The sequence below is a fragment of the Streptomyces griseobrunneus genome (assembly GCF_046713465.1).
GTDB lineage: Bacteria > Actinomycetota > Actinomycetes > Streptomycetales > Streptomycetaceae > Streptomyces > Streptomyces microflavus.
On the sequence record NZ_CP177080.1, the window covers coordinates 4,830,063 to 4,887,270 of the forward strand.

Here is a 57,208-nt window from a genome sequence, read left to right on the forward strand (position 1 = left end):
GCCCCGAAGCCCGCCGACCTCAACGCCGCACGCAAGAACGGCGAGAGCAGGGTCCTCTGGGTCCAGGAGAACACCGTGGACCTGCCCGGCCGAGGGGGCTCGCAGTTCGGGCCCTGGTTCGCCGGGGACATCGTGGCCAAGGCCCTGCACCGCACGGTTTCGGGCTACTCGGCCGCCGACGGGACGCAGAAGTGGAGCGTCGACCTCCGGGCGCGGGTCTGCGCGGCGCCCACCCTGCCCAGCACGGACGGGAAGATCGTCGTCGCGCTGGAGAGCGGCTCGCCGGACTCGGCGCAGTGCGACCGGCTCCTGATGATCGACCTGCGGACCGGCACGGAGGGATGGAACGCCACGTTCAAGCGGGTGGGCGTCTGGGACGGGCTCTCCGACATCACCATGGCCATCAACGGTGACGTGGTGACCGTCGGCCGGACCAGCCGCGCCGACGCCTACCGGATCAGCGACGGCAAGCACCTGTGGGACAAACTGCCCGGCAACTGCCAGCCGTACGGCTTCGCCGGCGGCGCCGTACCCCTCGCCGCCACCAGCTGCCGGACCGCGGCCGACGACCACGCGATCCAGCACGTACGGCGCATCGACCCGGCCACCGGCAAGGAGGTGTGGTCCTACCCGGTCAAGAAGGGCTTCAAGGTCGACCAGTTCTACTCGACCGACCCCCCGGTCATCTCGCTGCGCCAGGGCCAGGAGAAGTGGGCGATCGTGATCCTCAACGCCGACGGCACCTACCGCTCCCAGCTGGTCGCCGACGACGGTGAGAACTACGCACCCCGCTGCGGCAAGGATCTGCGCGCCCAGAACCCGAACCTCGACAACTGCCTGGGCGTCGCGGCCGACACGAGCACGGTCTACCTGGCGACCCAGCCCGTCAGCGCGGGCAAGACCCTGCCCACCAACGCCGTCGTCGCCTTCGACCTCGCCACCGGCAGGTCCCGGTGGCGGACCGACGCCCCCGCCGAGCAGAACCTGATGCCGCTGCGGGTCGAGGGCGGCAGGGTGCTGATGTACCTGGACGCGATGCGGGGTCACGGCCGGAGCAGGGGCGGCGGCATCTACGCCCTCCCGCCCACCGGTGGCGCCCTGCAACCCGTCCTGCGCCACCCGGAATCGGCGACCGGCGTGGAGACCTACTTCTCCACCGCCCACATCGCCTACTCCGGCGGACGCGCGGTGCTCACGCAGCCGTACATCAGCGGGGGCGACGACAAGCAGGAGAAGGCCATCGTGCCGATGCTCGCCTTCGGTGACTGACCATCACCTTCCGGCGGTCGTAACGAGGGCATCACAACGCGGTTCTCCCTTGGGAACAGGGGGTGGACCGAGCAGGGGTGAGGTGGTGGGCGGGTGGTACAAAGAAGCCCCGCCCGACTGTCGTAACACCGCGGAAGCCATGCCCGATTCGCTCCTTTCCGAGGGGAATTGAACCCTCCCGGAATCGCGGGGGAGACCGGATCGGGCACCGGACCGCACGAAGGGGGACGTGCTGATGAGCCAGCCGCCCAGCCAGCAACCGCCGCAGGGGGGCTTCGGGGCTCCGCAGGAGCCGCCGCCGGGAACTCCTCAGCCGCCCCAGGACCAGCCGCCGCCCCAGGACCAGCCGCCGCAGGCGCCGGCCGGTCAGCCCGCGCAGCCGCCGCAGCCGCCCGCCGGTGCGCCGCAGACGCCGCCCCCGGGCGGCCCGGCGTACGGCTACCCGCAGACGCCCCCGGCCCAGCCCGGCTACGGCTACCCCCAGGCGCCGGGACAGGCCCCGGGCCAGGCCCCCGACCCGTACGGCCAGGCCCCCGGCCCCTACGGCCAGCAGCCCTCCGGCCCCTACGGCCAGCAGCCCTCCGGCCCGTACGGACAGCAGCCCGGCCCCTACGGTCAGCAGGCCCCCGGCGGCTACGGCCAGCCGGCTCCCGGCCCCTACGGCCAGCCCACGCAGCCCGGTTACGGCTATCCGCAGCAGCAGTACCCCGGCGCCCCCGCCCCGGGCGGAACCGGCGGACCCTTCAAGGGGAAGACCGGCATCCTCGCCGCGGCGGCCGTCGCCGTCGTCCTGCTCGTCGGCGCGGGCGCCTGGTACGTGGTGAGCGACAGCGGCGACGACCCGAAGAAGCCGGTGGCCAACACCAGCAACGACCCCAAGGCGCCCGAGAAGCCCAGCGAGTCCCCGTCCGTCGACGAGGGCGACGGCACCGGCGGCGGCCGCGAGGGGAACGACGACCTCAACGCCGGACGCAAGGCGGGCGAGGCCAAGGTCGCCTGGCTCCAGAAGAACGACGTCGACCTGCCGCGCAACGGCGCCGAGATCTACGGCCCCTGGTTCGTCGGCGACACGGTCGTCCGGGCCATGTACCGCGGGATCTCCGGCTACTCGACCGCCGACGGCAAGAAGAAGTGGACCGTCGCGCTCCCCGCCGACATCTGCGCCACGCCCAACACGGTGACCCCCGACGGCAAGATCGTCATCGGCATCGAGAACGGCACCACGGACCGGTCCACCTGCTCCGTGATGCAGATGATCGACCTCAACACCGGCAAGGCCGGCTGGAAGTCGGAGGTCAAGAAGAACGGCACCTGGGACCTGATGTCCGACATCGGCCTCGCGATCAGCGGGGACACGGTCACCGCCGGGCGGACCAGCTACTCCAGCGCGTACCGCGTCAGCGACGGCAAGGAGCTGTTCGGCACCCCCACGGGCAACTGCAAGACCTTCGCCTTCGCCGGCGGCCCGAAGCTGATCGCCGCCGCCAACTGCCGCAACGGCGAAGCCGACAACCCGCAGCACCAGCTGCAGGAGCTGGACCCGGTCACCGGCAAGGCCAAGTGGACCTACCAGCCGCCGCGCGGCTGGGAGATCAAGAAGACCTACTCGGTGAGCCCGCTCGTGGTCTCGCTGGAGAACAAGAAGAAGAAGCAGTGGTCGGTCGCCGCGTTCACCGACAACGGCAAGCTCCGTTCCCAGCTGAGCCCCGCCAAGGGTGACCTGGTCGTCGCCGACTGCGGCGGCACGTTCGCCATCTTCGGCCAGAAGCTCGAAGGCTGCACCGGTGTCGCCGCCGACGCCAACACCTTCTACATGGCCACCAAGCCCGACACCACCGGCTCCACCGGGACCAACAAGGTCGTCGCCTTCGACCTGAACACCGGCAAGCCCAAGTGGACGGCGCCCGCCCCGGCCGAGCGCACCGTGCGCCCGATCGGGATGGACGCCGGCAAGGTGGTGCTCTACCTGGAGCCGCGGTACGACAAGGCCGGCGCCATCCTCACGCTCCCGCCGACCGGCGGCGCCACCAGCGTCCTGCTCCAGCACCCGGAGGGGACCAACCGGATCGAGAACGGCTTCTTCGGGGACCTGACCCTGTACCAGGGCGGCCGCTCCTACGTCCTCACCACGCGCGTCAGCGGCCGCGACGAGGGTGAGATGGAGCAGGCGACGGCGCTGGTGTTCAGCAAGTGACCGCCCACGACGGCATCCGACGCCGGCCGGCCCCTCCTGGCCGGACGCGACTCCACCCCCACACGTCTCCCGAGGTACGTACGCGATGACCCAGCCGCCGCAGCAGCCCCCCAACGAGCCGCCGAACCAGCCGCCGAACCAGCCCCCGGCCGGTCCGCCCGCCGGTGGATTCGGTGCCCCGCAGGACCCGCCGCCCGGTGGGTTCGGTGAGCCGACCCCGCCGCCCGCGGACCCCTTCGCCAAGCAGCCCCCGCCCGCCGGTCCGGCCACGGGCGGTTACGGCTCCCCGCCGCCCCCGCCGCCGGGCAGCTACCCGACCCCGCCGGCCCCGCAGCCCAACGGGTACGGCTACCCGCAGGCCCCCCAGCCCGGCTACGGCTACCCGCAGGGAGCCCCCGGCCAGCCGGGCCAGCCCGGTCAGCCCGGCTACCCGGGCCAGCCCGGTATGCCGCAGCAGGGCTACGGCTACCCCACCCAGCCGATGTACGGCGCTCCGCAGCCCGGCCCGGCCGGCAGCGGCGGCGGCGGCAAGAAGTTCAGCACCCAGATGCAGATCATCGTCGCCGCGGCCGTCGCCGTGGTGCTGATCATCGGCGCGGCCGTCGTCTACACCTCCACCCAGGGCGACGACGACAAGGGCAACCAGGCGTCCACCTCCGGCTCCACCGGTGCCGGCGAGGGCAAGGGCAGCGAGGGCGACGGCCTGGCCGGCGGCAGCGAGAAGGCGCCCGGCAGCACCCGGTCCAAGGTCGCCTTCCAGCTCCCGCAGCCGGAGGTCGCCGAGGTCACCTCGGTCAAGGGCTCCTGGCTCACCGACAAGGCGTACGTGAAGTCCGGCGTCAACGAGGTCGTCGCCCACGACCGGGACAAGGGCACCAAGCTCTGGTCCGTGCCGGTCCCCGGCGAGGTCTGCGGCGCCTCCCGCCACATGACCAAGGACTACAAGTCGGCGATCCTCTTCAAGGAGGGCAAGCCGACCAAGGAGAAGAAGTACCCCGCGTGCAACCAGGTCGGCGTCGTCGACCTGGCCGCCGGGAAGCTGCTCTGGAGCAAGTCCGTCACCGCCGCCACCGGCGGCGACCGGCCGGTCCAGTTCAACGAGGTCACGCTCAGCGGGACCACCGTCGCCGCGGGCGGCACCTCGGGCGGCGCGGCCTTCAAGCTGGAGAACGGCGCCGAGCTCTGGAAGCCGAAGGTCGGCGCCGACCGCTGCTACGACATGGGGTACGGCGGTGGCGAGGCCCTCGCCGTGGTGCGCAAGTGCGGTTCGTACGACAGCCCGCAGCTCACCATCCAGGCGCTGAACCCGGCGACCGGCGCACCGCTCTCCTCGTACCAGATGCCCGCGGGTGTCGAGTACGCGTCCATCGTCTCCACCAAGCCGCTGGTGGTCGCGGCCAACGTCGGCGACACCGCCGGTGACGGCAGCGCCATCTCCGACTTCTTCTCGATCGACGCGGCGACCGGCAAGCTGATCGTGCGGATCTCCGCCGACGCGGAGAAGTACGCGGCGCGCTGCGGCTCCACCGACGTCGAGAACTGCCGGGCGGCGGTCGTCGGCAACAACCGGCTCTACCTGCCGACCGAGGACCACGACGGTACGAGCGAGTACGGCGACACCAACGAGGTCGTCGCCTTCGACCTCACCACCGGCAAGCTGCTGGGCGGCCGGGCGGATGCGGGCGACCGCTACAGTCTGGTCCCGCTCCGGATGGACGGCACCAACGTCATCGCGTACAAGCAGCCCCCGTACGACAAGGGCGGCCAGATCGTCTCCATCGACGGCGAGACCTTCAAGCAGACGCTGCTGATGGAGAACCCGGGCGACGAGGCGGTACGGGACGCGGAGACCCTGTTCTCCATCGACCACTCCGAACTCCTCTACGGCGAGGGCCGCTTCTACCTCTCGAAGCAGCTGATCAGTGAGCGCCGCGACAGCCAGGCGGACGAGAAGCTCTACCTCGTGGTGGGCTTCCGCACCGACTGATCACCCCGCACCACCCAGCATCACCCCGCGTCACTCCGCTGTCCCGACCAGCCCTGCCCGTCGATCACCGACCGGCAGGGCTGATCGTTTTCTGCCGCTCAAGTAGCCCTGAATGACGCAGAATTCGGCACTCAGGGGGGCTTCCCCCCGGTAAGCGGCACACGGCGTCGAACAAGCGTGTACCTTGCCGGGGCAGGAGTCCGGGGGGCCAGGCGCCGGGCCGTACAGGGGCACTGGGGGCTTGATCGATGAGCGTGCGGCTCATGGTGGTCGATGACCACCGCCTGCTCGCCGAGGCACTCGCCTCGGCGCTGAAACTGCGCGGGCACCGGGTGCTCGCCGCGGCCGCCCCGACGTCCGGGTCGGCGGAGCTGGTGGTCAGCAGGGCCCCGGAGGTCTGCCTCTTCGGTACGGCGTCGCCCGCCGCGCCGGGGGTCTTCGACCCGATCGTGCGCATCGTCCAGGAGCGCCCGCAGGTGGCGGTGGTGGTCCTGGGCCCGGTGCCGAGCCCGCGCGGGATCGCCGCGGCCTTCGCGGCCGGGGCGGCGGGGTACGTCCGGCACGACGAGCGCATCGAGGGCGTGGAGCGGGCGATGCTGAAGGCGCGGGCGGGGGAGAGCGCCGTCGCCCCGCAGCTCCTGCGCGGCGCCTTCGCGGAGCTGCTCAACCCGGCGGCCCAGCCCGACGACGAGGGCCGCCGCCTGCTCCGGATGCTGACCCCGCGCGAGGCCGAGGTCCTGGTCCGGGTCGCCGAGGGCGAGGACACCCGGCTGATCGCGGCGGGCATGCGGATCGCGCCGAGCACCGCCCGTACGCACGTCCAGCGGGTCCTGATGAAGCTGGGCGTCGGCTCCCGGCTGGAGGCGGCCGCCCTCGCGGCCCGTACGGGGCTGCTGGACCGGGCGGCGGCGAACGGCGGGACGCGACAGGGGCCGTACGTTCCCGGACAGCGCGGGTGACGTACGGCCCCCGAGGGCGTCAGGGCAGGCGCCGGGTCAGCCCGCGTCGGATCCCGGCTCCCGCTCCGCTTCCGGTGCTGCCGGGGCCTCGGCCGGGCGCAGCTTCATCCAGACCAGGAAGAACAGGCCGAGTGCCAGCATCGCGAGGCCCGTCCACAGATTGATGTGGACGCCCTCGGCCTTCTTCAGGTCGGCGTCGGACGGGCTGATCCCGGCGATGGTGACGATCACCCCGTAGACCACGAACAGGCCGCCGATGATCCGCCGGATGTCGAAGAGACGGGCCGCGGTCGCGGACTTGCGCTCCAGTTCGGAGACTTCCTTGTGCAGGTCGGACATGGTGGGTTCCTCCGATCGGAAGTATCAGAACGAGTACGGGATGTAGCACGCGGCGGCGAGCACGATCGCGCCCCAGCCGAGCAGCGCGGGCCTGCGGTACCAGGCGCCGTCCGCCTCGTCCGGTGCCTCGTCGGGGTCCGGGGACTCGGTCCCGTACACCAGACCGGCCAGCTCCGCCTCGGGCTTCGGTGAGGTGAAGAGCGTGACGACGACCATGACGACGGCACCGGCGACGAAGCCGACGATCGCGGAGACGAAGTTGGCGCCCTGGTCGGACGGGATGTCGATGACCCCGCCCTTGTAGATCCAGAAGTAGTTGACCATCGCGGCACCGGTGCCCGCGATCAGCCCCCAGACACCGGACTTCATGGAAGCCCGCTTCCAGAACATTCCGATAATAAATACGACAAACATGGGCACATTGAAGAACGAGAACAGCGTCTGCAAGTAGCTCATGATGTTCGAGAAGCTCGCGGCGATGAACGCGGTGCCGATCGAGGCCAGCACACCGACCGCCGTGATCAGCCGGCCGAACTTCAGGTAGTACGTGTCCGGCTTGCCCTTCACCACGTACCGCTGCCAGATGTCCGTCGTGAACACCGTGTTGAACGACGACACGTTGGCCGCCATGCCCGCCATGAACGCGGCGAGCAGACCGGTCACCGCGATGCCGAGCACCCCGTTGGGCAGCAGCTCCTGCATCAGCAGCGGGATCGCGTCGTTGTACGTGAGGTCCGAGTCCGGGGTGCCGATCTGCGGCACGATCACGGCCGCGACCAGGCCCGGGATCATCACCGCGAAGACGATGAAGATCTTCGGGAAGGCGGCGATCAGCGGGGTGCGCTTGGCGGCGGAGAGGTTCTTCGCGGAGAGCGCGCGCTGCACCTCGGCGAAGTTCGTCGTCCAGTAGCCGAAGGAGAGCACGAAGCCGAGGCCGAGGATGATCGTCAGCCAGTTGGCGCCCAGCGGGTTGGCGTCACCGATGCCGGTGCCGCCCCACGCGGTCATGAAGTCGCCGCCGTGCTGCTTGGTCAGCGAGTCGCTCATGGCGTCCCAGCCACCGACCCGCTTGAGGCCCAGCACGGTGATCGGGATCAGCGCGGCGAGGATGACGAAGAACTGGAGCACCTCGTTGTAGATCGCCGAGGAGAGCCCGCCGATGGTGATGTAGACCAGCACGAACAGGCCTGCGACGACGATCGCGACCCACTGCGGCCAGCCGAGGAGCGCCTCCACGACGATCGACAGGGCGTAGAGGTTGACGCCCGCGATCAGGATCGCCGCGAAGGCGAAGAGTATGGAGCTCAGCAGGTGGGCGGACTTGTCGAACCGCTGGAGCAGGAACTCCGGTACGGAGCGCACCTTGGAGCGGTAGTAGAACGGCATCATCACCAGGCCGAGGAAGACCATGGCGGGGATGGCGCCGATCCAGTACCAGTGGACGACCGCCACGCCGTACTGCGCGCCGGTCGCCGCCATGCCGAGGATCTCGGTGGCACCGAGATTCGCCGCGACGAAGGCGAGGCCGGTCACCCAGGCGGGCAGTGACCGTCCGGAGAGGAAGAAGTCGAGGCTCGTCTTCACACTGGCACGGGCCGCGAAGCCGATGCCGAGGACGACGACGAAGTAGATCGCCAGGATGGCGTAGTCGAGCCCGTTCGTGGGGAGACGGAGCCCTTCGGCCAGTGTCTGCATGGGGGGTACCCGCTTCGTTGCGCGAACTGAACCCGACGGAACTTACGCCTCTGTGTTCGTTAAATGAACAGTTTTATTGGGGTTCTTTGTTCGATCGTGATCGGGTGTGGGTGAATGTCCGGGTATGCGGCCTCTAGGCCGCGCTGCGGCCGGGTCATTGACGGGGGTGTTCGCTTGTGATTTGTTATGTGCGATTATGTTGGGAGGATCTGGTGGAGGACCCTGGTGAAGAAAACGGTTACGACCCTCGCCGACGGCCGTGAGCTGATCTATTACGACTCCGCGGACGACACCGTCCGCGACGCCGTCGACCGCCGGCCCCTGGATCCCGTCTCGACCTCGTCCGAGATCCGCCGTGATCCGCTGCTCGGCGACTCCGTCGCCATCGCCTCGCACCGCCAGGCCCGCACCTACCACCCGCCGGCCGACGCCTGCCCGCTCTGCCCCACCCGGGACGGGCGCCTCAGCGAGATCCCCGACGACCACTACGACGTCGCCGTCTTCGAGAACCGCTTCCCCTCCCTCGCCGGGGACTCCGGCCGCTGCGAGGTGGTCTGCTTCACCTCCGACCACGACGCGTCCTTCGCCGACCTCACCGAGGAACAGGCCGCGCTCGTCCTCGCCGCCTGGACCGACCGCACCGCCGCACTCTCCGCACTCGACCAGGTCACCCAGGTCTTCTGCTTCGAGAACCGGGGCGCCGAGATCGGCGTCACCCTCGGCCATCCGCACGGCCAGATCTACGGCTACCCCTTCGTCACCCCGCGCACCGAGCTGATGCTCCGCTCGGCCGCCCGCCACCGCGAGGAGACCGGGGGCAACCTCTTCGACGACGTGATCGCCCGCGAGGAGAAGGACGGCACCCGGACCGTCCTCACCACCGACCACTGGATCGCCCACGTCCCGTACGCGGCGCACTGGCCCTACGAGGTCCACCTGCACCCCCGCCGCCGCGTCCCCGACCTGCCCGCACTCGACGAGGCGGCACGTACAGAGTTCCCACAGGTCTATCTGGAACTCTTGAGGCGCTTCGACCGGATCTTCGGCCCCGGCGAGCCGCCGACCCCGTACATCTCCGCCTGGCACCAGGCACCGTTCGGGGTTCCCGGACGGGAGGACTTCGCCCTGCATCTGGAGCTTTTCACCATTCGCCGTACCTCCGGCAAGCTGAAGTTCCTCGCGGGTTCCGAATCCGGCATGAGTGTGTTCATCAACGACGTGCCGCCGGAAGCCGCGGCCCAGCGACTGCGAGAGGTAGCGAGCCAGTGAGCAACCCCCGGAACGTGAGCGGTACCCGGAACGCGGACAGCCCGAAGAAGTACCTGGTCACCGGTGGTGCCGGATACGTGGGCAGTGTCGTCGCCCAGCACCTGCTGGAGGCCGGGCACACGGTGACCGTCCTGGACGACCTCTCCACCGGCTTCCGTGCGGGCGTCCCCGCGGGCGCCACGTTCGTCGAGGGCCGCATCCAGGACGCCGCCCGCCACCTCGACCCCTCCTACGACGGCGTCCTCCACTTCGCCGCGTTCTCCCAGGTCGGCGAGTCCGTCGTGGACCCGGAGAAGTACTGGGTCAACAACGTCGGCGGCACCACCGCCCTCCTCGCCGCGATGCGCGAGCACGGCGTGCGCACCCTCGTCTTCTCCTCCACCGCCGCCACCTACGGCGAACCGGTCTCCAGCCCCATCACCGAGACCGACCCCACCGCCCCCACCAGCCCCTACGGCGCCTCCAAGCTCGCCGTCGACCACATGATCAGCGGCGAGGCCACCGCCCACGGCCTGGCCGCCGTCTCGCTGCGCTACTTCAACGTGGCCGGGGCCTACGGCAGTTGCGGCGAACGCCACACCCCCGAGTCCCACCTCATCCCGCTCGTCCTCCAAGTGGCCCTGGGCAAGCGGGAGTCGATCTCCGTCTACGGCGACGACTACCCCACCCCCGACGGCACCTGCGTCCGCGACTACATCCACGTCGCCGACCTCGCCGAGGCCCACCTCCTCGCCCTGGAGGCCGCCGCCCCCGGCGAGCACCTCATCTGCAACCTCGGCAACGGCAACGGCTTCTCGGTCCGCGAGGTCATCGAGACCGTCCGCAAGGTCACCGGCCACCCGGTCCCCGAGACCCCCGCCCCGCGCCGCGGCGGCGACCCGGCCGTCCTCGTCGCCTCCGCCGCCACAGCCGTCGAACGGCTCGGCTGGCAGCCCTCCCGCGCCGACCTGGCCGGAATCGTCGCCGACGCCTGGGAGTTCGCCCGCCGAGAGGAGTCCACCACCCCATGACCGAGACCACCGAGCAGACCGGCCCCGACCCCGCCGTCACCTTCACCGAGCTGTACGGGGGTGAACCCCACGGCGTATGGGCGGCACCCGGACGAGTGAACCTCATCGGCGAGTACACCGACTTCAACGACGGCTTCGTCATGCCGCTCGCCCTCCCGCACACCGCCCGCGCCGCCGTCTCCCCCCGCATCGACGGCGTCCTGCGCCTGCACTCCTCCGACGTGCCCGGCGGCGTCGTCTCCCTGCGCGTCGACGAGCTCGCCCCGCACTCCGGCCACGGCTGGGCCGCCTACCCGGCCGGAGTCGTCTGGGCGCTGCGCGAGGCCGGCCACCCGGTCACCGGCGCGGACATCGCCCTGACCTCCACCGTCCCCACCGGCGCCGGGCTCTCCTCCTCCGCCGCCCTGGAGATCGTCACCGCGCTCGCCCTCAACGACCTGTTCCAACTCGGCCTGGAAGCCGCCGAACTGGCCGTCATCGGCCGCCGCGCCGAGAACGACTTCGTCGGCGTGCCCTGCGGGATCATGGACCAGATGGCCTCGGCCTGCTGCACCGAGGGCCACGCCCTGCACCTGGACACCCGCGACCTCACCCTGCGCCAGGTCCCCTTCGACCTGGCGGCCCAGGGCCTCACGCTCCTGGTCGTCGACACCCGGGTCAAGCACGCGCTCGGCGACGGGGCGTACGCGGAGCGGCGGGCCGGCTGCGAGGAGGGTGCCCGGCTCCTCGGCATACCCACCCTGCGCGACCTCCCGTACGACGGTCTCGACACGGCCCTCACCACCCTCGCGGACGCCGGGGCGGACGAGTCCGTCATCCGCTATGTACGCCATGTCGTCGGCGACAACCGCCGGGTGGAGCAGGTCATCGCCTTGCTCGACGCGGGCGAGGTACGGGCGGCGGGCCCGGTCCTGAACGAGGGCCACCGCTCGCTCCGCGACGATCTGCGGGTCTCCTGCGCAGAGTTGGACCTGGCGGTCTCGGCGGCCCAGGAGGCCGGGGCGCTCGGGGCGCGGATGACCGGCGGCGGCTTCGGCGGCTCGGCGATCGTCCTGGCGGAGGCGGCGGAGGCCGACGCGGTGGCCGGGGCCGTCACGAAGGCGTTCGCCGGGGCGGGGCACGCGGCGCCGGGGATCTTCGCCGCGGTTCCGTCGGCGGGAGCACGCCGACTGAGCTGAACCGGGCTTACGGGCAAGGGCTGTTCAGAGCCGCTTGGTGAGGATGAACTCGGTCACGCCGGGCGGGTAGTCCTCGACCCGGCCGATCTCCTCGTACCCCTGCTTCCGGTAGAAGTCCGGGGCCTGGAAGTCCCAGGTCTCCAGCCGGGAGCGGGTACAGGCCCGCTCCGTGCGGGCCACCCGCTCGGCCTCGGCGAGCAGTCGGGAGCCGAGGCCGGCGGAGCGGTGGCGGGCGTCGACCCAGAGCAGGTCGACATGGAGCCAGTACGCCCAGGTCCGCCCCGTCAGCCCGCCGGCGACCGCGCCCTGGCCGTCCAACGCCCACACCTCCAGCGGGACTTCGTGCTCGGCGGAGGTGGAGAGCAGGGCGCGCAGACCGGCCGAGGCCGCGACGTTGTCCTCCTGCAGACGCTTGCTCAGCAGGCGGTGCCGTTCTTTGTCCACTTCTGTCTCAAGACGGAACATGAACCACACCCTAAACACCCCGGGATCCACCCCGGGACATCAGTTCCGCGAATCGCCTTCCCCCTCCGGCCCCCGCCCGTACGCTGATCCCAGCACCGGTGGGGGCCGGTGCCGAATCAGGGGGCGAGAGAGTCGGGTACGGCGCCCGGAGCGGGGTGGCAGGCGGTGCATACGACGGCGGTCGGTCCACCACGGTCCACCCGGAAGGCAGGCCACGGGCCCGCTGGAAGTTCCGGACGCCGTACCCGCAGCTGTCCGCCCCCGCTGATGGGGGTCTCTCTGTGGCTCGAATCCGGGTTCTGGTGGTCGACGACCACCGCATTTTCGCCGAATCGCTCGCGGCGGCCCTCGCGGCCGAACCGGACGTGGACGTGGCGGCGGCGGGCAGCGGCCCGGCCGCGCTGCGCGCACTGGAGCGCGGTGCCGCCGAGGCACGCCCGTACGACGTGATCCTGGTCGACGCCGAGCTCGGCGCCCTGGCCACCGGCGGCGCCCCGGCGCTCCCCGCGCCCCGGCAGGAGGATCCGGCCCTCGTCGACGGGATCTCGCTGGTCGCCGGGGTCCGCGCGACCCGCCCGGCCGTCCGCTCGGTGGTCCTGGCTGAGAAGGACGACCCTCGGTGCGCCGCCCGGGCGCTCCAGGCGGGGGCCTCGGGCTGGGTGGCGAAGGACTGCTCGCTGCAGCGGCTGCTCACCGTGATCCGGGGGGTGCTGCGCGACGAGACGCATCTGCCGCCCGCCCTGCTGACCGGGGTCCTGCGGGAGCTGACGGCGACCCGCAAGCACCGCACCGAGAGCGAGCAGCTGGTGGAGTCCCTCACGCCCCGCGAGCGCGAGGTGCTGCGCTGCATGGTGGCGGGGCTGGGGAGGAAGGCGGTCGCGGAGCGGCTCTTCCTCTCCCCGCACACGGTCCGCACGCACATGCAGAACGTGCTGGGCAAGCTAGGGGTGCACTCCACGCTCGCGGCGGTGGCGCTCGCCCGGCGTGCGGGGGTCGGCCCGGCGGAGCCCGTAACGGTCCGGCTAGCCGGGGACGTTGTCGAACGGGGCAGTCAACTGGCGTAGCAGCCCGGCCAGTTCACCGCGCTGGCTACGGGAGAGCTCGCCGAGGATGGCCCGCTCCTGGTCGAGCAGCCCGGCCAGTGACTGATCGGCCTTGTCGCGGCCCTCGGCGGTCAGCCGGACGAGGACACCGCGCCGGTCGCTGGGGTCGGGGAGCCGCTCGACGAGGTTCTTCTTGGTGAGCCGGTCGATACGGTTGGTCATCGTGCCCGAGGTGACCAGCGTCTGGGTCAGCAGCTGCCCGGGGGAGAGCTGGTACGGGGGACCGGCCCGGCGCAGCGAGGTGAGCACGTCGAACTCCCACGGCTCCAGGTGGTGCTCGGCGAACGCTATGCGGCGGGCCCGGTCGAGGTGGCGTGCCAGGCGGGAGACGCGACTGAGCACCTCGAGTGGTTCCACGTCGAGGTCGGGGCGCTCTCGGCGCCATGCAGCGACCAGTCGGTCGACCTCGTCCTCCATGTGGATCAGTGTAGAGGGTCTGTCGACATGAAGTCTCTTGAATTCAAGTGTCTTGACATCAAGATATTCTGCGCGTGATCCTGTTTCCCATGACACCCACGAACGACCCCACCTGGGATCCGCAGCAGTACCTGCGCCACGCGGACCACCGCACCCGCCCCTTCCAGGACCTCCTGGCCCGGATCGGCGACCTCCCCGGCCACCCCGCGCCCCGCATCGCCGACCTCGGCTGCGGCGCGGGAAACGTCACCGCGCTTCTCGCCGACCGCTGGCCCACCGCCCGCATCACCGGCTACGACACCTCCCCCCAGATGCTCGCCGAGGCCGCCGCCCACGCCCGCCCGCCCCTGCTCGACTTCGCGGAGGCCGACGCCGCCACCTGGACGCCCACCGAGACGTACGGCCTGATCGTCTCCACCTCCGCGCTCCAGTGGATCCCCGGCCACACCGCGTACTTCCCCCGCTGGCTCGACGCCCTCGCCCCCGGCGGCACCCTCGCCTTCCAGGTCCCCGGCAACTTCACCGCCCCCAGCCACACCCTCCTGGCCCGGCTCCGCGAGTCCGACCGCTGGCGCCCCCGGCTCCACGGCACCGGCGACCGCACCGCCGCCGTCCTGGACCCCACCGACTACCTCACCCTCCTGCGGGACCTGGGCTGCACCGCGGACGTCTGGGAGACCACCTACCTCCAGACCCTCCAGGGCGAGGACGCCGTCCTCGACTGGGTCAAGGGCACCGCCCTGCGCCCCGTCCTCACCGCCCTGGCCGACGACCCCGGGGCCCGTGACGCCTTCCTCGCCGAATACCGCGACCTGCTCCGCGAGGCGTACCCGCCCGGCCCGTACGGCACGGTCTTCCCGTTCCGCCGCATCTTCGCCGTCGCCCGCAAGGAGGAGCAGTGACCACTTCCATGGGCCTCGCCGCTGTCGACCACGTACAGCTCGCCGCCCCACCCGGCTCCGAGGACGCCCTGCGCGCCTTCTACACCGGCGCCCTGGGCATGACGGAGATCCCGAAGCCCCCCGCGCTCGCCGCCCGCGGCGGCTGCTGGTTCCGGTCCGGCCCCGTCCAGCTGCACCTGGGCATAGAGCAGGACTTCCGCCCCGCGAAGAAGGCCCACCCGGGCCTGCGCGTGACGGGCATCGTGGAGTACGCGGCCCGCCTGGAGGCCCACGGCATCCCCACGGAATGGGACGACGCCCTCCCCGGCCACCGCCGCTTCCACGCCCACGACCCGGCGGGCAACCGACTGGAGTTCCTGGAGCCGGACGCCGACGCCGGGTGAGCCCTACAGCTCCTTGAGCGCGTCCGCCGGGACGATCAGCTCTTCCGGTGCCCTATCAGCCGCGGCTTCGACTCCAGGTTCTCCAGCCCGTGCCAGCACAGATTCACCAGGTGGGCCGCGACCTCCGCCTTCTTCGGCTTGCGGACGTCCAGCCACCACTGGCCGGTCAGCGCCACCATCCCCACCAGCGCCTGCGCGTAGAGCGGGGCGAGCTTCGGGTCGAAGCCGCGGGCCTTGAACTCCAGGCCCAGGATGTCCTCCACCTGCGTGGCGATATCGCTGATCAGCGACGCGAACGTGCCCGTCGACTGCGCCACCGGGGAGTCCCGCACCAGGATCCGGAAACCGTCCGTGTACGACTCGATGTAGTCCAGCAGCGCGAACGCCGCCTGCTCCAGCAGCTCCCGCGGATGACCCGCCGTGAGCGCCCCCGTCACCATGTCCAGCAGCCGGCGCATCTCGCGGTCGACGACCACCGCGTACAGGCCCTCCTTGCCGCCGAAGTGCTCGTACACCACCGGCTTCGAGACCCCGGCGCGGGCCGCGATCTCCTCCACCGACGTGCCCTCGAACCCCTTGTCGGCGAAGAGGGCCCGGCCGATGTCCAGCAGCTGCTCGCGGCGCTCCTTGCCGGTCATCCGGACCCGCCGGGAGGAGGTCGGTCTGCTCTTCTCGCTGCTGCCGTCGGTCGCCACGTCGTCAATCATGCCGGGTCGGCCGGTACGGACATGCGCCGGGAGTCGATACGTGCGGCATCCGGCCACCGCACGTCCGTGGCCCAGCCCAGCTTCTCGAACCACCGGATCAGCCGGGCACTGGAGTCGATCTGCCCCCGCATCACCCCGTGCCGCGCACTCGTCGGATCCGCGTGGTGCAGGTTGTGCCACGACTCGCCGCACGACAGCACCGCCAGCCACCACACGTTCCCCGAACGGTCACGGGACTTGAAGGGACGCTTGCCGACCGCGTGGCAGATCGAGTTGATCGACCACGTCACGTGGTGCAGCAGCGCGACCCGTACCAGCGAACCCCAGAAGAAGGCCGTCGCCGCACCCCACCACGACATCGTCACCAGACCGCCCACCAGCGGCGGAATCGCCAGCGAGACGATCGTGAAGGAGAGGAAGTGGCGCGAGATACCCCGGATCGCCGGGTCCCTGATCAGATCGGGGGCGTACTTCTGCTGCGGAGTCTGCTCCTCGTCGAACATCCACGCGATGTGCGCCCACCACAGGCCCTTCATCAGAGCCGGCAGGGTCTCCCCGAACCGCCACGGCGAATGCGGGTCACCCTCCGCGTCCGAGAACTTGTGGTGCTTGCGGTGATCGGCCACCCACCGCACCAGGGGCCCCTCCACCGCCAGCGAACCCATCACGGCCAGCGCGATCCGCAGCGGACGCTTCGCCTTGAACGAACCGTGCGTGAAATACCGGTGGAAGCCGATCGTGATGCCGTGGCAGCCGATGAAGTACATCGCCACCATCAGCCCCACGTCGAGCCAGCTCACCCCCCACCCCCACACCAGCGGAACGGCCGCCAGCAGGGCCACGAACGGCACCACGATGAACGCCAGCAGCGCGAACTGCTCGATCGACCTCTTCTTGTCCCCGCCCAGCGTCGCGGGCGGAAGAGTGGCGGTGGCGCCGGTGGCGGATGGGCCGGTCTCGTCGATCACGTCGGGCGTGTACGGCATTGGGGAGTCCCCCGGAGGGTGAGGAAGCGGTACGCGGACGGCCGTGGCTACGGTTCCGTAACCTACGGCTTGGTAAGTATGGCAGTGACGGGCCCCACAACACGAGAACCCGGTCCAGCCCGTCACCCGCGGTACCCCACACCCTCCGCGGGGTAGGGCACCAGTGCCGACAGCATCCGTCCGTCCCCCCGCCAGGGCTGCGGACACGCCGAAGGCGACGACACCTATCCTGGAAGGGTCGGACAGCGCGGTCCGCACCCGCTCGTCGGGGCGTGGCAACAGCACCGCTGCATGCCGCAGGGCCCCGTACCCCGCCCACGCGCCTCCCACCACCGTCACCGGGAGACGCCGAAGCGACGCACCTCCTCATTCACTGCAAGGAGCCGCACACTGTGAGCAGTGCCGACCAGACCCCCGCCGCCAGCCCCGAGCTGCGCGCCGACATCCGCCGCCTCGGCGACCTCCTCGGCGAGACCCTCGTACGCCAGGAAGGCCAGGAACTCCTCGACCTCGTCGAGCGGGTACGCGCCCTGACCCGCACCGACGGCGAAGCGGCGGCCGCGCTCCTCGGCGACACGGACCTGGAGACCGCCGCACAGCTCGTGCGCGCCTTCTCCACCTACTTCCACCTCGCCAACGTCACCGAGCAGGTCCACCGCGCCCACGAGATGCGCGACCGCCGCGCCGCCGAGGGCGGACTCCTGGCCCGCACCGCCGACCGGCTCAAGGACGCCGACCCCGAGCACCTGCGCGCCACCGTCAAGAACCTGAACGTCCGGCCCGTCTTCACCGCACACCCCACCGAAGCCGCCCGCCGCTCCGTCCTCAACAAGCTCCGCCGCATCGCCGAGCTCCTGGAGACCCCGGTCATCGAGGCCGACCGCCGCCGCCACGACCTCCGGCTCGCCGAGAACATCGACCTCATCTGGCAGACCGACGAACTCCGCGTCGTCCGCCCGGAGCCCGCCGACGAGGCCCGCAACGCCATCTACTACCTGGACGAACTCCACGCCAACGCCGTCGGCGACGTCCTCGAAGACCTCGCCGCCGAGCTGGAGCGCGTCGGCGTCGAACTCCCCGCCGGCACCCGTCCCCTCACCTTCGGCACATGGATCGGCGGCGACCGCGACGGCAACCCCAACGTGACCCCCGCCGTCACCTGGGACGTCCTGATCCTCCAGCACGAGCACGGCATCACCGACGCACTCGAACTCATCGACTACCTGCGCGGCCTGCTCTCCAACTCCATCCGCTACACCGGAGCCACCGACGAGCTCCTCACCTCCCTCCAGGCCGACCTGGAACGCCTCCCCGAGATCAGCCCCCGCTACAAGCGGCTGAACGCCGAGGAGCCCTACCGCCTCAAGGCCACCTGCATCCGGCAGAAGCTCGTCAACACCCGCGAGCGCCTCGCCAAGGGCACCCCCCACCGCCCCGGCTGCGACTACCTCGGCACCTCCCAGCTCATCGCCGACCTGGAGCTCATCCAGACCTCCCTGCGCGAGCACAAGGGCGGCCTCTTCGCCGACGGCCGCATGGACCGCACCATCCGCACGCTCGCCGCGTTCGGCCTCCAGCTCGCCACCATGGACGTACGCGAACACGCCGACGCCCACCACCACGCACTCGGCCAGCTCTTCGACCGCCTCGGCGAGGAGTCCTGGCGCTACGCCGACATGCCCCGCGACTACCGGCAGAAGCTCCTCGCCAAGGAGCTCCGCTCCCGCCGGCCGCTCGCCCCCACCCCCGCCCCGCTCGACGCGGACGGCGAGAAGACCCTCGGCGTCTTCCACACCATCAAGGAAGCCTTCGAGCGCTTCGGCCCCGAAGTCATCGAGTCCTACATCATCTCGATGTGCCAGGGCGCCGACGACGTCTTCGCCGCCGCCGTCCTCGCCCGCGAGGCCGGACTCGTCGACCTCCACGCCGGCTGGGCCAAGATCGGCATCGTCCCGCTCCTGGAGACCACCGACGAGCTCAAGGCCGCCGACGTCATCCTCGACGAGATGCTCGCCGACCCCTCCTACCGACGCCTCGTCTCCCTGCGCGGCGACGTCCAGGAGGTCATGCTCGGCTACAGCGACTCCTCCAAGTTCGGCGGCATCACCACCTCCCAGTGGGAGATCCACCGCGCCCAGCGACGCCTCCGCGACGTCGCCCACCGCTACGGCGTACGCCTGCGCCTCTTCCACGGCCGCGGCGGCACCGTCGGCCGCGGCGGCGGCCCCTCCCACGACGCGATCCTCGCCCAGCCCTGGGGCACGCTGGAGGGCGAGATCAAGGTCACCGAGCAGGGCGAGGTCATCTCCGACAAGTACCTCATCCCCGCGCTCGCCCGCGAGAACCTGGAACTGACCGTCGCGGCCACCCTCCAGGCCTCCGCCCTGCACACCGCACCCCGCCAGTCCGACGAGGCCCTCGCCCGCTGGGACGCGGCCATGGACACCGTCTCCGACGCGGCCCACGGCGCCTACCGCAAGCTCGTCGAGGACCCCGACCTGCCCGCCTACTTCCTCGCCTCCACCCCGGTGGACCAGCTCGCCGACCTGCACCTGGGCTCACGGCCCTCCCGCCGCCCCGGCTCCGGCGTCTCGCTCGACGGCCTGCGGGCCATCCCGTGGGTCTTCGGCTGGACCCAGTCCCGCCAGATCGTCCCCGGCTGGTACGGAGTCGGCTCCGGCCTCAAGGCCCTGCGCGAAGCCGGACTCGACACCGTCCTCGACGAGATGCACGAGCACTGGCACTTCTTCCGGAACTTCCTCTCCAACGTGGAGATGACGCTCGCCAAGACCGACCTGCGCATCGCCCGGCACTACGTCGACACGCTCGTCCCCGACGAGCTGAAGCACGTCTTCGACGCCATCGAGACCGAGCACGCGCTCACCGTCCAGGAAGTCCTCAAGGTCACCGGCTCCACCCAACTGCTCGGCACCAGCCCGGTGCTCCAGCAGACCTTCGCCATCCGTGACGCCTACCTGGACCCGATCTCCTACCTCCAGGTCTCACTGCTCGCCCGCCAGCGCCAGGCCGTCGAGCGCGGCGAGGAAGCCGACCCGCTGCTCGCCCGCGCCCTGCTGCTCACCGTCAACGGTGTCGCGGCGGGCCTGCGCAACACCGGCTGACGCCCGTAGCTGCACCGCACGGAAAGGGGCGGTCCTGCTACAGCGCGACGAACGTCGCCACCAGCAGGACCGCCCCCGCCGTTCCCACGCCCCACGCCGTACGCGTCATCCGCAACCCGCCGCCGATCACGAACCCGGCCAGCACCATCGCCCCGCCCAACGGCGTCCAGGCATGCAGGAAGCCCGGCATCCCCGTGCGGACCACCACATCGGAACCGGGCTTCACGACCACCGGGAAACGGTCCCCCTTCTCCGCGGCGACCGACCTCTCCACCACCACCCGCGCCCGCGCCGACGACGTCGCGTCCGGCTCGTACCGGCCGGTGCAGGTCTCCTCACCGCACTCCGTCACCGTCAGCGTGCCGTGCTCACGCCCCTGGGCCAGGACCACATGGTGCGCGGCATCCCACGACGACCACACCCCCGCGACCAGCAGCACCAGGGCGACCAGCCCCATGGCGGTCCGACGGCCCACGAGCACCGCACGCTGGGAAGAGCTCCGCTTCATGGGGGCAGATCCTTGGCCAGAGCACAGCCCCCGGTCAACCTACGGCCGGAAAACGCCCCAGCAGCGGCAGGAATGTCAGGAGTTGTACGCGGCGGAGGAGAACAGGCCGCCGCTCAGGAGTTGTACGCGCTCTGCGCCCGCTCCAGCCCCTCCGCCAGCAGACACTCCACCGCATCCGCCGCCCGGTCCACCAGGAACGCCAGCTCCTTGCGCTCCACCGACCCGAAATCCTTGAGTACGAAGTCCGCGACCTGCATCCGCCCCGGCGGCCGCCCGATCCCGAACCGCACCCGGTGATAGTCCGGACCCATCGACTTCGTCATCGACTTCAGCCCGTTGTGCCCGTTGTCCCCGCCGCCCAGCTTCAGCCGCAGCATCCCGTAATCGATGTCCAGCTCGTCATGGACCGCCACGACATGGTCCAGCGGCACCTTGTAGAAGTCCCGCAGCGCCGTCACCGGACCGCCCGACAGATTCATGTACGACATCGGCTTCGCCAGCACCACCCGCCGGCTCCCCGGACCCGGCGGACCGATCCGCCCCTCCACCACCTGCGCCTGCGCCTTCTGCGCCCGCTTGAACTTCCCGCCGATCCGCTCGGCCAGCAGGTCGGCCACCATGAACCCGACGTTGTGCCGGTTCGCCGCGTACTCGGGGCCGGGGTTGCCGAGGCCCACGATGAGCCAGGGGTCGGTGGCGTCGGACATCAGCGCTCGGTCTCCTCGAATGCGGGGTCACGGGTCGTACGCGTCACGGGTCGTACGCGGGGGCGGGGTCACAGCGAAACGGGGCGGCGGCTCCCCCGGAAGGGAACCACCACCCCGTCAGTCAAGCAGGTGGAACGGGAGCGGCGAGGATCAGGCCTCGACGGTCTCGGTCTCGGCGTCCGCGGACGGCTCCTCGGCCTGCGCGGCGACGACCTGGATCACGATGGCGTCCTCGTCACCGGCGAGCACGGAGCCCTTCGGCAGCGGGATGTCCTTCGCGACGATCGAGTCACCGGCGTCCAGACCCGCGACGGAGACCGTCACGGACTCGGGGATGTGGGTGGCCTCGGCCTCGACGAGCAGCGTGTTCAGCACGAACTCCAGCAGGTTGGCGCCCGGCGCCAGGTCGCCCTCGGCGTGCACCGCGATCTCGACGTTGACCTTCTCGCCGCGCTTCACGGTCAGCAGGTCCACGTGCTCGATGGTGCCCTTGAGGGGGTGACGCTGCACGGCCTTCGGGATGACCAGCGCGTCCTTGCCGTCGATCTCCAGACCGATCAGCACGTTGGCCGTACGCAGAGCCAGCTGCAGCTCGTGACCCGGCAGCGTGATGTGGACCGACTCGGCACCGTGGCCGTAGATGACCGCGGGGACCTGGTTGGCACGACGGGTACGGCGGGCAGCGCCCTTGCCGAACTCGGTACGGACCTCAGCGGCGAGCTTGATCTCAGCCATGGTTGCACTCCTCGTCAGGTGACGGAACCGTCGAAATACGGAACACGAACGGTCACCCGGCCCACGACAGGCCTGCTACGAAGAGCGCGTCGATAACGGACCGCCGTACACACAGGTACGGCCTCCCTCGCCGAGCAACTCGCTGAGTCTACCCGGCGGGGAGGCCGCACCCCAAAGTGGATCACCAGCAGGCCATGGGCCCCGCTGTCAGCCCTGCTCCTCGAAGAGGCTCGTCACCGAACCGTCCTCGAACACCTCACGCACCGCACGCGCGATCGTCGGCGCGATGGACAGCACCGTGATCTTGTCCAGCTCCAGCTCACCCGGGGTCGGCAGCGTGTCCGTGAACACGAACTCGCTCACCTTCGAGTTCTTCAGCCGGTCCGCCGCCGGACCCGACAGCACACCGTGCGTCGCCGTCACGATGACGTCCTCCGCACCGTGCGCGAACAGCGCGTCCGCGGCCGCACAGATCGTCCCGCCCGTGTCGATCATGTCGTCGACCAGCACACAGACCCGGCCCTCGACGTTACCCACGACCTCGTGGACCGAGACCTGGTTCGGCACGTCCTTGTCACGGCGCTTGTGCACGATCGCCAGCGGCGCGTCCAGCCGGTCGCACCAGCGGTCGGCGACCCGCACACGGCCCGCGTCCGGCGACACGATCGTCAGCTTGGAACGGTCGACCTTCGCGCCCACGTAGTCCGCCAGGATCGGCAGCGCGAACAGGTGGTCCACCGGACCGTCGAAGAAGCCCTGGATCTGGTCCGTGTGCAGATCGACCGTGAGGATCCGGTCCGCACCCGCCGTCGCCATCAGGTCCGCCACCATGCGCGCCGAGATCGGCTCACGGCCACGGTGCTTCTTGTCCTGACGGGCATACCCGTAGAACGGCACGATCACCGTGATCGAACGGGCCGACGCGCGCTTCAGCGCGTCCAGCATGATCAGCTGCTCCATGATCCACTTGTTGATCGGAGCCGTGTGGCTCTGGATCAGGAAGCAGTCCGCGCCACGTGCCGACTCCTGGAACCGCACGTAGATCTCACCGTTGGCGAAATCGAAGGCCTTCGTCGGCACGAGACCGACACCCAGTTGATGTGCGACCTCCTCGGCCAGCTCGGGGTGGGCGCGGCCGGAGAAGAGCATCAGTTTCTTCTCGCCGGTCGTCTTGATCCCGGTCACAGCACAGTCTCCTCAGACGTGTATCTGGCGCTGCACGCATAGGTCCCGATGTGCAACGAGCCAGCCGAAATGGGTGAGCATCTATCACGGTACGCCGTCACCGGCGCACCCGTTTCCGGTCAGCTTTGCCCGTCGTGCTCCTGCGACGACGCCTGAGCGGCCTGAGCGGCTGCGCTGCCCGGACGCTTCCGGGCCACCCAACCCTCGATATTCCGCTGCTGGCCCCGCGCCACGGCGAGCGAACCGGAGGGAACGTCCTTCGTGATGACCGACCCGGCCGCCGTGTAGACCCCGTCCCCGACCGTGACGGGTGCCACAAACATATTGTCCGAGCCGGTACGGCAGTGGGAACCGATCGTCGTGTGGTGCTTGGCCACACCGTCGTAGTTCACGAAGACGCTCGCCGCACCGATGTTGGTGTGATCACCGATCGTCGCGTCGCCCACGTAACTCAGGTGCGGGACCTTCGTCCCCTCCCCGATCGTCGCGTTCTTCATCTCCACGTACGTACCGGCCTTGGACTTCGTCCCCAGCCGCGTCCCCGGCCGCAGATACGCGTACGGGCCGACCAGCGCCCCCGGCCCGACCTCGGCCGAGTCCGTCACGGAGTTGTCGACACGGGCACCGGCCCCGACGGAGGTGTCCGCGATCCGCGAGTTCGGCCCCACCTCGCTGTCCTCCGCGAGGTGCGTCGTCCCCAGCAGCTGCGTCCCCGGGTGGACGACCGCGTCACGCTCGTACGTCACCGTCGCGTCGATCAGCGTGGACGCCGGGTCCACCACCGTCACGCCCGCGAGCATCGCCCGCTCCAGCAGCCGCTCGTTCAGCAGCCGGCGCGCCTGCGCCAACTGGAGCCGGTTGTTGATGCCGAGGATCTCCCGGTGGTCGCCCGCGACGGACGCCCCGACCCGGTGACCCGCCTCGCGCAGGATGGAGAGAACATCGGTGAGGTACTCCTCGCCCTGGCTGTTGTCGGTGCGCACCTTGCCCAGCGCGTCGGCCAGGAGCGACCCGTCGAACGCGAACACGCCGGAGTTGATCTCCAGGATCGCCCGCTGCTCGTCGGTGGCGTCCTTGTGCTCGACGATCTCGGTGACCGCGCCGGAGGCGGGGTCGCGCACGATGCGCCCGTAGCCGGTGGAGTCCGGGACCTCGGCGGTCAGGACGGTGACCGCGTTGGCGTCGGCGGCGTGGGTGGCGGCGAGCGCGCCGAGCGTTTCGCCGGAGAGCAGCGGGGTGTCGCCGCAGACGACGATCACGGTGCCCTCGACGCTCCCGCCGAGCTCTTCGAGCCCCATGCGGACGGCGTGCCCGGTCCCGTTCTGCTCGGCCTGGAAGGCGGTGCGCACGGGGGCGTCGCCGGCGTTCAGGTGCGCGGTGACCTGCTCACTGGCGTGGCCGACGACCACGACGAGGTGCTGGGGGGCCAGCTCACGGGCGGCGGCGACGACATGTCCGACGAGCGAGCGCCCGGAGATCTCGTGCAGGACCTTGGGGGTCTTCGACTTCATGCGGGTGCCCTCACCCGCTGCGAGGACGACGACGGCTGCCGGGCTGGTTGCGCTCACGGATGTGCCCTTCGGCTTCGGGTGGTGGTCATCCGCAGGATACCGGGGGTGTTTCGACGGGGAATGGGGGCGGGCCCCGACCGGTGTGGTCGGGGCCCGTCGGCGTGCTCCCGGGGAAGGAATCGAACCCTCATTCAATGGACCAAAACCATTTGTCCTGCCATTAGACGACCCGGGATGGTATCGCCTCTTATGTCCGATTCTCTTGATCGGCTCGTTTTGCAGCCCCTACTATGCCGCACCAGGAGCCTTCGACGCGACGGTACAGGTCGGCACCTTTCAGCACGCGGACAGAAAGGCAGCCCCGGTACAGGTCACCGATGTTCTTCCGGTTCGTCTTCGGGGAGTGTGTCTTGAGGGACGTCTTGCCGAACGCCGAAGGGTCGGCGCCGGTCAGGCCGATCCAGTACTGCTCGGCTGCTGTGATGTCCGCCGTCTCGTGGATGTGGACGTGGAATCGCAGCTGCTCGTCGGCCACGCCCAGCAGGCGGAGCCAGGCGAGGAAGACCTCGATCATGCCGGGGTCGCTGTTGACGAAGGTGATGCGCTCTTGGGTGCGGTACGGCTTGGATTTGGAGCCCTCCGCCCAGTAGAGGCCGACGCCCACCAGGAAGAGCTCGCGGTCGGTCATCGCCCCGACCTCGTCCGCGGCCTGTTGCTTCGCCGCCCGGCGTTCGGTGTCCCGCCGCTGGAGCGTCGCTTCCCAGCCGCGCCGCCCGGTCGCGGCGGATTCCTCCCGGGTGCGCCTGCGTTCCGGCTTCGGCAGGTCCCGCACCCAGAGGGAGATGGCCCCCTTGGAGCACCCCGGCTCCACCTGGATCTGGTCGTAGGTCATCCCCTGGAGCCGAAGCTCGCGGGCCTTCTCCCGGAGGTCGTCCTTGGCGCGGGGCCGCTTCGTCCACTCCGGGGCGGGCTCGCCCTGGAGGAGGCGGTTGAGGAGGTCGTTGTTGTCGACGTGACGCCGGTCGCGGATCTGGCGGCGGCTCAGCCCCTCCCGGCGCGGCCCTCGAAGTCGGCGTACTTGCTTGTGGTCTCTGCCATACGGAGAGCGTCGTCCGGAATGCGGACGCTCGCGTCGAAAGCACGGTCGATTCGCCATTTCGGGCGATCGGCGTGTGTTTCGTGCGCGTTCGAACGCGGAACGTGCTGTTGCCGGTCACCGGAAAATGGGATGCGTCCGCCCGTAGGCTGGACGCCATGACCGCAACGGGGGCAGACCGGGAGGCGGCGGGATCGACCACCCGCGGCTACTGGTGGTGGGAGCGGCGGCGCAGTGTCGCCCTGGACGTGGGACTGGCGCTGGTATCGGCGCTGGAGTGTGGGTGGGAGGGGGTGCAGTTCGCCCGGAACGCCGGGGTGCCGGTGTCGGTGGGTGTGGTGTTCGGGGTGCTGGCGGGTTCGGTGCTGCTGGTGCGTCGGCGGTGGCCGATCGCCGTGGTGCTGGTGACGATCGCGATGACGCCCGCCGAGATGGGCTTCCTGATGGCCCTGGTGGGCCTGTACACGCTGGCGGCGTCCGAGGTGCCGCGCCGGATCACCGTCGTACTGGCGGGGATGGCGTTGGTGGGGACGTTCATCGTCACCTATGTACGGCTGCGGCAGAGTGTGGCCGAGCAGGACGACTTCGGGCCGGGGGACTGGTATGTGCCCCTGCTGTCGGTGTTCATGGCGGTGGGGCTGACGGCGCCCTCCGTGTTGTTCGGCCTCTACATAGGGGCGCGGCGCCGGTTGATGGAGAGCCTGCGGGAGCGGGCGGACTCGCTGGAGCGGGAGCTGTCGCTGCTGGCGGACCGGGCGGAGGAGCGGGCCGAGTGGGCCCGTACGGAGGAGCGGACCCGGATCGCGCGGGAGATGCATGACGTGGTGGCCCACCGGGTGAGTCTGATGGTGGTCCACGCTGCGGCTCTGCAGGCGGTGGCCCCGAAGGACCCGGCGAAGGCGGTGCGGAACGCGGCGCTGGTGGGGGACATGGGGCGGCAGGCGCTGACGGAGCTGCGGGAGATGCTCGGGGTGCTGCGGAGCGGTGACGCGTTGATCGCGCCCGGCGCGGCGGGCGGGGGTGCGGTTCCGCTGGCGGCGGTCGGGCAGGCTGCCGCGGCGGCTGCCGCCGCGGCGGCGTCGGAGGACGGGCCCCGGCTGAGTGAGCTGGAGGCGCTGGTGACCCAGTCGCGGCAGGCGGGGATGGTGGTCGAGCTGTCGGTGGACGGTGAGCTGCGTCCGTACGCGCCCGAGGTCGAGCAGACGGCGTTCCGGGTGGTGCAGGAGGCGCTGACGAACGTGCACAAGCATGCGGCGGGGGCGAAGACGTGGGTGCGGCTGGCGCACCGGGGGGCCGAGGTCGCGATGCAGGTGGAGAACGGTCCTTCGGACGCGGCGGTGGCGGATGCGGGGCTGCCGAGCGGGGGGAACGGGTTGGTGGGGATGCGGGAGCGGGTGCTGGCGCTGGGGGGCGTGTTCGTCTCCGGTCCTACGGACGCGGGCGGGTTCCGGGTGTCGGCGGTGCTGCCGGATGCCTCCAGCGTTTCCACCCCCGGCCCGTCCGGCGTCTGAGGCGGGACCCGAATTCCAGCCCGTCCGGCGTCTGAGGCTGACCCGCGTCACCCAGCCCGTCCGGCGTTTGAGGACGGAACCGTTGCTCGGGACGAACCGGCACCATCACAAACCCGGATGCGCACGGGTCGCCGCTCCCCACGGCAAGGCTTCCGTCCTCGAACGCCGGACGGGCTGAAAGCCTCAGGCCCCCGTCAGGCGTGTCGGCTGTGTCCCCGTGACCATGGTTGCCAGCGCCTCGTCGATGTCCTGGCCGAGGAACCAGTCCCCCGTGTGGTCGATGCTGTAGACCCGCCCCTCGGTGTCGATCGCGAGGACCGCCTGTTCCTCGCCCTCCGCCCCCAGCGGGGCCACCTCCGTCTCCAGGGCCCGGCCGAGGTCGCCCAGGGTGCGGGCGAGGTGCAGGCCGTGCAGCGGGTCGATGCGGACGGCCGCGGGCGCGATGTGCCGGCCCGGTGCGGACGCGGTGATGTGGAGGGCCCCGAACTCCGCCCAGGCCTCGACCGCGGCCGGGAAGACCGCGTGCCGGTGTCCGGCGGGCGAGGTGTGGGCGCGCAGGGCGTCGGCCCATTCCTCGGCCTGGCGGATGTCCCAGCGCCCGGGCTGCCAGCCCGCTTCGCGCAGGGCCGCGTCGACGCCGACGGGGAAGCGGGTGGAGGTGTGCTGGTGGTCGTGCATCGGGGGGCGGTCAGCCCTTCTCGGCGGTGGTCGCGGCGCCGGTGGTGGTGAGGTCGACGGGGCGTACGCCGAAGTGGGCGAGGAGCGCCGAACAGGATCGGCACGGTGGTGCGTAGCTGCCGTGGAGCGGGTCGCCGTCCTCGCGGATGCGGCGGGCGGTGATGCGGGAGTGCTTGAGCGCGCGGCGGGCTTCCCCGTTGGTCAGGGGTTTTCGCTGGGCGCGTCTGGAGCGGCCGTTCTCGGCGGCGGTGAGTTGCCGGGAGAGCAGTATGGCTTCGGGGCAGCGGCCGGTGAACCGTTCGCGCTGGCCGCTGGTGAGGGTGTCTAGGAAGTCCTGGACGAGCGGGTGGAGTACCGGCGGCTGGTCCCCCTTGCCGGCGGTGCAGGTGAGCGTCTCTCCGCGTACGGACAGCGCGGCGGCCACGGCGGGGAGGATCCCGTCGCGGCGGTGGAGCAGGTGAGGCGTGCGGCTGGTCTCGGTGCTGCTCCAGTTGAGTCGCGGGTCCCCCGATGTTCCTGACGTACTGGATGTACCAGACGTGCTGGATGCGCTGGTTGTGACTGTTTGTGCCGAATGCATGGTGCGGTCGTCCCTCCCTGCAATCCCCCGAGTTGCGGGGACAGCCTGCCAAATGTGCAGGGTGGTGGGGAAGCTGGGGCGGGGAAACGTGTCTGCGTGTCGCCCGAAGGTGCTGGACTGTCGCCTCACCGTCACGTGAATGTGACCGTTCGTGACGGAACCGGCGGGGCGGGACCCCCTGTTGCCCCACCGCTTAGGCTGTGCGGAACCACCAGACGCAGCAGGGGGCAACCGCCATGACGACAGGTCGGCTCGGGCAGCAAGCCGCGCCACCGAACGCGGCCTACGCCGGGCAGGTCGTGCACTTCCCGGACCCGGTCCGGGCGTCCCGCCACCCCAGAGGTGTGCGCGTGGGCGAGAGCGGCCACCCGGATTTCTCGCCGTACGCGCGGGCCGCCGCGGAGATCGCCGATCCGCCGCAGGGCTTCGGTGTCGATGAGCTGCGGCTGACCGACTACGTGTCGGCGAACGCGGCGATGGCCGCGGCCGGTCATGAGCTGTGGGACACGATTCCCGCGGTGGCGACGCCGCACGGCTGGACCTGGCACCACGTGGCGGGCGGCCGGCGGATGGAGCTGGTGCCGGTCGAGGTGAAGGCGCTGCTGCGCCATCACGGCGGTCTGGCGACGACGGATGTGGACCAGGACCGGCGCGGTACGCGCCCGTTGCAGGAGACGTGTCCGGCGCACTTCCGGCTTCCCAAGGGTGCTGTCGCGGTGAGCGAGCAGCAGATCCAGGGGGTCGAGGAGGATCTCGGTTACCGGCTGCCGGGTGCCTACCGTTCCTTCCTGAAGGCGGCGGGCGGTTCGGCCCCCGTGGACGCGGCGCTCGACGCCGAGTTGGGGCTGCTGGTGGACCAGCCGTTCTTCACGGTGCGTGACGAGGCCGCGGTGAACGACCTGGTGTACGTGAACAAGTGTCTGCGGGACCACTTCACCAAGGACTACCTGGGCGTCGCGTTCGTCCAGGGCGGGATTCTGACCGTGAAGGTGCGCGGGCAGGACGTCGGTTCGGTGTGGTTCTGCCCGTACGACGATGCCCGGGACCAGGACGGCTGGAGCGTGCAGGAGCGCGTCGAGCGGCTGTTGCTGCCGTGCGGTGCGGACTTCGACGCCTTCCTCCAGCGGCTGGCGGGCAACCCGCCGGAGCTGGAGACGGTGGCCAACCTGATGGTGGACGGCGGCTTCGCGCGCGCCGTCCCGGTGGAGGGGTGAGCGCGGTGGTGACTTTCGCGCAGGCGCAGGAGCGGGCGGACGAGTGGGTCAACGGAGACGTGCCCGCGTATCAGCACCGTGAGGTCCGGGTCCGTGAGTTCGAGCTGGGGTTCGTGGTGTGGGCCGAGGACCGGGCGGAGGGTCCGGTGTCGGACGGGGGCCGTCAGCGGCTGGTGATCGCCCGGGACAGCGGCGAGGCGACGCTGTGGCCGGGGCTGCCGGTGGGTGAGGTGATCCGGCGGTACGAGGAGGAGTACGGGGTTCCGGCGGGCGCGCCGGCCGCCGCCCCGGAGCCGCCGCAGCGGGTGGACCTGAATCAGACGTCGTTCCTGCTGACGCCTCCGGAGTGGCTCCAGGAGGCGGCGGACAAGCTGGGCATTCCGGATCACCGTGCGGAGCGCCGGGCGGCAGAGGAGGCGGCGGACGCTGCCTCGGCCGGGCCCACGCCCGCCGGGCCCGCGGCGGGCTCGGTGCCGGGTGGGACGCCTGGGGCTGGGACGCCTGTTCCCGCTTCTGTCGATGAGCCTTTGCCCACGCCCGCAGACGCCACGCCCCCGCCCACCCCCGTGAACGCCACCCCGCCTCCGCCCGCTTCCCCGGCCGCCCCCTCTTCCGGCGGTTCCTCGGCCTCGTGGCCCGCCGCCGGTGGCAGCGCGGGCGGGGCCTACGAGCCCACGGCCAACGGCGGCGTGCCCGCCGGGTCGACCCCGTGGGCGGGTACGGACACCAACTCCTTCGACTCCGACGACGGGGCCGTTCCGCTGCCCGCGACGGTGTTCGCGCCGCCGCTGTCGGGGACGGACGACGAGGAGGCCCCGCCGCCGGTGGTCTCGGCCGAGGCACCCACGGCGCTGATGTCGGGGGGCAGCCAGTTGCCGCGTACGCAGGTGTCACCCGCGCTCAAGCCCGTCCAGGGTTCGCAGGACTCCCAGGGGTCCCCGGGCTCGCAGAGTGGTGCCGGGGACATCGCGGACGCGGCCACGAGCAAGGCCGCGGTGCCGCCTCGTGGTGGCCGCGGGGGCGGTTCGACGACCCCGCCGCCGCCCGGTGCGCCGGGGATCCCCGGCGTACGCCCCGGTGCGACGCCGCCGCCTTCGGGCCCGGGTGCGCCCGGTGCTCCGGCGGGCGGGTACATCCCGACGCAGCTCGTCTCCCAGCTCGGCCCGCCCGCCCCGGGCTCCACGCCGCCGCCCGCTCCTCCCGGCCCGCCGCCGGGTTCGACGCCGCCTCCGGGCGACGGGGTGCACCACGCGGCGACGATGCTCGCCGACGGGAGCAGCATCGGCGCGGGCGTCCCGGGCGCGCCCCGCCCGCCGGGTCCTCCCGGCGCCCCGGGCGCTTCGCTGCCCCCGGGCCCTCCCGGTGTGCCCGGGGCGCCGCAGCCTCCCGGCCCGCCCGGTCCTCCGCCCGGCGCCACGCCGCCTCCCGGTGGCGGGATGCACCACGCCGAGACGATGTTCGCGAACTCCGGCCCGATCCCGGTCCCCGGTCCGCCCAACCCCCCGGGTCCCCCCGGTCCTCCGGGCCCGCCCGGGGCTCCGCTGGGCGGTGCCCCCGGTCCCGTACCGCAGGCGCCTCAGCCCGGCGGCCCGCACACCCCGCCGCCCCCGGCGTACGGCTATCCGCAGCAGCCCACCGGTCTGCCGACCGTGGGCCCGGGCTACCAGGCCGTGCTGCGGTTCCGGGCGCCGGACGGCAGTGAGCAGCAGCTGATCCGCCGTTCGGCGCCGGGCACCCCGCACCCCGAGTGGCAGATGCTGCACGAACTGCGGGCGATGAACGTGCCGCCGCAGCAGGTGATCGAGCTGCACACCGAGCTGGAGTCCTGCGAGCTGCCGGGCGGGTACTGCGCCCGGATGATCCGGGAGACCTGGCCGCAGGTGCGGATCACGAGCGTGGCGCCGTACGGCACCGATCACGCGAGCCGTCAGCAGGGCATGCAGCATCTGCTGACGCACCAGGGTGAGCTGCACCAGGTGGCGGACGGCCCGGCGCGGCCGGCCCCGGTGCGGGCGCCGCTGCCGCAGATGCCGCCCGCCCCGGTGCTGCCGCCGGAGGCGGTGGCCGAGGAGTTGCTGCAGGCGTTCGGTCCGCAGGGGATTCTCCGGTTCGACCAGCGTGCGGTGTCCCGTCAGGGGGTGCCGGAGGTCGTCGCCCGTACGTTGGTGTGGGCGGGGCTGCCCGCCGATTTCGGGCCGTTCTTCTGGGCGCAGCCGGGGCAGCCGGTGGTGCCTACGCTGGGTGAGGTGGCGGCGCAGTGGCAGGTGCAGGCGGCGCCGGACGCGGGGGCGTACCTGGTGATGGGTACGGACTTCGGGCGGGCGATCTGTGTCCAGTACGGGACGGCGAACATCGTTGCCGTGCCGGTGGAGGCGGGTCCTGGCGGTCAGTCGGTGGCGCCGCAGTTCGTGAACACGGGGCTGCCGGAGTTCGTGCGGTCGATGGCGCTGCTGGGCCGGATGTGGCGGCTCCGGTTCGGGCTGACACCGGAGCAGGCGGGGCGGTGGACCGTCGATTTCCAGGCACAGCTGGTGGCGCTGGATCCGGCGGCGCTGGCGTCGCCGGAGAGCTGGTGGTCGGTGCTGCTGGAGCAGATGTGGGACGGTCTGCTCTGATCCGTACCCCTGGCTGACCACGGTCGGCGACGGCTGAGAAGCGTTGTACGAGGCACCCGGTCCGGGACGGATCGGGTGCCTCGTGGCGTTCCGGGCGTGTGACGCCGGTCGCTTTCCGTCCTGAAAGCGCCTGATCGATTCCGACTTCCGGCCCCAATTGCCGCATCCTTGACGTATCGCGGGGGGACCCGTGTGTGTCCGTGTGCCCGTGTGTCCGTATGTCGGAGAAAGGCTTCAGGCTATGAGTGCTGGACCGGTGTCTGCGTTCGACGTGGTCGGCGTGCGGGGGCGTGGTTACCGTCCGGACCAGGTGGACCGTGCGGTGGCGGCCCGGACGGCCGAGCGGGCCACGGCGCTCGCGGAGGCCGAGCGGCTGGAGCGGCTGGCGCAGGAGCTGGCGGCGGAGGCGGCCCGGCTGGCGGAGACCGTGGCGGGGCTCCCCGAGCAGGACTACGCGGAGCTGGGGGAGCGGGCCCAGCGGATTCTGGGGCTGGCGCGGGAGCAGGCCGAGTCGCTGCGGGCGGACGCGGACGCGGCAAGCCAGGAGCTGCGGGACGAGGCCGAGGCGGCGGGCCGGGCGGCCGGGGACGCGGCACGGGAGGCGTCGGACGCGGTACGGGCCGCCGCCGTGGCCGCGGCGGAGGAGCGGGTCGCCGAGGCGGTCCGGGAGGCGGAGGGCGTGCTCGCCGCCGCCCGTAAGGAGGCCGAGAAGGTGCGCGGGGCGGCCGAGGCCGCGATGGCGCAGACCCGGAGCCGTACGGCGAGTGTGCTGGCCCACCAGGAGCAGGAGCACGCCGAGCGCCACAAGGCCGCCGAGGCCGAGATCGCCGCTGCGGAGGCCGAGTCGGAGGCGCGCCACACGGAGCTGACCGAGCGGGCGGAGGCGGTGCTCGCGGAGGCGGCGCGCGGCTTGGCGGAGGCCCAGGAGGCGGCCCGCCACGGCCAGGAGGACGCGGAGGCCCGGGCGGCCGAGGTGCTCTCGGAGGCGCGGGTGCGCGAGGAGCGGATCGTCCGGGAGACGGAGCGGGTGCTGCGGGAGCACGAGGAGGGCCGCGAGGAGGTCCAGGCGCACATGGCGCACGTCCGCAGCTCGCTGGCGGCGCTGACGGGGCGGGTGACGGGGGGAGCGGAGGGCTGAGGGCCCCGCGGGGGCCGTCCGGGCACCGGGCGAGGGGGCGCCCGCTTACGGCCAGGTGCGTTCGATGCGGTCGTGCCGCACGGCGTAGGCGGACGGGCCGCCCTTCGCGATCGCCTGATGGATCGCTGTGCGGTGGGTGTCGAGTCGTTCGACCATCTGGATGCTGGGGAGCTGCTGGTTGTCGAGGTGGAAGAACACAGCAGCCTGGTCCAGGACCGGCTGGATCTCGGCGTCACGGGTCTTGATGCGGCCGTCCTTGGACAACGGGACCCAGGACCGGCGTAGGCCGTGGTCGATCCATTCTTCGTCCGCGATGCGCTGTCCGTCTTCCGGGAACGCGTCCCCGATGTGGTGGACGATCCATCCGCGTGCCCGCAGCTCGTCCGCTACGCGGCGTCCGAGGTTGCGGTCGAGGAAGAATTCAGGCGGCAAGCTTCACCACGGCTTCGCAGAGAGCGCCCACCTGCTCCGGGGTCATATCGAAGTCGTACGCGATGTCCTCGACGGTTTCTCCGGCTTCCCACAGGTCGGTGATGGCCTGGACCGGGACACGATTGGCCGCGACCACGGGCAGCCCGCGGCCGAAGCGCGGATCGATGACGACGGGCACGGTCTCCCCGTACTGGCTCAGCTGGAGGCTGGACGGGAAGTCGTCGTCCGCCTCCCACGTCAGGTAGCGGAGGTACTGGGCCACGACCTCCTGGATCGGGGCCTGGCCGTCCCTAGCCCTGCGCAGGTCTCCGAGGCCGTGTTCGACGAAGATGTCCACGCCGTCCGTGGCGATGCGCTTCGAAACGAGACCGTACGGAGTGTCGAAGGCGTCCCGTACGGCTGCCGCCGCCTCCCTGATCTCGCTCATCCGCAGGCCCAGGGAGCGCAGGACGTGGGCTTCGGCCACCGCGATGAAGGGGATGGACGGCTGCCTCTTGCGGGTGGGTTCGACGGCGTGGACCAGTGGCGCTCCTGCGGCCTTTCCGTTCAGCCAGCTCGTGAGCGTCGAATACGGGATCTCAAGGTACGAGGACGTCTCGGTGGGCGTCAGGAGCCCGTCCGTAAATCTGTCGACCATGACCCATCTCCCGTAGAAGAGTCCGCATCGTTGCACACCAGCTTGCCAGCGCCCGGCTGCGGACACACCCCGGGCCTGAGTGCCCTGCCGGGGGCGGACGTCAGCGGGTGAGGAACTCGCTGACGAACGTGGTCCAGGCGGTGGCCGGGAGGACGAGTGCGGGGCCGTGGGGGTTCTTGCTGTCACGGACGGGGACGACGCCGGGGAATCCGTCGGCCACCTGCACGCAGTTGCCGCCCTCCTGGTTGCTGTAGCTGCTGCTGCGCCAGGCGGCGGCGGTCAGGTCGGGACGGGACGCGGCTTCCACGGTAATCGGCCTCCAGCACGGAACGGATCAGGTCGAGCGACATGAGCGGGGGCAACGCCATCGCCCTGAGGTGATCGTAGGTCAGAACGAACCGTTCGACCTCGTCCGGTTCCTCGGTCAACTGGCCGTGGTGCGCGCCTTCCGTGTAGGCCACTTGGGAGCCGTCCGGCATGACGAGCAGGGTGAGGGAGCCGCCCAGTGCGCCGTGCTCGCCCTGGTCGAACGGGAGCACCTGGACCGTGATGTTGGGCTCCTCGGCCATTTTGAGCAGCTTCTCCAACTGGCCTCGCATCACCGCCGATCCGCCGACCGGCCGGCGCAGCACGGCCTCGTCGAGAATGATCCACAGCTGTGGCCGGCCGGGGCCGGTGAGCCGGATCTGGCGGTCGAGCCGGGCCGCGACGCGTTCTTCCAGATGCTCGGCGTCCCGCAGGGAGTGGCCCACGCTCAGCAACGCCCGTGCGTACTCGGGAGTTTGCAGCAGACCCGGCACGGCATGCGAGGCGTACTCGCGGATCAGCGCCGCCCGGGCGGAGTAGGCGATGAACGCCTGCGACCAGTCCGGGAACGCCTCCCGGTACACGTACGGCCACAGGTCGATCAGCAGGTCGTCCGCCACCAGCTCCCTGTCCAGGGCCCGGGTCAGCTCCAGCGTCGGTTTCGCTCCGGTCGCGCGCTCGATCTGGGTGATGCGGCTGCCGACCACGTGCGTGAGGACACCCACTTCGGCCTGGGTGAGCCCGGCCGCCTCGCGGAGCTTGCGCACCCGGGTGCCGAAGAGGGCGGCGATGGAGGAGTGCGGGTCAAGTGCTTTGGCCACGGCGTTACTTCCGTTCCTTACGGCCTGCAAGGTAAGGCGCTGTCACCTTTCGAGGCTAGGGCGCCCGGTCGACTCTTGAGTACGGAACGTCACGGAACCCGCACGTGTGGGTGACGTGAGAGGAGTCGAGGGAGTGGATGGCCAGCATGACCGGCAAGAGGACGACCGCAGCGGAGAAAGCCGATGGGGTGGAGGCGGCCCCCTCCGCCCCGCGCGGCTTCGGGCTGACCGGCAACGGGTACGGCTCGCTGTCCCGGCAGTTCCCCTCCACACCCCGGGGTGCCCAGGAGGCACGCCACACCGTGGTGCGGCAGTTGGGGCACTGGGGGTTCGGGCCGATGACGGACGCCTCGTGTGCCGTGGCCCTGGTGGTGGCGGAGCTGGCAGCCAACGCGGTGTGCCACGGGCGGCTCCGGGGGCGGAACTTCGAGGTGCGGGTGGACTACGAGGGTCCCGCGAGCCGCTTCCGTATCGAGGTCTCGGACGCCCGGCTCGGCCGGACGCCCGAAGGGCCGGTCCTGCCGCCGGACGACCAGGAGTCGGGGCGTGGGCTGTTCCTGGTGGAGTGCCTGGCCGCGCGGTGGGGCTGGGGGCCCCGCAATCCGATCGGGAAGACGGTGTGGGCGGAGGTGGCGGCCGTGCGGCCCCAGGAGGCTACGGGGGCTTCGCGGGCGCCAGGGGAATGAGGCGGCCCCGCCTTCCCAGCCACTTGTTCGACCAGGTATCTTGCATCGCATGGAACCAGGTGATTCGACCAAGCAGGCCCGGGCAGCCGCCCAGCTGCGCAAAGGGGTCCTGGAGTACTGCGTACTCGCCCTGATGCGGGACCGCCCCCGCTACGGCGTCGAGCTCCTCCGCGCCCTGGAGGACTCCGGCGCCCTGGCCACCAGCCAGGGCACGGTCTACCCGCTGCTCTCCCGGCTCCGCCGCGACGACCTGGTCACCACGACCTGGCAGGAGTCGGCCTCCGGGCCGCCCCGCCGCTACTACGCGCTCACCGGCAGCGGCCGGGCCGCGCTCGACGAGTTCACCCGCGTCTGGCCCGGCTTCCGCGACGCCGTAGACACCTTCCTGACCGCCCCGCACTCTGCCACCGGAGACCTCGCATGAAGACCTCTCAAGATCCTGTACGCGACTATCTCTCCGCCGTCGAGCGCGAGGCCTCCGCACTCCCCGGAGACCGTCGCCAGGAACTCCTCGCCGACCTCGCCGAACACATCGAGGTGACGCGCGCCGAGCGCCCCGACGCCGCGATCGGCGAGATCCTCGCGGAGCTGGGGGACCCCCGGACGATCGCGGCCACGGCGCTGGCCGAGGCGGGTAACACCGCTGCCCCGCACGGCACTCGGGAAGGTGCCGCCGCACCCGCCCGGCGCGGCAAGGTGCACCCCCTGGTTCCGGTTCTGATGCTCGCCCTCGCGCAGGTCTTCGGGATGGTCTTCCCCGATGACGGCGGCTCGCTGGTCGGCGGCCTGGTCCGCATCACCGGTGCGGTCCTCCTCTGCACCTCGGTGCACTGGACCGTCGGCCGGAAGGTCATCGGCGTCCTGCTCACCCTCGGTCTGCCGGGTGCCGCCATGGGTGTCTGGAACCTGTCCGACAGTGCCCCGGGAGGTGCCGGCCCGGCCCTCGCGGCCAACCTGGCGGCGCTCGTCCTGACGGCCGGCGCGGCAGCCTGGCTCTGGCGGGTCCGCCGCGCCTGAAACGTCGGCCAGGGGCCGTGGGTTCACCGACAGCCGGGACCCTCACCGTGCCTCGGAGGAGTCCGCCGGCCGGCCGTCCGTCTCGTTGATGACCGGGAACCGGCGCGGGGCGAGGACGACGAGGGCGAGCAGCGCCAGGGCCGCCGCCCCGGCCGCGCCGATGTAGACGTAGTCCACGGCGGTGTCGACCGCCCGGCGCAGGTGGTCCGTCGCCGCCGCCGAGAGCGCGCCCGGGTCCTCCAGGGCGCGGGCGACCGCGTCCAGGTCGTCGGGGAGGCCAGGTGCGGGGGCGTCGAGGAGGCGGGCGGCCAGCACACTGTTGGCGACGGCGCCGAAGACGGCCGCGCCGATGCTCTGGCCGACCTGGCGGCAGAAGAGGACGGACGCCGTCGTCGTACCGCGCTCCGCCCACCCCACGGTCGACTGCACGCCCACGATCAGGGGGAGTTGGAAGAGGCCGAGGGCCGCGCCGAGCAGCAGCATGATCAGGGCGGGCTGCCAGGGCTCGCCCGGGTAGGGGAGCAGCGGGAAGGCCAGCAGGATCAGCAGGGCGGCGCTCATGCCGATGATGGCGGTGAGCCGGAAGCCGATGCGGTTGTAGACCCGGTCGGAGAGGGCCGCCGAGACCGGCCAGCTCAGGGTCATGACGGAGAGCACGAAACCGGCGGCGATCGGGCCGAGGCCCAGGACCGACTGCGCGTACGTGGGCAGGAAGACGGTCGGCGCGACCATCAGCAGGCCCATCGCGCCCAGCGCCAGGTTGACCGAGGCGATGGTGCGGCGGCGCCAGACCCAGCCCGGGATGATCGGCTCCGCCGCCCGCCGCTCGATGACGACGGTCAGGGCGGCCAGCGCCGCGCTCGCCGCGAACAGGCCGAGCGAGGGCGCCGAGAGCCAGGGCCAGGCGACCCCGCCCTGGACGAGTGCGGTGAGCAGCAGGGTGCCCGTGGCGAAGACGGCCAGGGCGCCCGCCCAGTCGATACGGGGGCGGGTCTCCGGGCGGGGGCGTGCTGGTTCGTGGAGGTGGCGGACGACCAGCCAGAGGGCGATCGCGCCGACCGGAAGGTTGATCAGGAAGATCCACCGCCAGTCCGCGTACCCGGCGAGCAGCCCGCCGACCACCGGTCCCGCAACCGCCGAGGTGGCCCAGACGGTGGACAACTTCGCCTGGATGCGCGGGCGTTCCTTCAGTGGGTAGAGGTCGGCGGCGATGGTCTGGACGGTTCCTTGGAGGGCGCCGCCGCCGAGTCCCTGGATGACGCGGAAGGCGATGAGTGCGCCCATGTTCCAGGCGGCGGCGCAGAGCAGGGAGCCGACCAGGAAGAGGATGATCCCGGCGATCAGGACCGGCTTGCGGCCGAAGGTGTCGGAGAGCTTCCCGTACACCGGGAGCGTGACGGTGACGGCGAGGAGGTAGCCGGAGAAGAGCCAGGAGAAGACGGTGAAGCCGCCGAGGTCGCCGACGATCTGGGGTACGGCGGTGGAGACGATGGTGCCGTCGATGGCGGCCAGCGCCATGCCGAGCATGAGGGCCGCGACGACGGGGCGGCGGCCCCGGGGGGTGGTGAGGGCGGCGGGGGGCGGCCCGGCCGCCGTGACGGGGGCGTCGCCCGGGGTGGGCGGGCCGCCGCCGGGGCCCTCCGTACTGTGCGTGCCGCCTGTGCCGTCCCCGGCTTGCGTGTTGCCCGCGTCGACCGTGCCTTCCCTGGCTTCTGCGTCGCCCGTGCCGCCCGTGCCGCCCGTGCCGTTCCTGGCTTCCGTGCCGCCCACCGGTATTCCTTCCCCGTGCACGTATCTCCCGGGGCACTGTCTCATCCCGGGCGGTGGCGTGGGGGCGTTCGGGCGAGGTCGGTCCTGCCTGCGGGAGCGGCGGGGCTCAGAGGTGCAGCTCGGGCGGGAAGCCGGTCCAGCGCAGGTCGGCGGGGAGGTGGCGCATGTCGTTGGCCAGGAGGACGGAGGCGGGGCGGCCGGGTGCGTAACGGATGACTGTCAGGGCCGCGTTGGCGTGATTGAGGCCGAGCCAGCGCCACTTGGGCGCGTACATGGCGTCCCGGACGAGCCAGGCGACCAAAAAGTTGTGGGTGACGACCAGCTCGTGGCGGTCCTCCTCGCCATCGACCGGGCCGGTGAACCGGTCCAGCGCCCGGCGGGCCAGTGCGGGGCCGTGCTCCCGTTCCTCGTCGGAGGCCCCTTCGAGGAAGCGGAGGAAGAAGTCGGCGGATTCCGGCGGGAGTTCATCCCTGCGCGGGAGGTGGGGGACGTAGTCACCGGCGAGTTCCGAGCGTTGCAGGGGGACGTTCTTCAGTTCGTCGCCGATCAGGCGCGCGGTCTCCTCCGCGCGGGGGAGCGGGCCGTGGTGGACGGCCGCGAAGGGGATGTCCCGGAGGCGTCGGCCGAGCAGGGTGGCCTGGCGGCGGCCGTTCTCCGTCAGGCCGCTGTCGCCCGGTGTCGCCTCGCCGTGCCGGACGAGGTGGAGGTAGCGGGTGGCTGTGGCGGGCATTCCCAACCCCTTCGGGCCGCTGGTGATCATGTCCATCGGTGGACGCCACGCTTCCGGTCCCCGGTTCCCCGAGAGCGACCCGGACCCCGCGTCCGGGGGGACCCTGACCCCGTCTCCCCCCGGAGGACGACTTCCCCTAGGGGGCACCCCCTCATAGTGGCCAGGGCCCCTTCCTCCCCGCGGAGGACGTGGAGAGCGAGGGCGTTTCCTTAACCTGTTCCTACGTCGCGCTTGGGGACGGCAGCAGGGGGGAGGGTGGGGAAAACCCCACCTCAAGACTGCGCTGGGCACCATCGCGCCGGACAGCTTGCTGAACCCAGACTTGGACCGTACTCAACGACGTCCCGTCATCCATCGGCATGGCCCGGCCAACGACCGGATCGCCATCGACCGGCACGTCATCAAGTGATATAGGAGACATACCGTGACAACGGCTGTAACCATTCCCAGGCACGGGGGCACTGGAGGGCGTACGGCCGTCGCGGCGCGAGCGCGGCAGGTCGTCAAGGCCTACGGCAGCGGGGAGACCCGGGTCGTCGCGCTCGACCATGTCGACGTGGACATCGCCCGCGGGCAGTTCACGGCGATCATGGGCCCGTCCGGCTCCGGCAAGTCGACGCTGATGCACTGCCTGGCCGGCCTCGACACGGTGACGTCGGGCGAGATCTTCCTCGACGAGACCGAGATCACCAAGCTCAAGGACAAGAAGCTCACCCAGCTACGGCGCGACCGGATCGGCTTCATCTTCCAGGCGTTCAACCTGCTCCCCACGCTCAACGCGCTGGAGAACATCACGCTGCCGATGGACATCGCGGGCCGCAAGCCCGACGCCGACTGGCTCCGCCAGGTCGTGGAGACCGTCGGTCTCGCCGATCGCCTCAAGCACCGCCCCACCCAGCTCTCCGGCGGCCAGCAGCAGCGCGTCGCCGTCGCCCGGGCGCTCGCCGCCCGGCCGGAGATCATCTTCGGTGACGAGCCGACGGGGAACCTGGACTCCCGGGCCGGGGCCGAAGTCCTCTCCTTCCTCCGCAGGTCGGTCGACGAGCTGGGCCAGACCATCGTCATGGTCACCCACGACCCCGTCGCCGCCTCCTACGCGGACCGGGTGCTCTACCTCGCCGACGGCTCCATCGTCGACGAGATGTACAACCCGACCGCGGACCAGGTCCTCGACCGCATGAAGCACTTCGACGCACGTGGGCGGACGTCATGACTGTCTGGAAGACCTCGATGCGCAACTTCTTCGCGCACAAGGGCCGGATGGCCCTCTCCGCGGTGGCGGTGCTGCTCTCCGTGGCGTTCGTCTGCGGCACGCTCGTCTTCACCGACACGATGAACACCACCTTCGACAAGCTCTTCGCCGTGTCCTCCCCGGACGTCACGGTCAGCCCGAAGGACGCCCAGGAGAACGACGAGCAGCCCGACAACGGCAAGCCCGTCTCCCTGCCCGCCTCGCTCGTCCAGCAGGTCGAGAAGGCCGAGGGCGTGAAGAAGGCGGAGGGCGCCGCCTTCTCCATGGCGGTGACCGTCGTCAACAGCGAGAACAAGAACATGGGCTCCGAGACCGGCGCCCCCACCATCGCGAGCAACTGGACCGACAACGACCTGCGTTCGATGGAGATCACCTCCGGACACGCACCCCGCGGCCCCACCGAGGTGATGGTCGACGGCGACACCGCGAAGAAGCACAAGCTGAAGATCGGCGACGAGCTGCGCACCATAGCCGTCACCGGTGACATCAGGGCGAAGATCAGCGGCATCGCGTCCTTCACCGTCACCAACCCGGGCGCCGCCGTCGTCTACCTCGACACCGCCACCGCCCAGAAGCACCTGCTGGGCGCCCCCGACGTCTTCACCCAGGTCCTGGTGACCGCCGAGAGCGGCGTCAGCGACACCCAGCTCAAGAAGAACGTGGCCGCGGCCCTCGACGGCTCCGCCGCGTACAAGCTGCAGACCCAGCAGGAGGCCGCCGACGCCAACAAGGACTCCATGGGCGCCTTCCTGGACGTCATGAAGTACGCGATGCTCGGCTTCGCCGGGATCGCCTTCCTCGTCGGCATCTTCCTCATCGTCAACACCTTCTCGATGCTGGTCGCCCAGCGGACCCGCGAGATCGGCCTGATGCGGGCCATCGGCTCCAGCCGCAAGCAGGTCAACCGGTCCGTGCTGCTGGAGGCGGTCCTCCTCGGCATCGTCGGCTCCGTGCTCGGTGTCGCCGCCGGCATCGGACTCGCCGTCGGGCTGATGAAGCTGATGGGCGCGGTGGGCATGGAGCTGTCCACCAGGGATCTCACCGTCGCCTGGACGACCCCCGTGATCGGCCTTGTGCTCGGTGTCGTCGTCACCGTCCTCGCCGCGTACATACCGGCCCGCCGGGCGGGCAAGGTCTCCCCGATGGCCGCCCTCCGCGACGCCGGGACCCCGGCCGACGGCCGGTCGGGCTGGGTCAGGGCCGGTATCGGCCTGGTACTCACCGGGGCCGGCGGCGCCGCCCTGTGGGCGACGACGCAGGCCGACAAGGCCACCGAGGGCTCGATGTTCCTCGCCGTCGGTGTGCTGCTGACCCTGATCGGCTTCATCGTGATCGGTCCGCTGCTGGCCGGTGTCGTCGTCCGGGCCCTCAGCGTGGTCGTCCTGCGGCTCTTCGGCCCGGTCGGCCGGCTGGCCGAGCGCAACGCGCTGCGCAACCCCCGGCGTACGGGAGCGACCGGCGCGGCCCTGATGATCGGGCTCGCCCTGGTGGCCTGCCTCTCCGTCGTCGGTTCCTCGATGGTGGCCTCGGCCACCGAGGAGCTCGACAGGTCGGTCGGCGCGGACTTCATCGTCCAGGACAGCGGTGGGGGTCGGCCGATCGTGCCCCAGGCCGCCGAGGCCCTGCACGCCGTGCCCGGCCTGGAGCACATGACCGACTACACCTTCCTCGACGCGAAGATCACCGCCCCCAACGGCAAGACGGTCGACGAGGGCATCACCGCCACCGACCCGACGTATCAGCAGGACGTCCGCCGCACCGCGCTCTCCGGCGACCTGGCGAAGGCCTACGACAAGAACGCCATGTCCGTCGGCGAGGACTACGCCGAGAAGCACGGGGTCAAGGTCGGGGACACCCTCACCATCGCGTTCAAGACGGGGGAGAGCGCGAAGCTGAAGGTCGCCGCCATCACCTCCGACGACACCAACATCGACCGCGGCGCGATGTACACCAACCTCACCACGGCCACCGCGTACATCGCCGCAGACAAGATGCCGCAGAACGTGGCGATGTTCGGCAAGGCCGAGGAGGGCAAGGAGAAGGAGGCGTACGCGGCCCTCAAGAGCGCGCTCGCCGAGTACCCGGTCTACAAAGTGCAGAACCAGGCCGACTTCAAGGAGGACCTGAAGAACCAGGTCGGTCAGCTGCTGAACATCGTCTACGGCCTGCTCGCCCTCGCGATCATCGTCGCGGTGCTCGGTGTGGTGAACACCCTCGCCCTCTCCGTGGTCGAACGCACCCGGGAGATCGGCCTGATGCGGGCCATCGGCCTCTCCCGCCGCCAGCTCCGCCGCATGATCCGGCTGGAGTCCGTGGTCATCGCCCTCTTCGGCGCCCTGCTCGGACTGGGCCTGGGCATGGGCTGGGGCACGGCGGCCCAGAAGCTGCTGGCCCTGGAGGGCCTTGAGGTCCTGGAGATCCCGTGGCCGACGATCCTCACGGTCTTCGCCTGCTCGGCGCTGGTCGGACTCTTCGCCGCACTCGTCCCGGCCTTCCGGGCGGGCCGGATGAACGTCCTCAACGCCATCGCGACGGACGGCTGAGGCCCCTGCGGAACAGCAGCCGAGTCCGCCGCGGAACAGAGGCCGAGACCCCTCGGGACGGAGGCCGAGGCCCCGCGGAACAGAGGCTGAGGCCTCCGCGGAACAGGAGCCTGGGCCCCGCGCAACAGAGGTCGAGACCACCTCTGAACCGACCGCTGAACAGCCGGTGCTCACCGTAGGATGACCGGCAGGTCCCGGGGCGTTCCTCCAAATGCCCCGGGGCCGATCCGCTTCCCCGACAGCGCCCGCCGGTCACGGCGGGCGCTGTCAGCTTGTTGCACGGGCGGGCGCCGCCGCGTGCAGCAAGCTGACACGACTACGCCTCTGCGTCTTCCTCCGGCGCTGGCATCGTCGTCCCCGCTATGCGCTGGCGCTCGGCATCGGGGCCGTACAGGCGGTCCTGTTCGTCGCTCTGGCCCTACTGCCTTCGTCCGGGCGCCAGTTGGACGGCCGGTGGGCGCTCGCGCTGCCGGTTCTGGTGCTCGGCATCACCGCGTTCCTCGCGCTGGGCGTCATCGTCGGGAGCTACGCGAAGACCCCGGAGGCGGTCGCCGCCGTCGCCAACTGTCTGATGATTCCCATGGCGTTCCTGTCCGGGTCCTTCTTCCCGCTGGACGCGATGCCCGCGTGGATGCAGAGCCTCTCCCGCGTCCTGCCGCTGCGCTACCTCAACGACGGGGTGTCCGGCGCGCTGACCGGCGGCGGCACGCTCCAGGACATCGGCGTCGCCTGCGCGGTGCTTGCCGGATTCGCCCTCGTCCTCGGCGCGGTGGCGCTGAAGACCTTCCGCTGGTGCGACAAGTCATGACGACGGCGACGGCGTCCACCCCCCTCGATGTGGCGCGCGCCGGGCTCCAGTCCGCGCTGACCGCCCGCCACACCGCCACTCCCGGCGGTGACCTGCCCGCCCCCTGCGTCGTCCCGCTCGGGGCCGCCGACACCCTCGGCTTCGGCCGCCCGGACCCGTACGCCCCTGTGTCAGATCCAGCCCCGCTCGCGGGCCAGCAGCGCGGCCTGGGCGCGGCTCGCGGCGCCGAGGGTCTGCATCAGCTCGGCGACATGCCGCCGGTAGGTCCGTACCGAAACCCCCAGCTCCCTGGCCCCGGCCTCGTCCTTGCCGACCGTGCACATCGCCACCAGCACCCGCCGCTCCATGGCGGAGAGCTCGCTGCGGGAGGTGCCGTTCCCGCCGTCGGCCGGGGGCAGCTCCTCGGCCTGGTCCCAGATCTTCTCGAACAGCGCGATGATGTTGGAGACCAGACCGCTGCGGTGGGCGAGCAGCGCGCCCCGGGCGGTGTCACGGGGGTCCAGCGGTACGAGGGCGGCCCGGCGGTCGTAGACCAGGAGCCGTTCGGTGGTGTCCGTCGTGACCCGGATCGAGGCCCCGTGCTCGGACAGCTCCCGCAGATAGGCGGCGGTCGGCGGGTCCTGGAGGGCGACGCTGGAGACGACGTTGCGGATCCGGACCCCGCGTCTGAGGCAGCGCAGGTCCAGCGGTCTGGAGCGGGCGATGTTCTCCGGGGAGAGCCGGGTGTACGGCTCCACGGAGAGGATCTCGTCCCGGGCGAAGAAGGCTAGGTCGTCGATCCGGTTGCGGATCTGGGCGAGCCCTTCCAGTTGCTCGATGCCCTGCGCAGGGGGCGTACGGGCCCCCTGCTCCGCGCGTAGACCATCAATGACGTGCCGCGACCGGGTGACGCGCTGCAGCTCCTGGTGGAGCGTGTGGAGCCGCAGGTCGACCAGGCGGGAGAGGGCGGTCTCCGGGTCGACGGGCACGATCCGGCGGCCGTCACCGTCCGCCCGGAGGAGGCCCAGCTCTTCGAGCCGGCCGATCCGGACACGGGCCTGCCCGGGTTCGTGGTGGAGCAGGAGGCGGAGGCCGTCGGCGGCGGTGCCGGGGTTGCGCAGGAAGTGGCGGTAGATCTCTTCCTCGGCCTCGGACACCCCGAAAACCGCCATCTCGTTCTCGCCCACGTACGCCCCCGATACCCGATACCTGGTGTCCGCTTGAGTCCGTGCCCCGCGGGGGATCGCCCTGCGGTGCCGTTCGCCGCCCGCTGTCGCGGCCGGTGGAACTGGTGGAACCGTGTCTGCGCCGGTGATCCGTCGGAAACCGTTCGTGCCATGGTCGGCCACAGACTAGACGGTGGGATCACTCCTGTGAGGACCCCGGACAGAACTGTGTGCCCTACGGAGATGAACGGTGGGCGACCGGCGACGAGCGGTGGTGGCGGCGCGACGGACGGCCCCGGACGGGTACCGCCGGTACCCGCGAGGGTGCCCGAACGGGCACCCCGTGGAGACCCCGGCGCCGTCCACGTAGAGACTCCCCACACGGCCCACCCGGTACACCGCCGCCGCCCCGGTTGCGGGAGCGGCTGTCACTGCCGGGTCGTACGCTGGGAACCCCCGGCTCGTCCCACGTGTCGGGCTCTTCGCGTTGCCCCTGGTAGCAGCCGGCTGCCGGCAACATCTCACCACCTCATGACCCGGACGGATGCCCCTATGAGCCTGCACGGTCTGCTGGATGTCGTCGTAACGGACCCGGCGATCGCCGAGGCGGTGAAAGCCGCCGCCGACGGCCACCGTATGCATGTCGACCTGGTGGGTCCGCCGGGCGCCCGGCCGTTCGCCGTGGCCGCGCTGGCCCGGCAGACCGGCAGGACCGTGCTGGCCGTCACCGCGACCGGCCGGGAGGCCGAGGACCTGGCCGCCGCGCTGCGCACCCTGCTGCCGCCGGACACGGTGGCGGAGTTCCCCTCCTGGGAGACCCTGCCGCACGAGCGCCTCTCGCCCCGCTCGGACACCGTGGGCCGCCGCCTCGCCGTGCTGCGGCGGCTGGCCCACCCGCGCGAGGACGACCCGGAGACGGGTCCGGTCTCGGTGGTCGTCGCGCCGGTCCGTTCCGTGCTCCAGCCGCAGGTCAAGGGGCTCGGCGAGCTGGAGCCCGTGGCACTGACGAGCGGGCAGAACGCGGACCTGGGGGAGGTGGTGGAGGCGCTGGCCGCCGCCGCGTACTCCCGGGTGGAGCTGGTCGAGAAGCGCGGCGAGTTCGCCGTACGCGGAGGGATTCTGGACGTCTTCCCGCCGACCGAGGAGCACCCCCTTCGGGTGGAGTTCTGGGGCGACGACGTGGAGGAGATCCGGTACTTCAAGATCGCCGACCAGCGGTCCCTGGAGGTCGCCGACCACGGGCTGTGGGCGCCCCCCTGCCGTGAGCTGCTGCTGACCGACGAGGTACGGGGACGGGCCGCCGCCCTCGCCGAGGCGCACCCGGAGCTGGGCGAGCTGCTCGGCAAGATCGCGGAGGGCATCGCGGTCGAGGGTATGGAGTCGCTGGCCCCGGTCCTGGTCGACGACATGGAGCTGCTGATCGACGTCCTGCCCAAGGGGTCGATGGCCCTGGTCTGCGACCCGGAGCGGGTCCGTACCCGGGCGTCCGACCTGGTCGCCACCAGCCAGGAGTTCCTCCAGGCCTCGTGGGCGGCGACGGCGGGCGGCGGCGAGGCCCCCATCGACGTGGGCGCGGCCTCGCTGCGGAGCATCGCGGACGTCCGGGACCGGGCCCGTGAGCTGGGGATGATGTGGTGGTCGACCTCCCCGTTCGCCGCCGACGACGCCGACCTGGACGAGGACACCCTCAAGCTCTCGATGCACGCCCCGGAGGCGTACCGGGGCGACACCGCCCGCGCGCTCGCCGACACCAAGGGGTGGCTGGCCGACGGATGGCGCACGGTGTACGTCACCGAGGGCCATGGGCTCGCCACCCGTACGGTCGAGGTGCTGGGCGGCGAGGGCATCGCGGCCCGCCTGGCCCCGGACCTCACCGAGATCCCCCCGTCCCTGGTCCATGTCTCCTGCGGGGCCATCGACCAGGGCTTCGTCGACCCGGCGCTGAAGCTGGCGGTGCTCACCGAGACCGACCTGACGGGCCAGCGCACCGCCACCAAGGACCTCGGCCGGATGCCGGCCCGCCGCAGGAAGACGATCGACCCGCTGACGCTGGAGGCGGGCGACTACATCGTCCACGAGCAGCACGGTGTCGGCCGGTACGTGGAGATGGTGCAGCGCACGGTCCAGGACGCGACCCGTGAGTACCTGCTCGTCGAGTACGCCCCCGCGAAACGCGGCCAGCCCGGGGACCGCCTCTACATCCCGACCGACCAGCTGGAGCAGGTAACCAAGTACGTGGGCGGCGAGGCCCCGACCCTGCACCGGCTCGGCGGCGCCGACTGGACGAAGACGAAGCAGCGGGCGAAGAAGGCGGTCAAGGAGATCGCCGCCGACCTCATCAAGCTGTACTCGGCCCGGATGGCGGCCCCCGGCCACTCCTTCGGCCCCGACACCCCCTGGCAGCGGGAGCTGGAGGACGCGTTCCCGTACGCGGAGACGCCCGACCAGCTCTCCACGATCGCCGAGGTCAAGGAGGACATGGAGAAGACGGTCCCGATGGACCGGCTGGTCTGCGGCGACGTCGGCTACGGCAAGACGGAGATCGCGGTCCGCGCGGCGTTCAAGGCGGTCCAGGACGGCAAGCAGGTGGCGGTCCTGGTCCCGACGACTCTCCTGGTCCAGCAGCACTTCGGCACGTTCACCGAGCGGTACTCCCAATTCCCGGTCAACGTAAGGGCATTGAGCCGCTTCCAATCGGAGACGGAGTCCAAGGCAACCCTCGCAGGCCTGAAGGACGGCTCGGTCGACCTGGTCATCGGCACCCACCGCCTCTTCTCCGCCGACACCACGTTCAAGGACCTCGGCCTGGTCATCGTGGACGAGGAGCAGCGGTTCGGCGTCGAGCACAAGGAGCAGCTCAAGAAGCTCCGCGCCAACGTGGACGTCCTGACGATGTCCGCGACCCCCATCCCCCGTACGCTCGAAATGGCGGTCACCGGCATCCGCGAGATGTCCACGATCACCACCCCGCCGGAGGAGCGCCACCCGGTGCTCACCTTCGTCGGCCCGTACGAGGAGAAGCAGATCGGCGCGGCCGTACGGCGTGAACTGCTGCGCGAGGGGCAGGTCTTCTACATCCACAACCGGGTCGAGTCCATCGACCGGGCAGCCGCCCGCCTCCGCGAGATCATCCCCGAGGCCCGGATCGCCACGGCCCACGGCCAGATGTCCGAACAGGCCCTGGAACAGGTGGTGGTGGACTTCTGGGAGAAGAAGTTCGACGTCCTGGTCTCCACGACGATCGTCGAGTCCGGCATCGACATCTCCAACGCCAACACCCTGATCGTGGAGCGCGGCGACAACTTCGGCCTCTCCCAGCTCCACCAGCTCCGCGGCCGCGTGGGCCGAGGCCGCGACCGGGGCTACGCCTACTTCCTCTACCCCCCCGAGAAGCCCCTGACGGAAACGGCCCACGAGCGCCTTGCCACGATCGCCCAGCACACGGAGATGGGCGCGGGCATGTACGTGGCGATGAAGGACCTGGAGATCCGAGGCGCGGGCAACCTCCTCGGCGGCGAGCAGTCCGGCCACATCGCGGGCGTCGGCTTCGACCTGTACATCCGCATGGTCGGCGAGGCGGTCGCCGACTACCGGGCCCAGATGGACGGCAGCGTGGAGGAGGAGCCCCCGCTGGAGGTCAAGATCGAGCTCCCCGTCGACGCCCACGTCCCGCACGACTACGCCCCCGGCGAGCGGCTGCGCCTCCAGGCGTACCGCGCGATCGCCCAGGCCAACTCGGAGGACGACATCCGCGCGGTCCGCGAGGAGCTGACCGACCGCTACGGCCCCCTGCCCGAACCGGTCGAGAACCTCCTCCTGGTGGCCGGCCTGCGCATGCTGGCCCGCGCCTGCGGAGTCGGCGAGATCGTCCTCCAGGGCTCCAACATCCGCTTCGCCCCGGTGGAGCTCCGCGAGTCCCAGGAGCTCCGCCTGAAGCGCATGCACCCCAAGACGGTCATCAAGCCCACCGCCCACCAGATCCTGGTCCCGCGCCCGACGACGGGCCGGATCGGTGGGAAGCCGGTGGTGGGACGCGAACTGCTGTCGTGGACCGGGGAGTTCCTTACGACGATCCTGGGTTCGTAGCTCCGGTACCGCCCAACTCATCGTGCCCCGCCCGGCTGACCCGGCGGGGCACGAATGCGTGTCGCCCGGAGATGCTACGGCGCCGGGGGCCGCTTGAACGCGGCCCACCGTCTTGCCCACAACATGGTGGTCGACGCCGAAGTCCGCGGCGAGTCCACCGACGAGGAACAGCCCGCGTCCCGAGCAACCGCTTTCGTCCGGGTGCTGAATCTCCGGCCGCCCGTCGACGCTGTCCCGGACCTTGAGCCGCACGAGGTCATCGGCCAGGTCGAGCCGGACGGCGAACTCCCGGCCCGGCGGTACGCCGTGGAGCAGGGCGTTGGTCGCCAGCTCCGAGACGCAGAGCTCTATGTCGTCGATCAGGGCCGCGAGCTGCCACTCGGTGAGGACATCGACGACGAAATCGCGTGAGGCACCGACGGATGTGCGCCGTCGGGGGCGCCGGAGGTGGTGCGGACGTTCCACAGCTCCGCCCCGGCGATGGTGGACCGCTATGTTCCGGCCGTCTGGGCGGCCGCCGACCCGGACGCCGTGCTCGCGGCCCGGCTGCGGGCGGTCGACCGGTCCTACCGGGCGCTGTTCGGGGACCGGGTGGAGGGGCCGGGGTTCGCGGAGGCCGCCGCGCTGGCCCGCGGCGCGGCGGAGGCGGCCGGGGGCGGGCAGGTGTCCCATGGCATGGGCCACGCCAACTCCGCCCTGCCCTGGCCCGACGCCCCGCACCTGACGCTCTGGCACGCGGCGACCGTCCTGCGCGAGCACCGCGGCGACGGGCACATCGCCGCCCTGGCCGGGGCCGGCCTCGACCCGGTCGAGTCGCTGGTCTCCTTCGCGGCGGTCGGCGCTGCCCGCCCCGAGGTGCTCGCGAGCCGTGGATGGGGCGATGAGGAGTGGGGCGCGGCCCGGGGGCGGCTCCAGGAGCGCGGGCTGCTGGCGGCGGACGGCACGGCCACGGAGGCCGGGCGCGAGCTGCGCGCGAAGGTGGAGCTGCGCACCGACGAGGAGGCCGCCGCGCCGTGGCGGGCCCTGGAGGAGGAGGGGCGATCGGCTCGTGGAGCTGCTGGGGGAGCCCTGGCTGGAGGTCGTCGGCTCCGGGATGCTGCCGGGGGAGAACACTCTCGGCATCGGGAAGGTGTGACTGGGCACTCTGCCGGAACCTGCTGAAGCCAAGTCATGAAAGCCCCGCCGACGGGGAAGACGCCCATAGGATTCTGGGCGTTCGGCTTTCTCCCCGTCAGGATGGCTTCACGTGATATCTCCCCGTACCTACCGAGCCGCGGCCCTGCCCGCCCTCAGCGCCCTCGTCGTGCTCGCCCTGGCCGGCTGCGACCCCGACGACCTCGCGGCGGAGAGCGGCGGCGGCACCAGCGGGGGTACGAACGGCGGCGCGCAGTCCGCCGAGGGCTTCGGGGTCAGCCCGCTGGACAACCCCGACGGTACGAAGCCGGGCCTGGCGCCCCTCACCAGCGACGCCGACCGGGCCGCCGCGCGGAAGATCATCGAGAAGGTCGCCACCAAGGGGCGCGGCCCCAAGACCGGCTACGAACGGCGCGAGTTCGGGTCCGCGTGGAAGGACGGGATCGACGGCATCCCGCTCGCCCGGAACGGCTGCGACACCCGCAACGACCTCCTCGCCCGGGACGGCAAGGAGATCGAGCACCGGGCGGGCTCCGACTGCGTCGTCGTCTCGCTGAAGCTCAAGGACCCCTACACCGGCAGGAGCATCGACTGGCGCAAGCAGCAGGCGACCAAGGTGCAGATCGACCATGTGATGCCGCTGTCCTACAACTGGCAGATGGGCGCCGCCCGCTGGAACGAGACCAAGCGGCAGCAGATCGCCAACGACCCGCTCAACCTTCTCCCGGTGGACGGCCCGGCCAACAACGCCAAGCGCGACTCCGGCCCGGCCGCCTGGCTGCCGCCGTACAAGCCGGTCCGCTGCTCGTACGCGGTGCGGTTCGCCCAGGTCTCGCTGAAGTACGAACTCCCCGTCACCGCACCGGACAAGCAGGCGATGCTCGCCCAGTGCGGGGGCTGAGCCGCCCCGGTGCCCTGACGGCCCTAGACCTTGCCGCCGCAGATCACGTCGTACGGCCGGCCCATCGCCATCATCAGCTCCATCGGCTCGGTGGTCGCCGCCGGGCACTGCTCCTTCTCCTTGACGAGGTCGAGCACCTTGAAGGCGTCGGAGCCGGCCGAGGCGCAGGCGACCTCCTTCGCGGTGGACGTGATGCAGTCGCCCTTCACCAGCTGCCCGCCCCCGGCGCCCGCGTCCCCGGGGTGGTCCCCGGTCAGGTTCCGGCCGCAGACGGTGTTGGTGGGGATGCCGCCGCCCTTCTTGCTGTCGCCGGAGCCGAAGACCCGGGAGACCTGGATGATCAGATCCGTTCCGGCCGGGCACTGGATCGCGTTGGGCAGGATGCTCGCGCTCTTGATCTCCAGCGCCTCGAAGGTCGCGCCGGAGTCGTCGCAGTCGAACGCGCGGTAGCCGTCCGGCTTGTTCTCGGGATCCGGCCCGCCGCAGTCACCCACCTCCCACGAACCGCCCTTGCCGTCCGACGCGGAGGAGGGCGACGAGGACGCCGACGAGGACGAGGAGTCCTTGTCGCCGAAGACCTTGGACGCGCCGTAGCCCAGGCCGAGAATCACCGCCAGCACCAGCAGGCTCTGCAGACACCCGGCACCTCTCCGGGGGCGGGACGGCGTATTGCCTGGCTGGCTCATGGTGCTGCTCCTCATGGTGTCGTGCACGGTACGAAGTCACGGGTGGGGACGCGGCATGGACACCTCACGGTTCCCCTGTCCGGGCTTCGGGGGAACGGCCCCCGGGGTCGGCCGTCGCGAGGGCCCGGCGCGTCGAAAATCCCTGCTCGCAGGCGGTACGGGCCGTCCAGGGTCGGCCCCATGGAGCTGAACATCACCACGCTCGCCGAGCGCCCCGAACTCGCCGACGCACTGGACGGGATGCCGGACACCTCGCCGCAGTTCGTCCTGGAGGACATCGTCGGCTGGGCGGACTTCGGGCGGACAGCCGTCGAGTTCCCGCAGTACGTACTGGTCGCCACCGGCCCGGACGGCTCCGTGGTCGCCCGCGCCCACAGCGTCCCGTTCGCGCTGGACGCCCCCGGGCGCGGGAAGCTGCCCGTCGGCGGCTGGGACCGGATGCTGCTGTGGGCGTTCTCGGACCTGCGGCGCGGGCGGACCCCCGACACGGTCGGCGCGATCGAGATCACGGTGGCCACCGGGCACCAGGGCAAGGGCATCTCGGGCCGGATGCTGGCCGCGATGCGGGAGAACACGGGGCGGCACGGCTTCGCGGAGGTCGTCGCCCCGGTGCGGCCGAGCGGCAAGCACCTGCGGGCCGCGCTGCCGATGGAGGAGTACGCCCGGCTCACCCGCCCCGAGGACGGGCTGCCCGAGGACCCGTGGCTGCGGGTCCACGTCCGGGCGGGCGGGGTCGTGGACTCGGTGGCCCCGGTGTCGATGACGGTGAGCGGGACGCTCGCGCAGTGGCGGGAGTGGACCGGGCTGCCGTTCGACACGGAGGGTCCGGTGGAGGTGCCGGGCGCGCTGGTGCCGGTGCACTGTTCGCCCGCGCACGGGTACGCGGTCTACACGGAACCGAACGTGTGGGTGCGGCACCGGGTGTGAGGGGTGCCGGGGCGGTACGTAACTCCGGTGCGCCGCCGCCCCGTCGCCGTTAGCGTGGGCCCGTGCCGCACACCCCAGCCCTCCTCGTCATCGACATGCAGAACGCCCTGGTGGCCATCGCCCACCGGGGCGCCGAGACCGTCTCGCGGATCGCCGAACTCCGGGAGCGGGCCCGGGCGGCCGGCGTACCGGTGGTGACGGTCCAGCACCAGGACGACGAACTGGAGCCGGGGACCGAGGGGTGGCGCACCACCCCCGCACTCGCTCCCGCGCCGGGCGAGCCGGTCGTCCCCAAGTCGAGCCCCGACAGCTTCCTGGGCACCGGACTCGACGCCACGCTGCGGGACATGGGGGTCACCGAGGTCGTCGTCACCGGGTTCGCCACCGAGATCTGCGTCGAGTCCACGGCCCGGCGGGCGCTGAGCCTCCGCTACGACGTGGTGCTCGTCGCCGACGCCCACACCACGTCACTCCGGCCCGGCCCCGGCCCGTACGCGGCGCCGGAGGCGTCGATCGCGCACCACAACGAGATCTACCGGAACCTGCGGTTCCCCGGGCGGAGCATCCGCGTACTGCGCACCGCCGAGGTGGACTTCACGGCGGCCCCGGCGGCCCTGGCGACCGGCCGGTCCGCAGGGTCAACGACTGCCTGACGTACGGCCCGGTCCGCAGGGTCCACGACCGCCTGACGGACGGTCCGGTCACGCCCCGGTGACCTCATAGGCAACGGTTGGGCACAAGGGGGGACGGTCTGTCGGCGGCGGTGTATACGCTCACTGCACACGTCCGACTCACGTACGCCTCCCAGGAGCAGCACATGCACGGCTACGGCTATCCGCCGCAGCAGCCGCCGACGCCCCGGCCGTCCTCGGCGACGCTCACCGCGCTGCGCGTGACCTTTGTTGTGCTGACCGTGCTGAGCTGCGGTTTCCTCGGATGGGTGGCGATGCTGAGGCTCGCGGTCGTCACCCGCAGACCCCGTGACTGGTGGCTGCTCGCCGTCACGCTCGTCCTCACCATCGGCCTGTTCGCCTTCTTCGCGGCCCTGCCCGACGAGGACGAGATGACGGACACCCAGGCGCTGGTCGGCGTCGGCTGGCTCATAGCGCTCCTCGTCGGCGTCATCACGTACTACCTGATCATGGAGGCGCGGCACTACGCGGCGCCGGGACCGTACGACACCCGGACGCCGGTGCCCGGCCCGGCCACGGCCCCGTACCGCCCGCCGGCCGCCCACCACCAGGTGCCGGCCCAGCAGCACCCGACCCCGCCGCCCACCCCCAACCCGTACACCGTGCCGGCTCCGCCGCCCACGCCCGCGCCCCAGCGGCTCGACCAGGTCCGGGCCGAGCTGGACGAGCTCAGCGACTACCTCCGCAAGGAGAACAAGGAGGGCGAAGGCCGGTGAGCGGCCGGGTCATCGCGGGGCGGTACGAGCTGGCCACCGTCCTCGGCCAGGGCGGCATGGGCCAGGTCTGGACGGCGTACGACCAGCGGCTGGACCGCCGCGTCGCCGTGAAGCTGCTGCGTCCGGACCGGGTCGCCGGGCCCACCGGCAGCGACGCCGCCGACGAACTGCGCCGCCGGTTCGTCCGCGAGTGCCGGGTCACCGCGCAGGTCGACCACCCCGGCCTGGTCACCGTCCACGACGCGGGCAGCGACGGCGACGACCTCTACCTCGTCATGCAGTACGTGGAGGGCGTCGACCTCGCCGACCATCTGGCCGAGCGGGATCCGTACCCTTGGCCCTGGGCCGTCGCGGTCGCCGCCCAGCTCTGCGCGGTCCTGAGCGCGGTGCACGCGGTGCCCATCGTCCACCGCGACCTGAAGCCCCGCAATGTGATGGTCCGGCCCGACGGCACCGTCACCGTGCTCGACCTTGGCGTCGCCTCCGTCCTCGACACGGACACCACCCGCCTCACGCACACCGGTTCACCGATCGGCTCCCCGGCCTACATGGCCCCCGAGCAGGCGATGGGCGGCGCGGTCGGCCCGTACACCGACCTGTACGCCCTCGGGGTGCTCCTGCACGAACTGCTCAGCGGGGACGTGCCGTTCGCCGGGTCCACCGCACTCGGCGTCCTGCACCGCCACCTCTACGAGCCGCCGGTCCCGGTCCGCCAGGGCAGGCCCGAGGTCCCCGCCGCGCTGGAAGCCCTCGTCCTGCGGCTGCTGGCCAAGGACCCGCAGGACCGGCCCGCCTCCGCGCAGGAGGTGTACGAGGAGCTGGCCCCGCTGCTGCCCAAGCACGGCACCCCCGCCGGGCCCCTCGACCCGACCCGCCCGTTCCTGCGCCCGCACGCCCCCTGGCCGGACCGGGCCGCCACCCCGGCCTCCGCGCCCGTACCCGCGTCCGTCCCCGTACCGTCGCAGGGCCGGCCGGGCACCACCCCGTGGCCTGCCGTCGCCTCCCTCCTCTCCCCGCCCCCGCCGCTCACGGCGCCGACCGACTCCACCCCGCCGCCGCCGCCCGCCCGGCCGGACGTCGCGCAGGCCGTGGACGAGGTGAAGAAGCTGCTCGGCGAGGGCCGGATCACCCAGGCCGTGGACATCCTCGGCTCCATCCTCCCGGCGGCCGCCGCCGAGCACGGCGAGCACTCACCGGTCGTCCGCATCCTGCGCAAGCAGTACGCGGCGACGCTGATGGACGACGGGCAGTACCGCCGCGCCCTCCCGGAGCTGCGCCGCCTCGCGGAGGACCGCACCGCCGGGACCGGACCGGCCGACATCCAGGTCCTCCAGTTCCGTTACGACGCCGCCCAGTGCCTGGAACAGCTCGGCGAGGCCACGGCCGCGCTGGGCGAGTACCGCGCGGTCCTCCCGTACTACGAGAACGCCTACGGGGCGGTCACCACCGATCCGGGCCGGGCCCTCGACATCCGCCACCGCATCGGGCAGCTCCTGCTGGCGGTCGGGGACCACACGGCGGGACGGGCCCAGTTCCAGGCCCTGCTGTACGACGCGGAGCGCACCTACGGGCCGCACCACCCGCTCTCCGCCGACCTGCGCCGCCGCCTCAGCCACCAGCAGGACGTCCGGGGCGGCTGATTCCAGGGGTGCGGCCGCCCCACATCCCCAACTCCTCCCGAATCGTTGGTCGAATCAGTGGCACCGATCACATCCACTGCCTACCATCGATCACCGCAAGGCTTGTGCACCGATGCACAAACTCTCCACGGGAGGCTCCTTTGCACCGCCGTCGTCGCACCGCGCTCGCCGTCACCGCCGCAACCCTGCTCGCGGCACCACTCCTCGCCGCCTGCGGCAACGAGGCCCACCCCGGTGCCGCGGCCGTCGTGGGCGGCGAGCGGATCGAGGTCTCGGCGGTCCAGGCCCAGGCTGCCGACGTCCGCACCGCCCAGGAGAGCTCTCCCGAGGCGGCCCAGCTGGTCAACAAGTCGGGCCAGCTCAACCGCGCCAAGCTGCACGGGCTGATCTTCGGCCGGATCCTGGACAAGGCCGCCGAGGACGCCGGGGTCACCGTCAGCCGCAAGGAGATCCAGGAGGCCCGGACCGCCAGCCGCGCCCAGGCGGGCGGCGAGGAGCAGCTGCGGGCGATGATGCTCCAGCAGCGCTGGGTCGCCCCCGACCAGATCGACGGCGACATGCGCCAGGAGGCGCTGCTGCCGAAGCTCGCCAAGGCGCTCGGCGGGGACCTCGGCACCCCGGCCGGACAGCAGGTCGTCGGCGAGGCGCTGACCAAGGCGTCGAAGCAGCTGAAGATCGACGTCAACCCGCGCTTCGGGGCCTGGGACGACCAGAAGATGCAGCTCGGCAACTACAAGGCGCCGTGGATCACCCAGGTCACCGAGTTCGCCCCGCAGGAGCCGGAGGCGGGCGCCTGAGCCGCGTCCGGGCCGGGCG

At 71.5% G+C, this 57,208-nt stretch carries 48 protein-coding genes, 1 tRNA gene and 4 pseudogenes (1 of these 53 running past the window's edge); 29 read left to right on the forward strand and 24 right to left on the reverse strand.

Annotation, left to right across the window (positions count from 1 at the left end; translation table 11 throughout):
- From ACK8N7_RS22050 to ACK8N7_RS22065, 4 genes are all read left to right on the forward strand, one after another.
- Positions 1-1,269, forward strand: the 3' portion of a protein-coding gene (locus ACK8N7_RS22050) for an outer membrane protein assembly factor BamB family protein (RefSeq protein WP_500443838.1). Its footprint begins 381 nt before the window's first position; the window shows 1,269 of its 1,650 coding nt (coding positions 382-1,650); its start codon lies beyond the left edge, outside the window; the stop codon is at positions 1,267-1,269.
- 235 nt (positions 1,270-1,504) lie between these two features.
- The gene (locus ACK8N7_RS22055) at positions 1,505-3,463 is read left to right on the forward strand and encodes an outer membrane protein assembly factor BamB family protein (protein WP_500443840.1); all 1,959 of its coding nucleotides are present in this window, start codon (positions 1,505-1,507) and stop codon (positions 3,461-3,463) included.
- An 85-nt stretch (positions 3,464-3,548) separates the two neighbouring features.
- Entirely contained in the window at positions 3,549-5,450 is a 1,902-nt protein-coding gene (locus ACK8N7_RS22060) for an outer membrane protein assembly factor BamB family protein (RefSeq protein ID WP_500443842.1), read from the forward strand.
- Between the two features lie 248 nt (positions 5,451-5,698).
- On the forward strand, positions 5,699-6,409 hold the full coding sequence (locus ACK8N7_RS22065; protein WP_403212503.1) for a response regulator transcription factor: 711 nt from the start codon (positions 5,699-5,701) through the stop codon (positions 6,407-6,409).
- Between the two features lie 36 nt (positions 6,410-6,445).
- Here the strand turns inward: ACK8N7_RS22065 and ACK8N7_RS22070 are convergent, their stop codons facing one another.
- Entirely contained in the window at positions 6,446-6,748 is a 303-nt protein-coding gene (locus ACK8N7_RS22070; RefSeq protein ID WP_403212501.1) for a hypothetical protein, read from the reverse strand.
- Positions 6,749-6,772: 24 nt separating this feature from the next.
- On the reverse strand, positions 6,773-8,443 hold the full coding sequence (locus ACK8N7_RS22075) for a sodium:solute symporter family protein (protein ID WP_500443844.1): 1,671 nt from the start codon (positions 8,441-8,443) through the stop codon (positions 6,773-6,775).
- Positions 8,444-8,668: 225 nt separating this feature from the next.
- Here ACK8N7_RS22075 and galT point away from each other — a divergent pair, with 225 nt between their 5' ends.
- The 3 genes from galT to galK are packed head-to-tail and all read left to right on the forward strand — an operon-like array spanning position 8,669 to position 11,900.
- Positions 8,669-9,712: a galactose-1-phosphate uridylyltransferase gene (galT, locus tag ACK8N7_RS22080; RefSeq protein ID WP_403212497.1), complete on the forward strand. Its 1,044-nt coding sequence runs from the start codon at positions 8,669-8,671 to the stop codon at positions 9,710-9,712.
- The gene (galE, locus tag ACK8N7_RS22085; protein ID WP_403212495.1) at positions 9,709-10,722 is read left to right on the forward strand and encodes a UDP-glucose 4-epimerase GalE; all 1,014 of its coding nucleotides are present in this window, start codon (positions 9,709-9,711) and stop codon (positions 10,720-10,722) included. The genes galT and galE overlap by 4 nt, the downstream gene beginning before the upstream one ends.
- Complete coding sequence (gene galK, locus ACK8N7_RS22090) at positions 10,719-11,900, forward strand: galactokinase (protein ID WP_403212493.1); 1,182 nt, start codon at positions 10,719-10,721, stop codon at positions 11,898-11,900. Before galE ends, galK begins: the two co-directional genes overlap by 4 nt.
- Before the next feature lie 24 nt (positions 11,901-11,924).
- On the opposite strand, the gene ACK8N7_RS22095 is transcribed toward galK, so the two are convergent.
- Entirely contained in the window at positions 11,925-12,365 is a 441-nt protein-coding gene (locus tag ACK8N7_RS22095) for a GNAT family N-acetyltransferase (RefSeq protein ID WP_032757337.1), read from the reverse strand.
- Positions 12,366-12,646: 281 nt separating this feature from the next.
- Here ACK8N7_RS22095 and ACK8N7_RS22100 point away from each other — a divergent pair, with 281 nt between their 5' ends.
- A complete protein-coding gene (locus ACK8N7_RS22100) occupies positions 12,647-13,429 on the forward strand; it encodes a LuxR C-terminal-related transcriptional regulator (protein ID WP_403212491.1) in 783 nt (260 codons plus the stop codon).
- On the opposite strand, the gene ACK8N7_RS22105 is transcribed toward ACK8N7_RS22100, so the two are convergent.
- On the reverse strand, positions 13,388-13,885 hold the full coding sequence (locus ACK8N7_RS22105) for a MarR family winged helix-turn-helix transcriptional regulator (protein ID WP_403212489.1): 498 nt from the start codon (positions 13,883-13,885) through the stop codon (positions 13,388-13,390). The genes ACK8N7_RS22100 and ACK8N7_RS22105 overlap by 42 nt on opposite strands.
- A gap of 89 nt (positions 13,886-13,974) precedes the next feature.
- Here ACK8N7_RS22105 and ACK8N7_RS22110 point away from each other — a divergent pair, with 89 nt between their 5' ends.
- Together ACK8N7_RS22110 and ACK8N7_RS22115 are read left to right on the forward strand one after the other, a co-directional pair.
- Positions 13,975-14,787, forward strand: a complete 813-nt coding sequence (locus ACK8N7_RS22110) for a trans-aconitate 2-methyltransferase (RefSeq protein WP_403212487.1) — start codon at positions 13,975-13,977, stop codon at positions 14,785-14,787.
- Positions 14,784-15,170, forward strand: coding sequence for a VOC family protein (locus tag ACK8N7_RS22115; protein WP_403212485.1), 387 nt, complete (start codon positions 14,784-14,786; stop codon positions 15,168-15,170). The genes ACK8N7_RS22110 and ACK8N7_RS22115 overlap by 4 nt, the downstream gene beginning before the upstream one ends.
- Before the next feature lie 35 nt (positions 15,171-15,205).
- On the opposite strand, the gene ACK8N7_RS22120 is transcribed toward ACK8N7_RS22115, so the two are convergent.
- Together ACK8N7_RS22120 and ACK8N7_RS22125 are read right to left on the reverse strand one after the other, a co-directional pair.
- Positions 15,206-15,877: a TetR family transcriptional regulator gene (locus ACK8N7_RS22120; protein WP_403212483.1), complete on the reverse strand. Its 672-nt coding sequence runs from the start codon at positions 15,875-15,877 to the stop codon at positions 15,206-15,208.
- On the reverse strand, positions 15,874-16,863 hold the full coding sequence (locus tag ACK8N7_RS22125) for an acyl-CoA desaturase (protein WP_403212482.1): 990 nt from the start codon (positions 16,861-16,863) through the stop codon (positions 15,874-15,876). The genes ACK8N7_RS22120 and ACK8N7_RS22125 overlap by 4 nt, the downstream gene beginning before the upstream one ends.
- Positions 16,864-17,255: 392 nt before the next feature.
- Here ACK8N7_RS22125 and ppc point away from each other — a divergent pair, with 392 nt between their 5' ends.
- Positions 17,256-19,985 (forward strand): phosphoenolpyruvate carboxylase, encoded by a 2,730-nt coding sequence (ppc, locus tag ACK8N7_RS22130; protein WP_500443848.1) that lies wholly within the window; start codon positions 17,256-17,258, stop codon positions 19,983-19,985.
- Between the two features lie 37 nt (positions 19,986-20,022).
- Here the strand turns inward: ppc and ACK8N7_RS22135 are convergent, their stop codons facing one another.
- From ACK8N7_RS22135 to ACK8N7_RS22165, 7 genes and pseudogenes are all read right to left on the reverse strand, one after another.
- Positions 20,023-20,493 carry a hypothetical protein gene (locus ACK8N7_RS22135; protein WP_403212478.1) on the reverse strand — a complete coding sequence of 157 codons (471 nt, stop codon included), beginning with the start codon at positions 20,491-20,493 and terminating at the stop codon, positions 20,023-20,025.
- Between the two features lie 113 nt (positions 20,494-20,606).
- Positions 20,607-21,200: an aminoacyl-tRNA hydrolase gene (gene pth, locus ACK8N7_RS22140; protein ID WP_366817784.1), complete on the reverse strand. Its 594-nt coding sequence runs from the start codon at positions 21,198-21,200 to the stop codon at positions 20,607-20,609.
- Between the two features lie 150 nt (positions 21,201-21,350).
- On the reverse strand, positions 21,351-21,935 hold the full coding sequence (locus tag ACK8N7_RS22145; RefSeq protein ID WP_015609054.1) for a 50S ribosomal protein L25/general stress protein Ctc: 585 nt from the start codon (positions 21,933-21,935) through the stop codon (positions 21,351-21,353).
- A 207-nt stretch (positions 21,936-22,142) separates the two neighbouring features.
- On the reverse strand, positions 22,143-23,120 hold the full coding sequence (locus ACK8N7_RS22150) for a ribose-phosphate diphosphokinase (protein WP_015609053.1): 978 nt from the start codon (positions 23,118-23,120) through the stop codon (positions 22,143-22,145).
- A 119-nt stretch (positions 23,121-23,239) separates the two neighbouring features.
- Entirely contained in the window at positions 23,240-24,688 is a 1,449-nt protein-coding gene (gene glmU / locus ACK8N7_RS22155; protein ID WP_500443851.1) for a bifunctional UDP-N-acetylglucosamine diphosphorylase/glucosamine-1-phosphate N-acetyltransferase GlmU, read from the reverse strand.
- Between the two features lie 107 nt (positions 24,689-24,795).
- Positions 24,796-24,866: transfer RNA gene (locus tag ACK8N7_RS22160), tRNA-Gln, on the reverse strand.
- A gap of 12 nt (positions 24,867-24,878) precedes the next feature.
- Positions 24,879-25,729: pseudogene (locus ACK8N7_RS22165) on the reverse strand (hypothetical protein).
- Positions 25,730-25,885: 156 nt separating this feature from the next.
- Between ACK8N7_RS22165 and ACK8N7_RS22170 the strand changes: the two are divergent.
- Positions 25,886-27,238 carry a sensor histidine kinase gene (locus ACK8N7_RS22170; protein ID WP_403212472.1) on the forward strand — a complete coding sequence of 451 codons (1,353 nt, stop codon included), beginning with the start codon at positions 25,886-25,888 and terminating at the stop codon, positions 27,236-27,238.
- 183 nt (positions 27,239-27,421) lie between these two features.
- Here the strand turns inward: ACK8N7_RS22170 and ACK8N7_RS22175 are convergent, their stop codons facing one another.
- Both ACK8N7_RS22175 and ACK8N7_RS22180 read right to left on the reverse strand, forming a co-directional pair.
- Complete coding sequence (locus tag ACK8N7_RS22175; protein ID WP_403212470.1) at positions 27,422-27,916, reverse strand: SUKH-3 domain-containing protein; 495 nt, start codon at positions 27,914-27,916, stop codon at positions 27,422-27,424.
- Positions 27,917-27,926: 10 nt separating this feature from the next.
- The gene (locus tag ACK8N7_RS22180; protein WP_403212468.1) at positions 27,927-28,496 is read right to left on the reverse strand and encodes a YwqJ-related putative deaminase; all 570 of its coding nucleotides are present in this window, start codon (positions 28,494-28,496) and stop codon (positions 27,927-27,929) included.
- A 236-nt stretch (positions 28,497-28,732) separates the two neighbouring features.
- On the opposite strand from ACK8N7_RS22180, the gene ACK8N7_RS22185 reads away from it, so the two are divergent.
- From ACK8N7_RS22185 to ACK8N7_RS22195, 3 genes are all read left to right on the forward strand, one after another.
- The gene (locus ACK8N7_RS22185; protein ID WP_500443854.1) at positions 28,733-29,710 is read left to right on the forward strand and encodes an SMI1/KNR4 family protein; all 978 of its coding nucleotides are present in this window, start codon (positions 28,733-28,735) and stop codon (positions 29,708-29,710) included.
- Positions 29,711-29,715: 5 nt separating this feature from the next.
- Positions 29,716-32,325: an SUKH-4 family immunity protein gene (locus ACK8N7_RS22190; protein ID WP_500443856.1), complete on the forward strand. Its 2,610-nt coding sequence runs from the start codon at positions 29,716-29,718 to the stop codon at positions 32,323-32,325.
- 241 nt (positions 32,326-32,566) lie between these two features.
- Complete coding sequence (locus ACK8N7_RS22195) at positions 32,567-33,463, forward strand: coiled-coil domain-containing protein (protein WP_403212462.1); 897 nt, start codon at positions 32,567-32,569, stop codon at positions 33,461-33,463.
- A 45-nt stretch (positions 33,464-33,508) separates the two neighbouring features.
- Here ACK8N7_RS22195 and ACK8N7_RS22200 read toward each other — a convergent pair whose 3' ends face one another.
- The 4 genes from ACK8N7_RS22200 to ACK8N7_RS22215 form a co-directional block, all read right to left on the reverse strand.
- A complete protein-coding gene (locus tag ACK8N7_RS22200) occupies positions 33,509-33,895 on the reverse strand; it encodes a PIN-like domain-containing protein (RefSeq protein ID WP_500443858.1) in 387 nt (128 codons plus the stop codon).
- Entirely contained in the window at positions 33,885-34,532 is a 648-nt protein-coding gene (locus ACK8N7_RS22205) for a DUF433 domain-containing protein (protein WP_500443860.1), read from the reverse strand. Before ACK8N7_RS22205 ends, ACK8N7_RS22200 begins: the two co-directional genes overlap by 11 nt.
- A gap of 100 nt (positions 34,533-34,632) precedes the next feature.
- Positions 34,633-34,758 carry a DUF397 domain-containing protein gene (locus tag ACK8N7_RS22210; RefSeq protein WP_500443862.1) on the reverse strand — a complete coding sequence of 42 codons (126 nt, stop codon included), beginning with the start codon at positions 34,756-34,758 and terminating at the stop codon, positions 34,633-34,635.
- Positions 34,715-35,659, reverse strand: a complete 945-nt coding sequence (locus tag ACK8N7_RS22215) for a helix-turn-helix domain-containing protein (RefSeq protein ID WP_500443863.1) — start codon at positions 35,657-35,659, stop codon at positions 34,715-34,717. Before ACK8N7_RS22215 ends, ACK8N7_RS22210 begins: the two co-directional genes overlap by 44 nt.
- 137 nt (positions 35,660-35,796) lie before the next feature.
- On the opposite strand from ACK8N7_RS22215, the gene ACK8N7_RS22220 reads away from it, so the two are divergent.
- The 3 genes from ACK8N7_RS22220 to ACK8N7_RS22230 are packed head-to-tail and all read left to right on the forward strand — an operon-like array spanning position 35,797 to position 37,362.
- Entirely contained in the window at positions 35,797-36,345 is a 549-nt protein-coding gene (locus tag ACK8N7_RS22220; protein ID WP_500443865.1) for an ATP-binding protein, read from the forward strand.
- A 49-nt stretch (positions 36,346-36,394) separates the two neighbouring features.
- Positions 36,395-36,769: a PadR family transcriptional regulator gene (locus ACK8N7_RS22225; protein WP_403212452.1), complete on the forward strand. Its 375-nt coding sequence runs from the start codon at positions 36,395-36,397 to the stop codon at positions 36,767-36,769.
- Positions 36,766-37,362, forward strand: coding sequence for an HAAS signaling domain-containing protein (locus tag ACK8N7_RS22230; RefSeq protein ID WP_403212450.1), 597 nt, complete (start codon positions 36,766-36,768; stop codon positions 37,360-37,362). The genes ACK8N7_RS22225 and ACK8N7_RS22230 overlap by 4 nt, the downstream gene beginning before the upstream one ends.
- Before the next feature lie 42 nt (positions 37,363-37,404).
- Here ACK8N7_RS22230 and ACK8N7_RS22235 read toward each other — a convergent pair whose 3' ends face one another.
- Both ACK8N7_RS22235 and ACK8N7_RS22240 read right to left on the reverse strand, forming a co-directional pair.
- On the reverse strand, positions 37,405-39,132 hold the full coding sequence (locus ACK8N7_RS22235; RefSeq protein WP_500443868.1) for an MFS transporter: 1,728 nt from the start codon (positions 39,130-39,132) through the stop codon (positions 37,405-37,407).
- Positions 39,133-39,238: 106 nt separating this feature from the next.
- Positions 39,239-39,862, reverse strand: a complete 624-nt coding sequence (locus ACK8N7_RS22240; protein ID WP_500443870.1) for a histidine phosphatase family protein — start codon at positions 39,860-39,862, stop codon at positions 39,239-39,241.
- A 424-nt stretch (positions 39,863-40,286) separates the two neighbouring features.
- Between ACK8N7_RS22240 and ACK8N7_RS22245 the strand changes: the two genes are divergently transcribed.
- The 3 genes and pseudogenes from ACK8N7_RS22245 to ACK8N7_RS22255 form a co-directional block, all read left to right on the forward strand.
- Positions 40,287-41,075, forward strand: a complete 789-nt coding sequence (locus tag ACK8N7_RS22245) for an ABC transporter ATP-binding protein (protein ID WP_500443871.1) — start codon at positions 40,287-40,289, stop codon at positions 41,073-41,075.
- Positions 41,072-43,657, forward strand: coding sequence for an ABC transporter permease (locus ACK8N7_RS22250; protein ID WP_500443873.1), 2,586 nt, complete (start codon positions 41,072-41,074; stop codon positions 43,655-43,657). Before ACK8N7_RS22245 ends, ACK8N7_RS22250 begins: the two co-directional genes overlap by 4 nt.
- Before the next feature lie 358 nt (positions 43,658-44,015).
- A pseudogene (locus ACK8N7_RS22255) lies at positions 44,016-44,465 on the forward strand (ABC transporter permease); the annotation flags it as partial.
- Between the two features lie 170 nt (positions 44,466-44,635).
- On the opposite strand, the gene ACK8N7_RS22260 reads toward ACK8N7_RS22255, so the two are convergent.
- On the reverse strand, positions 44,636-45,631 hold the full coding sequence (locus ACK8N7_RS22260) for a helix-turn-helix transcriptional regulator (RefSeq protein ID WP_500443874.1): 996 nt from the start codon (positions 45,629-45,631) through the stop codon (positions 44,636-44,638).
- A 531-nt stretch (positions 45,632-46,162) separates the two neighbouring features.
- Between ACK8N7_RS22260 and mfd the strand changes: the two genes are divergently transcribed.
- Positions 46,163-49,696, forward strand: a complete 3,534-nt coding sequence (mfd, locus tag ACK8N7_RS22265; RefSeq protein WP_500443876.1) for a transcription-repair coupling factor — start codon at positions 46,163-46,165, stop codon at positions 49,694-49,696.
- Positions 49,697-49,861: 165 nt separating this feature from the next.
- Here mfd and ACK8N7_RS22270 read toward each other — a convergent pair.
- Positions 49,862-50,161, reverse strand: a pseudogene (locus ACK8N7_RS22270) (ATP-binding protein); the annotation flags it as partial.
- Here ACK8N7_RS22270 and ACK8N7_RS22275 point away from each other — a divergent pair.
- Positions 50,129-50,831 (forward strand): annotated as a pseudogene (locus ACK8N7_RS22275) (SCO6745 family protein); the annotation flags it as partial. The pseudogenes ACK8N7_RS22270 and ACK8N7_RS22275 sit on opposite strands and share 33 nt — an antisense overlap.
- A 111-nt stretch (positions 50,832-50,942) precedes the next feature.
- Positions 50,943-51,731: an HNH endonuclease family protein gene (locus ACK8N7_RS22280; RefSeq protein WP_500443877.1), complete on the forward strand. Its 789-nt coding sequence runs from the start codon at positions 50,943-50,945 to the stop codon at positions 51,729-51,731.
- A 23-nt stretch (positions 51,732-51,754) separates the two neighbouring features.
- Here ACK8N7_RS22280 and ACK8N7_RS22285 read toward each other — a convergent pair whose 3' ends face one another.
- On the reverse strand, positions 51,755-52,417 hold the full coding sequence (locus ACK8N7_RS22285; protein WP_403212434.1) for a hypothetical protein: 663 nt from the start codon (positions 52,415-52,417) through the stop codon (positions 51,755-51,757).
- 180 nt (positions 52,418-52,597) lie between these two features.
- Here ACK8N7_RS22285 and ACK8N7_RS22290 point away from each other — a divergent pair, with 180 nt between their 5' ends.
- The 5 genes from ACK8N7_RS22290 (at position 52,598) to ACK8N7_RS22310 (ending at position 57,189) form a co-directional block, all read left to right on the forward strand.
- Positions 52,598-53,344, forward strand: a complete 747-nt coding sequence (locus ACK8N7_RS22290; protein ID WP_500443879.1) for an N-acetyltransferase — start codon at positions 52,598-52,600, stop codon at positions 53,342-53,344.
- A gap of 62 nt (positions 53,345-53,406) precedes the next feature.
- Complete coding sequence (locus ACK8N7_RS22295) at positions 53,407-53,997, forward strand: cysteine hydrolase family protein (RefSeq protein ID WP_500443881.1); 591 nt, start codon at positions 53,407-53,409, stop codon at positions 53,995-53,997.
- 164 nt (positions 53,998-54,161) lie between these two features.
- A complete protein-coding gene (locus ACK8N7_RS22300; RefSeq protein ID WP_403212428.1) occupies positions 54,162-54,752 on the forward strand; it encodes a hypothetical protein in 591 nt (196 codons plus the stop codon).
- A 56-nt stretch (positions 54,753-54,808) separates the two neighbouring features.
- On the forward strand, positions 54,809-56,392 hold the full coding sequence (locus ACK8N7_RS22305) for a protein kinase domain-containing protein (protein ID WP_500445818.1): 1,584 nt from the start codon (positions 54,809-54,811) through the stop codon (positions 56,390-56,392).
- A 140-nt stretch (positions 56,393-56,532) separates the two neighbouring features.
- Positions 56,533-57,189 carry a SurA N-terminal domain-containing protein gene (locus ACK8N7_RS22310; RefSeq protein ID WP_403212424.1) on the forward strand — a complete coding sequence of 219 codons (657 nt, stop codon included), beginning with the start codon at positions 56,533-56,535 and terminating at the stop codon, positions 57,187-57,189.
- Positions 57,190-57,208 lie beyond the last annotated feature (19 nt).

Coding starts and splice junctions, on each gene's coding strand:
- ACK8N7_RS22055 (WP_500443840.1), top strand. CDS start 1,505: ATGAGCCAGCCGCCCAGCCAGCAACCGCCGCAGGGGGGCTTCGGGGCT.
- ACK8N7_RS22060 (WP_500443842.1), top strand. CDS start 3,549: ATGACCCAGCCGCCGCAGCAGCCCCCCAACGAGCCGCCGAACCAGCCG.
- ACK8N7_RS22065 (WP_403212503.1), top strand. CDS start 5,699: ATGAGCGTGCGGCTCATGGTGGTCGATGACCACCGCCTGCTCGCCGAG.
- ACK8N7_RS22070 (WP_403212501.1), bottom strand. CDS start 6,748: ATGTCCGACCTGCACAAGGAAGTCTCCGAACTGGAGCGCAAGTCCGCG.
- ACK8N7_RS22075 (WP_500443844.1), bottom strand. CDS start 8,443: ATGCAGACACTGGCCGAAGGGCTCCGTCTCCCCACGAACGGGCTCGAC.
- galK (WP_403212493.1), top strand. CDS start 10,719: ATGACCGAGACCACCGAGCAGACCGGCCCCGACCCCGCCGTCACCTTC.
- ACK8N7_RS22095 (WP_032757337.1), bottom strand. CDS start 12,365: ATGTTCCGTCTTGAGACAGAAGTGGACAAAGAACGGCACCGCCTGCTG.
- ACK8N7_RS22105 (WP_403212489.1), bottom strand. CDS start 13,885: ATGGAGGACGAGGTCGACCGACTGGTCGCTGCATGGCGCCGAGAGCGC.
- ACK8N7_RS22110 (WP_403212487.1), top strand. CDS start 13,975: ATGACACCCACGAACGACCCCACCTGGGATCCGCAGCAGTACCTGCGC.
- ACK8N7_RS22120 (WP_403212483.1), bottom strand. CDS start 15,877: ATGATTGACGACGTGGCGACCGACGGCAGCAGCGAGAAGAGCAGACCG.
- ACK8N7_RS22125 (WP_403212482.1), bottom strand. CDS start 16,863: ATGCCGTACACGCCCGACGTGATCGACGAGACCGGCCCATCCGCCACC.
- ACK8N7_RS22135 (WP_403212478.1), bottom strand. CDS start 20,493: ATGAAGCGGAGCTCTTCCCAGCGTGCGGTGCTCGTGGGCCGTCGGACC.
- pth (WP_366817784.1), bottom strand. CDS start 21,200: ATGTCCGACGCCACCGACCCCTGGCTCATCGTGGGCCTCGGCAACCCC.
- ACK8N7_RS22145 (WP_015609054.1), bottom strand. CDS start 21,935: ATGGCTGAGATCAAGCTCGCCGCTGAGGTCCGTACCGAGTTCGGCAAG.
- ACK8N7_RS22170 (WP_403212472.1), top strand. CDS start 25,886: ATGACCGCAACGGGGGCAGACCGGGAGGCGGCGGGATCGACCACCCGC.
- ACK8N7_RS22175 (WP_403212470.1), bottom strand. CDS start 27,916: ATGCACGACCACCAGCACACCTCCACCCGCTTCCCCGTCGGCGTCGAC.
- ACK8N7_RS22180 (WP_403212468.1), bottom strand. CDS start 28,496: ATGCATTCGGCACAAACAGTCACAACCAGCGCATCCAGCACGTCTGGT.
- ACK8N7_RS22185 (WP_500443854.1), top strand. CDS start 28,733: ATGACGACAGGTCGGCTCGGGCAGCAAGCCGCGCCACCGAACGCGGCC.
- ACK8N7_RS22195 (WP_403212462.1), top strand. CDS start 32,567: ATGAGTGCTGGACCGGTGTCTGCGTTCGACGTGGTCGGCGTGCGGGGG.
- ACK8N7_RS22205 (WP_500443860.1), bottom strand. CDS start 34,532: ATGGTCGACAGATTTACGGACGGGCTCCTGACGCCCACCGAGACGTCC.
- ACK8N7_RS22220 (WP_500443865.1), top strand. CDS start 35,797: ATGGCCAGCATGACCGGCAAGAGGACGACCGCAGCGGAGAAAGCCGAT.
- ACK8N7_RS22225 (WP_403212452.1), top strand. CDS start 36,395: ATGGAACCAGGTGATTCGACCAAGCAGGCCCGGGCAGCCGCCCAGCTG.
- ACK8N7_RS22230 (WP_403212450.1), top strand. CDS start 36,766: ATGAAGACCTCTCAAGATCCTGTACGCGACTATCTCTCCGCCGTCGAG.
- ACK8N7_RS22240 (WP_500443870.1), bottom strand. CDS start 39,862: ATGCCCGCCACAGCCACCCGCTACCTCCACCTCGTCCGGCACGGCGAG.
- ACK8N7_RS22250 (WP_500443873.1), top strand. CDS start 41,072: ATGACTGTCTGGAAGACCTCGATGCGCAACTTCTTCGCGCACAAGGGC.
- mfd (WP_500443876.1), top strand. CDS start 46,163: ATGAGCCTGCACGGTCTGCTGGATGTCGTCGTAACGGACCCGGCGATC.
- ACK8N7_RS22285 (WP_403212434.1), bottom strand. CDS start 52,417: ATGAGCCAGCCAGGCAATACGCCGTCCCGCCCCCGGAGAGGTGCCGGG.
- ACK8N7_RS22290 (WP_500443879.1), top strand. CDS start 52,598: ATGGAGCTGAACATCACCACGCTCGCCGAGCGCCCCGAACTCGCCGAC.
- ACK8N7_RS22300 (WP_403212428.1), top strand. CDS start 54,162: ATGCACGGCTACGGCTATCCGCCGCAGCAGCCGCCGACGCCCCGGCCG.
- ACK8N7_RS22305 (WP_500445818.1), top strand. CDS start 54,809: ATGGGCCAGGTCTGGACGGCGTACGACCAGCGGCTGGACCGCCGCGTC.